General features: G+C 53.1%; 65 protein-coding genes (1 of these 65 running past the window's edge). 42 read left to right on the top strand and 23 right to left on the bottom strand.

Annotated elements, in window-relative coordinates; all coding sequences use genetic code 11:
* Positions 1-59, bottom strand: the 5' portion of a protein-coding gene (locus HW447_RS13315) for a helix-turn-helix domain-containing protein (RefSeq protein WP_034551828.1). The gene continues 268 nt to the left of window position 1, outside the view; the window shows 59 of its 327 coding nt (coding positions 1-59); it begins with the start codon at positions 57-59; its stop codon lies off the left edge, out of view.
* Between the two features lie 112 nt (positions 60-171).
* On the opposite strand from HW447_RS13315, the gene HW447_RS13310 reads away from it, so the two are divergent.
* From HW447_RS13310 to HW447_RS13270, 9 genes are all read left to right on the top strand, one after another.
* Positions 172-747, top strand: coding sequence for an SLOG family protein (locus HW447_RS13310; RefSeq protein WP_243176305.1), 576 nt, complete (start codon positions 172-174; stop codon positions 745-747).
* Between the two features lie 142 nt (positions 748-889).
* Positions 890-1,876 (top strand): helix-turn-helix transcriptional regulator, encoded by a 987-nt coding sequence (locus HW447_RS13305; protein ID WP_024738473.1) that lies wholly within the window; start codon positions 890-892, stop codon positions 1,874-1,876.
* Between the two features lie 123 nt (positions 1,877-1,999).
* Positions 2,000-2,602: an MptD family putative ECF transporter S component gene (locus tag HW447_RS13300; RefSeq protein ID WP_024729803.1), complete on the top strand. Its 603-nt coding sequence runs from the start codon at positions 2,000-2,002 to the stop codon at positions 2,600-2,602.
* 115 nt (positions 2,603-2,717) lie between these two features.
* Positions 2,718-3,491 carry an energy-coupling factor transporter transmembrane component T family protein gene (locus HW447_RS13295; RefSeq protein WP_024729804.1) on the top strand — a complete coding sequence of 258 codons (774 nt, stop codon included), beginning with the start codon at positions 2,718-2,720 and terminating at the stop codon, positions 3,489-3,491.
* A gap of 1 nt (position 3,492) precedes the next feature.
* Positions 3,493-4,959 carry an ABC transporter ATP-binding protein gene (locus tag HW447_RS13290; RefSeq protein WP_024729805.1) on the top strand — a complete coding sequence of 489 codons (1,467 nt, stop codon included), beginning with the start codon at positions 3,493-3,495 and terminating at the stop codon, positions 4,957-4,959.
* Between the two features lie 15 nt (positions 4,960-4,974).
* Positions 4,975-6,759, top strand: a complete 1,785-nt coding sequence (locus HW447_RS13285) for an ABC transporter ATP-binding protein (RefSeq protein ID WP_024729806.1) — start codon at positions 4,975-4,977, stop codon at positions 6,757-6,759.
* On the top strand, positions 6,760-8,508 hold the full coding sequence (locus HW447_RS13280) for an ABC transporter ATP-binding protein (RefSeq protein ID WP_024729807.1): 1,749 nt from the start codon (positions 6,760-6,762) through the stop codon (positions 8,506-8,508).
* A 16-nt stretch (positions 8,509-8,524) separates the two neighbouring features.
* A complete protein-coding gene (locus HW447_RS13275) occupies positions 8,525-8,893 on the top strand; it encodes a metal-dependent transcriptional regulator (RefSeq protein ID WP_024729808.1) in 369 nt (122 codons plus the stop codon).
* Positions 8,850-9,329, top strand: coding sequence for a winged helix-turn-helix domain-containing protein (locus tag HW447_RS13270; protein ID WP_081726323.1), 480 nt, complete (start codon positions 8,850-8,852; stop codon positions 9,327-9,329). Before HW447_RS13275 ends, HW447_RS13270 begins: the two co-directional genes overlap by 44 nt.
* Positions 9,330-9,489: 160 nt before the next feature.
* Here the strand turns inward: HW447_RS13270 and HW447_RS18425 are convergent, their stop codons facing one another.
* Positions 9,490-9,666, bottom strand: a complete 177-nt coding sequence (locus HW447_RS18425; protein ID WP_243260135.1) for a helix-turn-helix domain-containing protein — start codon at positions 9,664-9,666, stop codon at positions 9,490-9,492.
* Between the two features lie 131 nt (positions 9,667-9,797).
* A complete protein-coding gene (locus HW447_RS13260) occupies positions 9,798-10,118 on the bottom strand; it encodes a helix-turn-helix domain-containing protein (protein WP_024729810.1) in 321 nt (106 codons plus the stop codon).
* Positions 10,119-10,260: 142 nt separating this feature from the next.
* Here HW447_RS13260 and HW447_RS13255 point away from each other — a divergent pair, with 142 nt between their 5' ends.
* The 5 genes from HW447_RS13255 (at position 10,261) to HW447_RS13235 (ending at position 16,107) form a co-directional block, all read left to right on the top strand.
* Positions 10,261-11,145: a hypothetical protein gene (locus HW447_RS13255; protein WP_024738471.1), complete on the top strand. Its 885-nt coding sequence runs from the start codon at positions 10,261-10,263 to the stop codon at positions 11,143-11,145.
* Positions 11,146-11,176: 31 nt separating this feature from the next.
* Positions 11,177-11,794, top strand: coding sequence for a hypothetical protein (locus tag HW447_RS13250; protein WP_024729812.1), 618 nt, complete (start codon positions 11,177-11,179; stop codon positions 11,792-11,794).
* Between the two features lie 137 nt (positions 11,795-11,931).
* On the top strand, positions 11,932-12,555 hold the full coding sequence (locus HW447_RS13245; protein ID WP_024729813.1) for a TetR/AcrR family transcriptional regulator: 624 nt from the start codon (positions 11,932-11,934) through the stop codon (positions 12,553-12,555).
* An 82-nt stretch (positions 12,556-12,637) separates the two neighbouring features.
* Positions 12,638-14,380, top strand: a complete 1,743-nt coding sequence (locus HW447_RS13240) for an ABC transporter ATP-binding protein (protein WP_176255653.1) — start codon at positions 12,638-12,640, stop codon at positions 14,378-14,380.
* The gene (locus tag HW447_RS13235; RefSeq protein WP_024738470.1) at positions 14,377-16,107 is read left to right on the top strand and encodes an ABC transporter ATP-binding protein; all 1,731 of its coding nucleotides are present in this window, start codon (positions 14,377-14,379) and stop codon (positions 16,105-16,107) included. The genes HW447_RS13240 and HW447_RS13235 overlap by 4 nt, the downstream gene beginning before the upstream one ends.
* Before the next feature lie 158 nt (positions 16,108-16,265).
* Here the strand turns inward: HW447_RS13235 and HW447_RS13230 are convergent, their stop codons facing one another.
* Entirely contained in the window at positions 16,266-17,228 is a 963-nt protein-coding gene (locus tag HW447_RS13230; RefSeq protein WP_024729814.1) for an AraC family transcriptional regulator, read from the bottom strand.
* Between the two features lie 188 nt (positions 17,229-17,416).
* Here HW447_RS13230 and HW447_RS13225 point away from each other — a divergent pair, with 188 nt between their 5' ends.
* From HW447_RS13225 to HW447_RS13090, 28 genes are all read left to right on the top strand, one after another.
* Positions 17,417-18,028, top strand: a complete 612-nt coding sequence (locus HW447_RS13225) for an MptD family putative ECF transporter S component (RefSeq protein WP_024738469.1) — start codon at positions 17,417-17,419, stop codon at positions 18,026-18,028.
* Positions 18,028-18,750 carry an energy-coupling factor transporter transmembrane component T gene (locus HW447_RS13220; protein WP_024729815.1) on the top strand — a complete coding sequence of 241 codons (723 nt, stop codon included), beginning with the start codon at positions 18,028-18,030 and terminating at the stop codon, positions 18,748-18,750. The genes HW447_RS13225 and HW447_RS13220 overlap by 1 nt, the downstream gene beginning before the upstream one ends.
* Positions 18,747-20,264: an ABC transporter ATP-binding protein gene (locus tag HW447_RS13215; RefSeq protein WP_024729816.1), complete on the top strand. Its 1,518-nt coding sequence runs from the start codon at positions 18,747-18,749 to the stop codon at positions 20,262-20,264. Before HW447_RS13220 ends, HW447_RS13215 begins: the two co-directional genes overlap by 4 nt.
* Before the next feature lie 3 nt (positions 20,265-20,267).
* Positions 20,268-22,028, top strand: coding sequence for an ABC transporter ATP-binding protein (locus HW447_RS13210; protein ID WP_024729817.1), 1,761 nt, complete (start codon positions 20,268-20,270; stop codon positions 22,026-22,028).
* Entirely contained in the window at positions 22,025-23,734 is a 1,710-nt protein-coding gene (locus HW447_RS13205) for an ABC transporter ATP-binding protein (RefSeq protein ID WP_024729818.1), read from the top strand. The genes HW447_RS13210 and HW447_RS13205 overlap by 4 nt, the downstream gene beginning before the upstream one ends.
* Positions 23,735-23,750: 16 nt before the next feature.
* Complete coding sequence (locus HW447_RS13200; RefSeq protein ID WP_024729819.1) at positions 23,751-24,119, top strand: metal-dependent transcriptional regulator; 369 nt, start codon at positions 23,751-23,753, stop codon at positions 24,117-24,119.
* A gap of 38 nt (positions 24,120-24,157) precedes the next feature.
* Positions 24,158-24,556: a winged helix-turn-helix domain-containing protein gene (locus HW447_RS13195; protein WP_024729820.1), complete on the top strand. Its 399-nt coding sequence runs from the start codon at positions 24,158-24,160 to the stop codon at positions 24,554-24,556.
* A gap of 217 nt (positions 24,557-24,773) precedes the next feature.
* Entirely contained in the window at positions 24,774-25,724 is a 951-nt protein-coding gene (locus tag HW447_RS13190) for a helix-turn-helix domain-containing protein (protein ID WP_024729821.1), read from the top strand.
* Between the two features lie 186 nt (positions 25,725-25,910).
* Positions 25,911-27,731 carry an ABC transporter ATP-binding protein gene (locus HW447_RS13185; RefSeq protein ID WP_024729822.1) on the top strand — a complete coding sequence of 607 codons (1,821 nt, stop codon included), beginning with the start codon at positions 25,911-25,913 and terminating at the stop codon, positions 27,729-27,731.
* Positions 27,728-29,464 (top strand): ABC transporter ATP-binding protein, encoded by a 1,737-nt coding sequence (locus tag HW447_RS13180; RefSeq protein ID WP_024729823.1) that lies wholly within the window; start codon positions 27,728-27,730, stop codon positions 29,462-29,464. The genes HW447_RS13185 and HW447_RS13180 overlap by 4 nt, the downstream gene beginning before the upstream one ends.
* On the top strand, positions 29,406-29,777 hold the full coding sequence (locus HW447_RS18145; protein ID WP_256174533.1) for a winged helix-turn-helix domain-containing protein: 372 nt from the start codon (positions 29,406-29,408) through the stop codon (positions 29,775-29,777). The genes HW447_RS13180 and HW447_RS18145 overlap by 59 nt, the downstream gene beginning before the upstream one ends.
* Positions 29,778-29,998: 221 nt before the next feature.
* Positions 29,999-30,604: an MptD family putative ECF transporter S component gene (locus tag HW447_RS13170; RefSeq protein WP_024729825.1), complete on the top strand. Its 606-nt coding sequence runs from the start codon at positions 29,999-30,001 to the stop codon at positions 30,602-30,604.
* A 1-nt stretch (position 30,605) separates the two neighbouring features.
* Positions 30,606-31,280, top strand: coding sequence for an energy-coupling factor transporter transmembrane component T (locus HW447_RS13165; RefSeq protein ID WP_024729826.1), 675 nt, complete (start codon positions 30,606-30,608; stop codon positions 31,278-31,280).
* A 12-nt stretch (positions 31,281-31,292) separates the two neighbouring features.
* Positions 31,293-32,675: an ABC transporter ATP-binding protein gene (locus tag HW447_RS13160; protein ID WP_024729827.1), complete on the top strand. Its 1,383-nt coding sequence runs from the start codon at positions 31,293-31,295 to the stop codon at positions 32,673-32,675.
* A 13-nt stretch (positions 32,676-32,688) separates the two neighbouring features.
* Positions 32,689-33,639 carry a helix-turn-helix domain-containing protein gene (locus tag HW447_RS13155; RefSeq protein WP_024729828.1) on the top strand — a complete coding sequence of 317 codons (951 nt, stop codon included), beginning with the start codon at positions 32,689-32,691 and terminating at the stop codon, positions 33,637-33,639.
* A gap of 123 nt (positions 33,640-33,762) precedes the next feature.
* On the top strand, positions 33,763-35,532 hold the full coding sequence (locus HW447_RS13150; RefSeq protein ID WP_176255652.1) for an ABC transporter ATP-binding protein: 1,770 nt from the start codon (positions 33,763-33,765) through the stop codon (positions 35,530-35,532).
* Position 35,533: 1 nt separating this feature from the next.
* Entirely contained in the window at positions 35,534-37,282 is a 1,749-nt protein-coding gene (locus HW447_RS13145; protein WP_024729830.1) for an ABC transporter ATP-binding protein, read from the top strand.
* The gene (locus HW447_RS13140; protein WP_024729831.1) at positions 37,279-37,677 is read left to right on the top strand and encodes a metal-dependent transcriptional regulator; all 399 of its coding nucleotides are present in this window, start codon (positions 37,279-37,281) and stop codon (positions 37,675-37,677) included. The genes HW447_RS13145 and HW447_RS13140 overlap by 4 nt, the downstream gene beginning before the upstream one ends.
* 27 nt (positions 37,678-37,704) lie before the next feature.
* Positions 37,705-37,992: a winged helix-turn-helix domain-containing protein gene (locus HW447_RS13135; RefSeq protein ID WP_034551876.1), complete on the top strand. Its 288-nt coding sequence runs from the start codon at positions 37,705-37,707 to the stop codon at positions 37,990-37,992.
* 200 nt (positions 37,993-38,192) lie between these two features.
* Positions 38,193-38,819 carry a TetR/AcrR family transcriptional regulator gene (locus HW447_RS13130; RefSeq protein ID WP_024738452.1) on the top strand — a complete coding sequence of 209 codons (627 nt, stop codon included), beginning with the start codon at positions 38,193-38,195 and terminating at the stop codon, positions 38,817-38,819.
* Between the two features lie 60 nt (positions 38,820-38,879).
* A complete protein-coding gene (locus HW447_RS13125) occupies positions 38,880-40,631 on the top strand; it encodes an ABC transporter ATP-binding protein (protein WP_024729833.1) in 1,752 nt (583 codons plus the stop codon).
* Between the two features lie 3 nt (positions 40,632-40,634).
* Complete coding sequence (locus HW447_RS13120; protein ID WP_024729834.1) at positions 40,635-42,365, top strand: ABC transporter ATP-binding protein; 1,731 nt, start codon at positions 40,635-40,637, stop codon at positions 42,363-42,365.
* Positions 42,366-42,423: 58 nt separating this feature from the next.
* Entirely contained in the window at positions 42,424-42,711 is a 288-nt protein-coding gene (locus HW447_RS13115; RefSeq protein ID WP_081699213.1) for a DUF4491 family protein, read from the top strand.
* A 93-nt stretch (positions 42,712-42,804) separates the two neighbouring features.
* Positions 42,805-42,927 carry a hypothetical protein gene (locus HW447_RS18140; protein ID WP_256174551.1) on the top strand — a complete coding sequence of 41 codons (123 nt, stop codon included), beginning with the start codon at positions 42,805-42,807 and terminating at the stop codon, positions 42,925-42,927.
* A 91-nt stretch (positions 42,928-43,018) separates the two neighbouring features.
* The gene (locus HW447_RS13105; RefSeq protein ID WP_024729836.1) at positions 43,019-43,387 is read left to right on the top strand and encodes a metal-dependent transcriptional regulator; all 369 of its coding nucleotides are present in this window, start codon (positions 43,019-43,021) and stop codon (positions 43,385-43,387) included.
* Positions 43,388-43,396: 9 nt separating this feature from the next.
* Positions 43,397-43,702: a winged helix-turn-helix domain-containing protein gene (locus HW447_RS13100; protein WP_024738451.1), complete on the top strand. Its 306-nt coding sequence runs from the start codon at positions 43,397-43,399 to the stop codon at positions 43,700-43,702.
* 727 nt (positions 43,703-44,429) lie between these two features.
* On the top strand, positions 44,430-44,843 hold the full coding sequence (locus HW447_RS13095; protein ID WP_024729839.1) for a sigma-70 RNA polymerase sigma factor region 4 domain-containing protein: 414 nt from the start codon (positions 44,430-44,432) through the stop codon (positions 44,841-44,843).
* Positions 44,833-45,015 carry a helix-turn-helix domain-containing protein gene (locus HW447_RS13090; protein WP_009258011.1) on the top strand — a complete coding sequence of 61 codons (183 nt, stop codon included), beginning with the start codon at positions 44,833-44,835 and terminating at the stop codon, positions 45,013-45,015. The genes HW447_RS13095 and HW447_RS13090 overlap by 11 nt, the downstream gene beginning before the upstream one ends.
* Positions 45,016-45,250: 235 nt before the next feature.
* Here the strand turns inward: HW447_RS13090 and HW447_RS13085 are convergent, their stop codons facing one another.
* From HW447_RS13085 to HW447_RS12995, 19 genes are all read right to left on the bottom strand, one after another.
* Complete coding sequence (locus tag HW447_RS13085; protein WP_024729840.1) at positions 45,251-45,949, bottom strand: hypothetical protein; 699 nt, start codon at positions 45,947-45,949, stop codon at positions 45,251-45,253.
* Positions 45,946-46,752: a DUF4313 domain-containing protein gene (locus HW447_RS13080; protein WP_024729841.1), complete on the bottom strand. Its 807-nt coding sequence runs from the start codon at positions 46,750-46,752 to the stop codon at positions 45,946-45,948. The genes HW447_RS13085 and HW447_RS13080 overlap by 4 nt, the downstream gene beginning before the upstream one ends.
* Positions 46,753-46,905: 153 nt before the next feature.
* Positions 46,906-47,229 (bottom strand): hypothetical protein, encoded by a 324-nt coding sequence (locus HW447_RS13075; protein ID WP_024738450.1) that lies wholly within the window; start codon positions 47,227-47,229, stop codon positions 46,906-46,908.
* A complete protein-coding gene (locus HW447_RS13070) occupies positions 47,226-48,359 on the bottom strand; it encodes a DUF4313 domain-containing protein (protein ID WP_024729842.1) in 1,134 nt (377 codons plus the stop codon). The genes HW447_RS13075 and HW447_RS13070 overlap by 4 nt, the downstream gene beginning before the upstream one ends.
* A gap of 56 nt (positions 48,360-48,415) precedes the next feature.
* Positions 48,416-48,688, bottom strand: coding sequence for a hypothetical protein (locus tag HW447_RS13065; protein ID WP_024729843.1), 273 nt, complete (start codon positions 48,686-48,688; stop codon positions 48,416-48,418).
* Between the two features lie 17 nt (positions 48,689-48,705).
* A complete protein-coding gene (locus HW447_RS13060; protein WP_024729844.1) occupies positions 48,706-49,308 on the bottom strand; it encodes a hypothetical protein in 603 nt (200 codons plus the stop codon).
* A complete protein-coding gene (locus HW447_RS13055) occupies positions 49,277-49,648 on the bottom strand; it encodes a hypothetical protein (RefSeq protein WP_024729845.1) in 372 nt (123 codons plus the stop codon). Before HW447_RS13055 ends, HW447_RS13060 begins: the two co-directional genes overlap by 32 nt.
* Positions 49,645-49,884, bottom strand: coding sequence for a hypothetical protein (locus HW447_RS13050; protein WP_024729846.1), 240 nt, complete (start codon positions 49,882-49,884; stop codon positions 49,645-49,647). Before HW447_RS13050 ends, HW447_RS13055 begins: the two co-directional genes overlap by 4 nt.
* An 18-nt stretch (positions 49,885-49,902) precedes the next feature.
* Positions 49,903-50,340: a hypothetical protein gene (locus HW447_RS13045; RefSeq protein ID WP_024729847.1), complete on the bottom strand. Its 438-nt coding sequence runs from the start codon at positions 50,338-50,340 to the stop codon at positions 49,903-49,905.
* Between the two features lie 173 nt (positions 50,341-50,513).
* A complete protein-coding gene (locus HW447_RS13040; protein WP_009258020.1) occupies positions 50,514-50,903 on the bottom strand; it encodes a type II toxin-antitoxin system death-on-curing family toxin in 390 nt (129 codons plus the stop codon).
* Positions 50,900-51,151 (bottom strand): type II toxin-antitoxin system RelB/DinJ family antitoxin, encoded by a 252-nt coding sequence (locus HW447_RS13035; RefSeq protein WP_009258021.1) that lies wholly within the window; start codon positions 51,149-51,151, stop codon positions 50,900-50,902. Before HW447_RS13035 ends, HW447_RS13040 begins: the two co-directional genes overlap by 4 nt.
* Before the next feature lie 117 nt (positions 51,152-51,268).
* Positions 51,269-51,817 (bottom strand): hypothetical protein, encoded by a 549-nt coding sequence (locus HW447_RS13030; RefSeq protein WP_009258022.1) that lies wholly within the window; start codon positions 51,815-51,817, stop codon positions 51,269-51,271.
* Between the two features lie 26 nt (positions 51,818-51,843).
* On the bottom strand, positions 51,844-52,713 hold the full coding sequence (locus HW447_RS13025; protein WP_024729848.1) for a hypothetical protein: 870 nt from the start codon (positions 52,711-52,713) through the stop codon (positions 51,844-51,846).
* Positions 52,714-52,777: 64 nt separating this feature from the next.
* A complete protein-coding gene (locus tag HW447_RS13020) occupies positions 52,778-52,939 on the bottom strand; it encodes a hypothetical protein (RefSeq protein ID WP_155859878.1) in 162 nt (53 codons plus the stop codon).
* Positions 52,940-52,976: 37 nt separating this feature from the next.
* The gene (locus HW447_RS13015; RefSeq protein ID WP_024729849.1) at positions 52,977-53,471 is read right to left on the bottom strand and encodes an adenylosuccinate lyase; all 495 of its coding nucleotides are present in this window, start codon (positions 53,469-53,471) and stop codon (positions 52,977-52,979) included.
* The gene (locus tag HW447_RS13010) at positions 53,464-54,144 is read right to left on the bottom strand and encodes a hypothetical protein (RefSeq protein WP_024729850.1); all 681 of its coding nucleotides are present in this window, start codon (positions 54,142-54,144) and stop codon (positions 53,464-53,466) included. Before HW447_RS13010 ends, HW447_RS13015 begins: the two co-directional genes overlap by 8 nt.
* Positions 54,145-54,188: 44 nt before the next feature.
* On the bottom strand, positions 54,189-54,545 hold the full coding sequence (locus HW447_RS13005) for a hypothetical protein (RefSeq protein WP_024729851.1): 357 nt from the start codon (positions 54,543-54,545) through the stop codon (positions 54,189-54,191).
* Positions 54,546-54,575: 30 nt separating this feature from the next.
* Positions 54,576-55,181 carry a DUF6809 family protein gene (locus HW447_RS13000; RefSeq protein ID WP_024729852.1) on the bottom strand — a complete coding sequence of 202 codons (606 nt, stop codon included), beginning with the start codon at positions 55,179-55,181 and terminating at the stop codon, positions 54,576-54,578.
* A gap of 120 nt (positions 55,182-55,301) precedes the next feature.
* Positions 55,302-56,072 carry a methyltransferase gene (locus HW447_RS12995; RefSeq protein WP_009258028.1) on the bottom strand — a complete coding sequence of 257 codons (771 nt, stop codon included), beginning with the start codon at positions 56,070-56,072 and terminating at the stop codon, positions 55,302-55,304.
* Between the last annotated feature and the right edge of the window lie 8 nt (positions 56,073-56,080).

Genomic DNA, 56,080 nt, shown 5'->3' with positions numbered 1-56,080 from the left:
TTTAATTGTTTTCTTCGCTCCAGAATCCGCTGGCCCATTTCTTTCAAAAGCTCATTCATTCGCAATCCTCCATACTATAGTTACATTTTATCCACTATAGCATGAAAAATTAAGCGACCATGGTTGAGTTTAATCAACCATAGCATATATAATGGTTGTAAGACGAAAAATTTGGAGGAAAACCAGGTGAAAATATGTTCGTGTGCTGTAATCGGTCAACACCCTACCCGCTTCAAATTCAAATACAATGAATATATGACCTCATGCAAACGCATAAAAAAGCGGATGCATGATGTATTTGTGTCGCTGTACCAGCGCGGTGTGCGCTGCTTTTTCATTGGGGGCGCTCTGGGAGTAGATATGTGGGCAGGCGAAATCCTGTTGAATATGCAGCGCCAGACAGAATATCAGGAGCTGCAAGTCATAATGGTCTGCCCATTCCCCGGCCATGATGTTCGATGGGACCCAAAAAGCCAGGCGCGGCAACGAAAACTCTGTGAAGGCTGTACCAAGGTGCTGATGGGTACAGAACACCCCGGAAGTGAAGGGTATAAAAAGCGCACGGAATATATGATGAAACGGGCCGACTATGTTGTGGCTGTTTATGATAATGATCCGAAACATTACAGTGGAGTAGAGACAGCGATGGGGATTGCTGAAAAAAGAAACTTGTCAATCGTGTTGATTCATCCAGATACAGGAATTATAAACATAGTAGATCATTACAGAGAGAGGCACACGGATTAGGAAAAATATGTTACTGTTTAGATAAGAAAAACTGAAAAGTTGCGCTGTTTTGGTAATACAAAGCCACCTTGACTGTCGAGGAAAAATCGGGTATCATCTGATTAGTGATAGCTAACTTGAGCGAGTTAGAAAGAGGTGGATTATGCCGCATAGTAGTTTATATCTTACCAAACTTTATAACGATTTAATAACTAATACCCCTCAGACAATTACTATGGACATTCCTTCTGAAGTTGGACATGGCAGGATTTCTCAAACAAAAATCAAGCATGGTGTTGTTCTCTCGGACTGGCAGATGTGCTATCAATCTGATATGAATGTACAGGGGCCTGTCAGCAGGGAATATATGCAGATCATATTCTGCATGAACGATGGAATTTCCTGGGGTATTTTGAATGGGCATCGCTCTATGACCATTCAAAAAAACGAGTCCTGCATTTATGCCGGACATGATGGTACAGAATATATTTGTTACAAAAAGGACAGCAACTTCTCATTCAAAAGCATTAAAATTCCTACTCCCTACTTTTCACAACTCCTTGCCGATTACTTTGACGGACAGGAAATTGCGGCTTACGAAAAGAAACTCCTAAATGGCATTGCCAAAGTTTCTGTCACCCCTGTTATGGAGCAGGTCCTATCGGAAATAAGCAAATTTTCTCAATATCGCGGAGGGTTGGGCTACCTCTATTTGGATGGCAAGCTGTTGGAGCTGCTGTCTATCTATCTGGGGGAAGTTCTGGAATTGGATATTCTGATGGGTAAAAATATTTCCATGTCCCGGACAGAGCGGACCGCCATCATGGAGGCGAAGCGGATCATCGACAGCCAGTTAGCCTTTGCGCCATCCTGTGAAGAATTATCCCGTCAAGTACATCTGAGCCTCACGAAATTAACCCGCGGTTTTTTAGCTTTTTATGGCAGATCAATTCATCAATATGTTATCGAGCAGCGATTGGTACAAGCAGCGCAGCTGCTTTTGGAGGGGGATTGGAATGTGACGGAAGTTGCCTCCATTGTAGGTTATGGAAAACCGAGCAACTTTGCGGCGGCCTTTAAGAAAAGATATGGTGTCGCGCCCAAAAATTACCGTGAAAGCTGGCTTGATAATCACAAAAATAGAAGCTGACTGTTTTTGGGTTGAAATGGGTTGGTTTTGGGTTGGATTAGTTTTATATAACTGATATTCTATGTGGTGTGGTTAGTTGTTGCTAATCACACCACATTTTTCACTTTATCAAGGAGGCAGAGCATGAAACAAAAGTTGAATGCAAAAGATTTTATTCTAATCGGCGTCCTGACCGCCCTCATGTGGATCATCTGCATGATTATCAGCACCATTATGAGTGTGGCCGGCCCAGTGACCAATGTGTTTTACCCGGCGGTTGTTGCGATCCCCAATGGCATCGTGATGATGCTCTTACTGGCTAAGGTACCGAAAAAGGGCGTGTTCACCATCTGCTCCGCAATCCAGGCTATCCTGTTCCTGCTGGTGGGCGCTTTCTGGTTTATCCCCATCGGCTTGGTGGTCGGCGGCGTGATCTGCGATTTTCTGGTCATGGGCCGAAAGGAAATCACCATGAAGTCCATGACTGTGGCCTACGCCCTGTTCAGCGCCATTTTCGCCTTCAGCGCCATCTGCCCCATCAAGTTCCTCCAGAGCGCCTTTGTGGGCGCCATGGAGAAGAACAACATTGCCCAGGAGTACATAGACGGGATGCTGAATATCACCTCCGTCCCCATGCTGGTGGTCATCGTTGCGGCCGGCTTGGTAGGTGGCCTGATCGGCGCCGTGATTGGGCAGAAGGCTTTGAAAAAGCACTTTATCAAAGCCGGACTCGTTTCAGTCAAATAACAAGGCACAGCCCCTCGGCAGTCAATCAGACAAACGCAGGCAAGCGGGCTGCCTGATCTCAGGGCGCGGGGCTGAAAATGGCCCCGCGCTTTGATTTGGATAGGGAGGCATTGGAATGGAAGAATCACAAATCAAACAAATCATTGAACAGCAGCCCCTTCATGGATCGGCACTGTTAGATCCCCGCTGCAAGATTTTACTTTTGGTCTGTATCGGGTTTGTCAGTTACTTTTTGGCCGGGGAGGTGGTCAGCCTCGCGCTCATGCTGGTGTATGGCCTGTTTATCGCCGTAGGAAACGGGGGAAAGTGGGCCTTGAAGATGATTGTGGCCTACATCATCGTCGCCTATCTCAACGCCCTGCTCCGCTATGTGCAGGTGCCGGTATTGAGTGTGATTATGAGCGTGTTCGGCGTGACGCTTTTGAAGCTGATCCCCATTGTGATGATGGGCCTTTGGATTTTGCGGACTACCTACATGGACGACCTGATGGTGGCGCTCCAGCGGATGCGGCTTCCCCAGGCGGTGACGATCCCGCTGGTGGTCATGTTCCGCTATATCCCCACCCTGCGGATCGAATACCGGCAGATCCGCAGCACCATGGACATCCGGGGGATCAGCGATACCTTGTGGAAACGGGTATCCCATCCTCTTGCCACCATTGAGTATATTTTAATTCCCCTGCTGATGCGGTGCCTGAAGGTCACGGACGAGCTGGCGGCCTCCGGCACTACCCGGGGGCTGGAGCTGGAGTGCAAACGGCACGCCCTGCGCCCCATCCGCTTCTCCTGGCCGGAGAGCCTGGTGTCCCTGCTGGGCATCCTTTTCCTGGCGGCGCTGCTGGTCCTGGACCAGACCCGAATCGGGGAAATCATCTTGTGGAGGGTGTGACATGATCTCGTTTCAAAATTTCAGCTTTCGTTATGAGGAGAGCAAGGACTTTACCCTCCGGGGCATTGATATGACGGTGCAGACCGGCGAATTTATTCTCCTGACCGGGCGGAGCGGCTGTGGCAAGACCACGCTGATCCGCTCCCTCAACGGTCTGATCCCACACTTTTATCCCGGCGAGATACAGGGCGACCTTGTGATGGATGGACATTCTCTGCTGGAAATGAAGCCCGCACAGCTGGCCGGGCAGGTGGGGACGGTATTTCAAGACCCACGCTCCCAGTTCTTCATGACGGACACCACACGGGAATTGGCCTTTGGCTGCGAAAATATGGGGCTTCCCCGTGAGGAAACCATTGACCGCATCGCAAAAGCCGCAAAGGATCTGGAACTGGCGGACTACCTAAACCGGAGTATCTTTGCCCTGTCCAGCGGAGAGAAGCAGCAGATCGCCGTGGGCTCGGTCTATGCGCTTTCACCAAAGGTCTATATCTTCGATGAGCCCTCCGCAAATCTGGACTACGCGGCCACCAAGCGGCTTGCGGAGATCATGGGAAAATTGAAGCGGGACGGATACACCATCTTTGTGGTGGAGCACCGCTTTTACTATCTGCGTGATTTAATCGACCGGGTATTTCTCATACAAAACGGGAAAATCGAACAGGAATTTACAAGGGAGCAGTTCTGTTCCTTACCGGAGGAAACGCGCATATCCTATGGGCTGCGGACTGCATATCCGGAGCGGGATGCAGAGCATTATCAGGAGAAAGAACGCCGCCCCATGGGGAAACACCTGCTGAGTGTGCAGGGCCTTTCCTTTGCTTATCCGAAAGAGCAGGAGGTCTTTCGGAATGTCAGCTTTGAAGCCCACGCTGGGGATGTAATCGGCATCCTGGGCCATAATGGAGCGGGCAAGACCACCCTCTTGTCCATCCTGACCGGCCTCTTGAAGCAGCGGAACGGCGAGATCACATTTGACGGCAGGAAGCTCACTCCACGCCAGCGCCGGGCACTGTCCTATCTGGTCATGCAGGACACGGATTACCAGCTCTTTGCCAGCAGTGTGGAGGAAGAACTCTCCCTGGGGATTCGGGAGGACTGCAAAGAGAAGGTGGACGCCGCGCTGGAGGCGCTGGAGCTGTCCGAATACCAGGAGCAGCACCCGGCGGCCCTCTCCGGCGGGCAGAAGCAGCGGGTCACCATTGGCGCGGCCATCGTCAAGGACAGCCCGGTGATCTATTTTGACGAGCCCACCAGCGGCCTGGACTATGACTCCATGGTGCGGGTCAGCCGCCTGATTGAGCAGTTGTCCGCTTCCGGCGTGATCGTGTTTGTGGTCTCTCACGACTTTGAGTTTATCGTCCGGACCTGTACGGAGGTGGTCCAGCTGGACGACCAGGGGGCCGTTCAAAACCACCGGCTCACACCGGAGATATTGAAAGCTCTGTCGGAACAGTATTTTCATTGATGGGAGGTTGAAATCATGTTTCAAAAGGTATTTGAATACGCGGGGCCGCATAAAAAGGGCCTCTATGCGGCCACAGCGGTGGTGCTGGTCAGCGTTTTGATGGGCGTCCTGCCCTTTGTGCTGGCCTACCAGGTAATTGCTCCGCTGGTGATGGGAGCGGAACTTGACGCTTCGTTTCTTATCCTGCGGGTGGCTTTGGTGCTGGTGTGCCTGGTCTTGCAGGCTGTTCTCTATGGCTGGGGGCTCAATCTTTCGCACAAGGCCGCCTATGACACGCTGCTCCGGCTACGGACTGCCCTGCAAAAGCGGTTTGAGAAGCTGCCTCTGGGCGTGATCCAGGACAAGGGCACCGGCACGGTCAAAAAGCTGTTTGTCGATGATGTGGACAGTCTGGAGGTCCTGCTGGCCCACTCCATGCCGGAGGGGATCGCAAACCTGATGGTCCCCATCGCGGTCTATGTAGCTATGTTTTTCGTGGACTGGAAGCTGGCGCTGCTGTCCCTGGCCTCCATCCCCATCAGCCTGATTGCCATGATGACCATGTACTCGGTTGGCATGAAGAAAATGGGGCCCTACTATATGGCCGGCCAGAAGATGAACAACACCATCATTGAGTACATCAACGGCATGGAGGTCGTCAAGGTTTTCAACAAGGACGCGGACTCCTATGAGCGGTTTCGCAAAGATGTTTCGGATTACCGGGATTACACCTTGGCTTGGTACAAGGCGGCATGGCCCTGGATGGCAATTTACAGCAGCCTCCTTCCCTGCACTGTGATTTTGACCCTGCCGCTGGGGGCGTGGTTTGTCCTCTCCGGCTGGTCGGCTCTGCCGGACCTGATTTTGGTGCTGTGCCTCTCCCTGAGCATCGGGATGCCGCTCCTCAAATCCCTGGGCTTCCTGCCCACCATGCCCCAGCTCAACTACAAGATTTCTGCGCTGGAGCAGGTTTTGGATGCGCCGGAGCTTCAGCAGACGCCGGACAGCTTCCACGGAAAGGATGATACCATCGTCTATGACCATGTTTCCTTTGGCTACACCAAGACACAGCCCGGCCCGGACGGAAAGCCCATGGTGGTGGAGGATGAAGTGCTCCACGACATCAGCTTTACAGCCAAGGCCGGACAGAAAACGGCCCTGGTGGGAGAGTCCGGCTCGGGCAAGAGCACTCTGGCAAAGCTGTTGATCCACTACTATGACCCGCAGAAAGGCAGCATCTCCATCGGCGGACAGAAACTGTGTGACATGAGCCTGGAGGCGCTGAACAGCCGTATTTCCTATGTGGCGCAGGATCAATACCTGTTCAACACCTCTCTGCTGGAGAATATCCGCATGGGACGGTTGAACGCTACCGATGAGGAGGTCCTGGAGGCAGCGCGCAAGGCCCAGTGCATGGAGTTTCTGGAAAAGCTGCCCCAAGGTATCCACTCCATGGCGGGGGATGCGGGCAAGATGCTCTCCGGCGGTCAGCGCCAGCGCATATCTCTGGCCCGTGCCATCCTGAAGGACGCCCCTATTGTGGTGCTTGACGAGGCCACCGCCTACGCCGACCCCGAGAACGAGGAGAAGATGGAGGCGGCGATTGCGGAGCTGGTGAAGGGCAAGACTCTGGTTGTTATCGCCCATAAGCTGCCCGCGATTATGAACGCCGACCAAATCTGCGTTGTAGACCACGGCGAACTGGTTGCGGCAGGAAAGCATCAGAACCTGATTCACTCCTGCCCGGAATATCAAAAGCTGTGGAAGGCGGCCCAGGACAGTGCCGAATGGAACATACATACCGCAAAGGAGGGAAACTAAATGTTTGCACTGTTTTCAAGGATTTTGAAACTTGCCGGTCCATATAAAGGGCGTATTCAGGGCGCTTTTGCCTGCGCGTTTGTGGAGTCGATCCTGTCTAAAATGCCGATCTTCCTGGCCTTTGTGGTGTTGAGCGGCTTTGCCGCCGGAACACTGACCGGGCAGACCTGCCTCTATGTGGGCCTTGGCCTCGCGGCGGCCGTGCTGGTGCAGATGCTGGTCCACTATCTCAGCGACAGCCTCCAGAGTGCGGCGGGCTACCTGATGTTTGCCGAGAAGCGCATGGAGCTGGGCGGACACCTGCGGAAACTGCCCATGGGCTACTTCACCTCCGGCAATATCGGCAAAATCAGTTCTGTCCTCAGCACCGACATGGTGTTTATCGAAGAAGTCGCCATGAGCACGCTGGGCAACATGATGAGCTATCTGCTGTCCTCCTTGGTTCTGCTGGCGTTTATGTTCTATCTGAATTGGCAGTTGGGCCTGATCGCGGCCCTTGTGACCATCTTGGCGTGGCTGGTTTCCAGAGGGATGAACAAAGTTTCCCTGCGGGAAGCCGCTGGCCGTCAGGAGCAGAGCGAACGGCTGACGGACGCGGTGCTGTCCTTTGTAGAGGGCATCGGGGTCATCAAGAGCTATAACCTGCTGGGTGAGAAGTCGGAAGAACTGACCGGCAATTTCAAGCGGTCCAGAAATACATCCCTTGCCTTTGAGCGGAAGATGACTCCGTGGACTATGGGGCTGAATATCCTTTATGGAATCGGGATTGCCGCGATTTTTAGCCTGTCGGTCTTTCTGGAGCGGAGCGGAGTTCTTTCTCTGGCCTATGTGCTGGGCGTCCTCCTGTTTGTCTTTGACCTGTTCGGGCCGCTCAAGGCGCTCTATGGCGAGGCGTCCCGCCTGACCGTGATGAACGCCGCCCTGGACCGCATTGAGGCTGTATTGGAGGAGCCGGAGCTCCCGGACACAGGGAAACAGCATATTCCAGCTCAGGCACAGCCCGGCCAGCCGGAAGTGCGGTTTCATGATGTGGCCTTTGCCTACCAGGACAAGGAGGTGCTGCACCACATCAGCTTCTCTATGCGCCCAAATAGCATGACCGCTCTTGTGGGGCCCTCCGGCGGCGGAAAGTCCACCATCGCCAATCTTCTGGCCCGGCTGTGGGATGTGAAAAGCGGCAGTGTTGCCATCCGTGGTGTGGATACCCGGCAAGTCCCCCTCGCAGAGCTGATGGATCACATCAGCATGGTATTCCAGCGCGTGTATCTCTTCCAGGACACGATCTATAACAACATCAGTATGGGCAAGCCAGACGCCACCGAGGAGGAGGTCTATGAGGCGGCGAGGAAAGCCCGCTGCTACGATTTCATCATGGCTCTGCCTGACGGATTTCAGACTGTGGTGGGAGAGGGCGGCGCAACCCTCTCCGGCGGTGAGAAACAGCGTATCTCCATCGCCCGCTGTATTCTGAAAGACGCTCCTATTGTAATTTTGGACGAGGCGACCGCCAGCGTGGACACTGACAATGAGAGCTATATTCAGGAGGCTATCTCCGAACTGGTAAAGGGTAAGACCCTGCTGGTCATTGCCCACCGTTTGAATACCATCCAGAACGCCGACCAGATTTTGGTCATCAGTGACGGACAGATCTCGCAGCATGGCACCCATGAGGAATTGATGGAACAACCCGGTATTTATCAGGATTTCGTCCGTATCCGTATGAACTCTGCCGGTTGGAGCCTGTCTTGATGGAGAGGAGCTCCCCATGAAACAATTACACGCATCTGGCGAAGATTATCTGGAAGCAATCCTTGTCTTAAAGAGGAAGAAAGGCATGGTGCGCTCCGTAGATGTGGCCCGGCACCTTGATGTATCGAAACCCAGCGTGTGTCATGCGGTAGCCACCTTGAAAGAGGGCGGGTTTCTCACCATGGACGAAGACTCTTTCCTGCACCTGACCGATGTGGGCAGAGAGGTTGCCGAAAAAACTTATGAGAAGCACTGCTTTTTCACCCGTCTGCTGGTGGATGCAGGTGTAGAGCCAAAGACTGCCGAGCAGGATGCCTGCCGCATGGAGCACGCAATCAGCGATGACAGTTTTCAAAAAATTAAATCAGGGCTACAGGACAAGTAAAAGTGGTCTGGCAGTCGAGGTTATCGGAGGTGATGTAGTGGGAAAACTGTTCATATTATCAGTCGAAGAAGATGATCTTGAAACCGCAGAGAAAATCATGGCCTTCATAGAGTCAACAGAACTGGTCATGTGTACGGATCTTCCCTCTGCCCCTCTGCGCTACAAGGCTTTGTGTATCGACGCTGCGTGCCGTCAAGTGTTTTGGCAGGGCAAATTCATAGAGCTGACCCCTATGGAGTTCGATGTATTTCATTTGCTTGTCCGGCGGCCCGGACGGGTATTTTCACAAAGGGAGATCTATGAGTTTGTTGCCCCTGATTCGTTTGACAGCAGTTGGACGGGAATCTCCAGCATCATTTACAAGCTGCGTCATAAACTGAACGCTGACTTTATCCAAACCGTGTATGGGAAAGGCTATAGATTTTTGCCGCCGTAACACTGTTGACCATTAAAGACAAGACAATAGAAAGGCCGAATTTCAGGTAAGTAATACTTTATACATAGAGTGAATCGACAAGATTAGAGTAACGCCAGCCAGCAAGCAGATATAAAAAACGACGCTTTGGGATGAACAGTAAATGTCCTCAAAGCGTCGTTTATATTTTGTCTGGAATGTGACGAAGAACATCTTCTACCCTGCAAGAAAGAATGTTGCAAAGGTCGTTCAGCGTTGCAGTTGAGATATTCCGGTTTTGTTTTAAAGAATCCAATGTCCCCTTGCTGAAGGAATAATCCTTTATTAAAGAATAGGTCGTAATTCCTTTTCGACGCATGGTATCCCAGAGCGGGTCGTAAGTAATAATAGAGACCACCCCTTTGTGATTCCTATTATATTTGACATGTTGCATCTTGAATATTCCCGGTATTTCGGGTATAATATCTTAATTACATGATTTCATGTCCGTCAATTTTTCTCATTCAAGCGCCTGACCATCAGCAGAACAGCTTCTAAATCTTGATCGTTCATCGACTTGATGCCATCTATAATCTCCTGAACTAAAATTGGATTTCGGTATTCTGCTTCCTCATCGAAAAACAAACGGGGCGTGATACCGAGCGTGTCAATCAAATAGAGCAGTTCTTTCACAGATGGCTGGGAATACCCCGTTACAATGTTATGAATATAGTTCTTGCTATGCCCTAAATCATAGCTTAACTGGTACTCGGAAACTCCCTTTTTTACCCGTAACTCTGTAATACGGTTTCTAATAAAGTCCATCTCCATATACGATTCCTCCACCACCATTTCCCTTATGGTACACTTTTGTGGTGTGACATTAGGGTGCACATGGTGTGCTTTTTTATGCAATAGCACTTTAATGGTGTTATAATTAAGTAAAACGCCACACGGGAAAAGAGAGAAACGCATGGATAGAGAAAAAGAATCGCCCCCGGAGAGGCTGCCGTTCTGCTTGGACGACACAGTTGGTGAAATCGTAAGGGCATGTCAGGAGTGCCCCGGCGTCTACTATATCGCGGCCCGGAAACAGGACGGCAGGTTTTTGGCGGACGAATACTATGTGGTGGAACGCTCCTCGCCGGCCATATCAAAAGAGGCTATGACATACGGAAGAATGTCGGAAGAGGACTCCCGTGTGCTGCTCTATCCGTTTGCGGAGGAACGACATGGGTATAAAATTATTGAGTATGAGATCTATCGGTATCAGGTCCGGCACGGAATGCACGCAGACGGACAGACCTCGCTTCGTGATGTTGCTTTTTTCAATATGGAGTATCATCCGGAATACTTTGGGACCTACCCGGCGCCCCTTGCCACGCCGCGGGGCCGTACTGCACGCTACAAGCCGCTGATGAACGGCGTCTTCTGGATCGAAACAGGCACAGGAGAGGAAGTCCTCGCTGTCTGCTATCCTATTTGGAACTGCGACTTCTCGGAAACCGTATTGAAGCAATCGGAGCAGTCAGAAGAGGATGTGCGGGAAGGAATTGACAATACTTTGGGGTATCTGTTCTTTTCCAAGCGGGTCAGCAGTCTCGCCTTGTTTGAACTATGGGGGCAGTACGAGGAGTTAAGGACTGGCGGCCTAATCAACTACCCCGCATTGATGAACTATATCTGGGCCTATTTTCCGGAGTACGCCGCCACATACAATATGCAGAATCAGCTGGGGATGCACGATACCTTCGGCCTGTTGATGAGCGCACTGGGGACGGAGGTGGAATTGCAGAACAACCCAAATGAAGTAATTGCAATGTCAACGGCCGCCGGGCTTGATTTCCTGAATTTTTAATTGGGCTAAAAATGACAGATCAGGTGGAACAATGGACTGGGATCAAAATGAAGAGCTGGTAGAACAAATCCTTCGTACCGGCATGTACGCAAAGCTGTATGATGAAGAAACAACATACGGGTACCTGACCTATTTAACCTACCGGGTGGAGGACACGCTGTTCACTTGGAAAAAGAAAAGCGATGTGGACGGGTTTTGGGCCGACCTCACATGGGAGGAATATATCTCCTTTTTGCGGCGAGAAAAAACATTGCTCCTGGCAGCTCAAAGGGTGCTGTTCAACACTGTGATGGCTTTCCCGGCCTCCGCATTTGACTTTACATTGTCAGAGGCAGAAGTGGACTTTCCCGTAGCGCGTTATGACAGCGCCGGGATGCTCCATATGGCAAAGCTCTATTCCTTCGAGAACTGTATCTCAATCGTAGAGTTTCTGATGTTCCGAGCAGAGAGGGCGTATTATCCGCTGTGGAAGAAACAGCGGGGACCCCACTACACATGGGAGCTTTATATCGTGGAACTGCTTCACAGCCGAAAGGAATTTGTAGACCCACTATCGAGGGCCTTCCGCAACGCGCTGGTTCAACTGGACTTTCTCCCGGCGTGGCAGATGATCTATCCGACTATTCAAGAGGATGCAGAAATAGAATAACATGAAAAGACCCCGCAGATTCGGTCTGCGGGGTCTTTCGCTCTCTTATTCTGAGCTCCCCTCTTGACAAATGAAAACCGTAGTGCTATATTCAAAACAGCGTTATAAAACATTGTTTTGAATGAGGAGGAATGGCAGTGGCAAAACAAAAGGTGGGCGTCTATGACCGGGTGCTGGAGTGCGCCAAGGAGGAGTTTTTGTCCAGGGGATTTCTGGACGCTTCCTTGCGTACCATCGCCCAGGAAGCGGAGACCAGCACCGGGTCAATCTACACCCGCTTTGGGGACAAAGAGGGGCTGTTCCGCGCCCTCGCGGAGCCGGTGGTGGATGAATTTAAGGCCATGTTCCGCAAGGTCCAGGAGGACTTTCACCAATTCCCGGAGGAGGAGCAGAGGGCCGAGATGGGCCAGTACACTGCCCGCCATCAGGAAGACCTGTTGGACTACATCTACGACCACTTTGATGTATTCCGCCTGCTGCTGGACGGGGCCCATGGTACCCGGTTTTCGCGCTTCCTGGACGAACTGGTGGACATCGAGGTGGAGTACACCTACAAGTACATGGAGGTCATCGGTTGCGAGAGCGTCAAATCCGGCCTGGTGACGGAGGAGTTCATCCATATCATCGTCACCGCCTACTTCAACGGCATGTTCGAGGTGGTGCGGCACAACATGGACCGCGCCGCCGCCCACCGCTATGTCAAGATGCTCAACCGCTACCACATGGCAGGTTTCGGCACCGTGTTTGACCCTCAGCCCTGACAAAAGAGGCTGTGCCCTTGGGTGCAGCCCTCCTGTTTGCACAAAAGTTAGCACTTACTAACCAAAAGGAGGAATTTATATCATGAAACAACAAAGCCCCATGCTCCGTTTGTGGGAGCTGGGAGAGGGACAGCAGGGCGGCCTGAAGCGGGCGGTCCTGTCCGCTGTGGTGGGGGTACTGTTTGGGATGCTCCCTTACTTCGCTGCGGCGCAGATCATCCTGGGCCTGCTGAAAGGGGAGCAGAGTATGCAATACTACCTGATATGGTGTGTTGTGGCGCTCGTGGGCTTCCTGCTCCGGGCCACCCTGTATTCCCTGGCCCTGTCCCAATCCCACAAGGCCACCTTTGCCATCCTGAAATCCATCCGGGAGCGGGTGCTGGAGAAGCTGCCAAAGATGCCTCTGGGTACGATTCTGGACACCTCCAGCGGCCAGATGAAGCAGATCATTGTGGACCAGGTGGAGAGCATGGAACGGCCCCTGGCCCATCTTCTGCCGGAGATGACCGCCAATGTGCTGGGGCCAGTGTGCATCCTGATCTACCTGTTCGTACTGGACTGGCGGATGGCCCTTTTAAGCCTGGTGTCCATCCCGGTGGGCATGGCTTTCATGATGGCGGTGATGGCTGGCTACGGCAAGCAGTATGAGGGCTCGGTCAAGACCACCCAGGCCATGAACAGCGCCATTGTGGAGTACATCGGCGGCATTGAGGTCATCAAGGCGTTCAACCAGGGCAAGCAGTCCTATGCCCGCTTCTCCGACAGCGTAAAGGCCAACGCCTCCTACTTCTACCACTGGATGAAGAGCTGCCAGATGCCGGTCTCTCTGGCCCGTGCCATCTCACCTACCACCATGATTACTATTCTGCCGGTGGGCTGGCTTCTCTACACCGGAGGGAGTCTGCCCATCGAGACCTTTATCACCACCATCGTCCTGTCCCTGGGCATTGCCGGGCCTCTGCTGGCCGCTATGGACTTTGTGGACAGCCTTGCCAAAGTGGGCACCATCGTGGGCTCGGTGGACGCCATCCTGAACGGGGCGGAGCAGGATCACGGGGAAGCGTCGGTGGAGTTCCGGGGCCGGGACATCAAGCTCTCCCATGTGTCTTTCGGCTACCACGCGGACAAGGAGGTGCTCCACGATGTGTCCCTCACCATTCCCGCCGGGAGCATGACCGCCTTTGTGGGGCCCTCTGGCTCGGGCAAGTCCACCATCGCCAAGCTGATCGCCGGCTTTTGGGATGTAACCTCCGGCTCCATCACCTTGGGCGGACAAGACTTGAAGCGGGTCCCACTGAAGCAGCTCTATGACCAGGTGGCCTTTGTCTCCCAGGACAACTACCTCTTTGACGAGAGCATCCGGGAAAATATCCGCATGGGTCGCCCGGCGGCCACCGACGCCGAGGTGGAGGCCGTGGCAAAGGCCGCCGGGTGCGACGCCTTTATCCGGGGCCTGGAACGCGGCTACGACACTGTGGTGGGCGGAGGCGGCGCCCATCTGTCCGGCGGCGAACGCCAGCGCATCGCCATCGCCCGGGCCATGCTCAAAGACGCGCCCATTGTGGTGCTGGACGAGGCGACCGCCTACATAGACCCCGAGAACGAAGCTGTTGTTCAGCAGGCCGTGGGTAAGCTGGTGGCGGGAAAGACCGTTCTGGTCATCGCCCACCGCCTCAGCACCATCACGGGAGCGGATCAGATCGTGGTAGTCAATGGCGGCCGCATCCAAGATGCGGGCACCCACGAAGAACTTTTGAAAAACTGCCCGCTGTATCAAGAGATGTGGCGGGCTCACATGGGCGCAAAGGAGGGAGAGCAGGCATGATCGGCGTTCTGAAAAAAATCTGGCACTTTGCCGGCGAGGAACAGGGCAATATCCGAAAGTCCATGATTTTAGGCTTCTTTTACGCGGTGTTCCACATGTTCCAGATCGCGGCCATCTATGTGGTGGTGCTGGCCCTGGTGGGCGGCTCCACAGACCCCGCCCCGGCATGGCAGGCGCTGGGGCTTCTGCTGGCCAGCATTCTGGGCCGGGCGGTCCTCAACCGCTTCAGCCAGCTCCAACAGACCCACGCCGGCTACTTCATGGTGGCGAATAAGCGTATCTCCATCGGCGACAAACTCAAGCGGGTCCCCATGGGCTATTTCAACGACCAGAGTTTGGGAGAGCTCACCGGCATCACCACCACCGTTCTGGACGAGGTGGAGAGCACCGGCCCTATGGTACTGGTTGGTATCCTGGGCGGCCTGATCAATTCTGCCGTCATGCTGCTGTGCATCCTGTTCTGGGACTGGCGGATCGGTCTGCTGGCCCTGGCGGGAATGCTGGTGTATCTGGCCCTCCTCTCCGGGATGGAGAAGCAGTCCGCCAAGATCGCCCCCAAGCGTCAGCGGGACGAGGCCCGGCTGGTGGAGGCGGTGCTGGAACAGCTCCAGGGCATGAGCGTCATCAAGTCCTTTAACCTGACCGGAAAGGGTGACAAGCGGGTGCGGCAGGCTCTGGAGGACAGCCGGGCGAACAATCTGGCGGTAGAGAAGCTGTTCACTCCCTATATCTGGGGCCAGGAGATGGTTCTCCACCTGTTCAGCGTTCTGATCCTGGCCGCGTCGGTGGGGCTGTGCCTGACAGGAGCCATGTCCCTCGCCAATGCGCTGATGGCGGTCATCGTCTCCTTCCTGATTTTCTCCCAGATCCAGTCCGCGGGCAGCGGCGTGTCCGCCCTGCGTCTGGTGGGCAGCTCCATCGACCATGCAAACCAGGTGGACGACATCCCGGAGATGGATCAGCGCGGCACGGTAATCCGTCCAGAGGACCACGAGATTGTATTCGACCATGTGAACTTCTCCTATGGAAGCCGCCCCATCCTCAAGGATGTGTCTCTGACCATCCCAGATCGAACGACCACCGCCATTGTAGGACCCTCCGGCTCGGGCAAGACCACTCTCTGCAACCTGATCGCCCGGTTTTGGGATGTGGACGGCGGCCGTGTGACCATCGGCGGCCGGGATGTGCGGGAGTACACGCTGGAGTCCCTGATGGAACAGGTGAGCATGGTGTTCCAGCGGGTGTACCTTTTTGCCGACACGGTGGAGAACAACATCAAGTTCGGCTGCCCGGACGCCACCCATGAGCAGGTGGTGGAGGCTGCAAAAAAGGCGTGCTGCCACGACTTTATCTCCGCCCTGCCGGATGGATATAATACGGTAATTGGCGAGGGAGGAGCCACGCTCTCTGGCGGAGAGAAGCAGCGCATCTCCATCGCCCGGTGTCTCTTGAAGGACGCGCCCATCGTCATCTTCGACGAGGCCACGGCCAATGTGGACCCCGAGAATGAGGATCAGCTCCAAAGGGCTATGGAAGCCCTGACGAGGGAGAAGACCGTGCTGATGATCGCCCACCGGCTCAAGACCGTGCGGGGTGCGGATCAGATTCTGGTGCTGGACCAGGGCAGCGTCGTCCAAAAGGGTACCCACGACGAACTGATCCAGCAGGCGGGCATCTACCGGGATTTCGTGTCCGAGCGCACGGAGTCCAGCCGATGGACACTTTGATTGATCGAAAAAGACAAAACTGCAGTACAGATATTTGCACTGTGATTTTTGGGTGGCTATGGCATTTGCAGCAAAAAAATCGCCATGCGCAGATATGGGGAACGCTATAAAGAAAGCGTGCAGTTCCAAAACTAAAGTGGAGCTGCACGCTTTCTATTCTACTTCTTTCCTACCTTCCTAAACTCTCCCGGTAACAGTCCAGTGCTCTTTCGGAACAGCTCCGCAAAGCGGCTGGAGGTAGAATAGCCCACAGTCTGCGCAATCTGTCCAATGGACAAATCAGTATTGGTGAGAAGGTACTCCGCTTGGCTCATGCGGCGCTGCTGGATGTACTCGGTGATGGTGCAGTCATAGACTTTTTTGAAACTGCTCTTGAGTTTTGTTGTCCCCATGCAGGCAATCTGGGTCAGACGCTCCATGGGAACTTCCGCGGCGTAATGGTCGCTCAGGTAGGTAGCGACTGTCTGAATATTCTCAATATCCTGGGTTGCCAGCCGCCCAGTGGCCGCCGGACGCTTTTTCTGATACTCCACCACCAGCGACAACGCTTCGGCTACCTTGCCCTCATAAAACAGTTTGGCGGCGATCCCATCTCCGCGGTAATTTTGAAGCTCTGTAAGGAGCCTGGACATTTCCGGGAAGTCTGTTGTCTGGTCGATCTTTCGGAATGCCTCCACCGGGTTGTGGTATTCGTCCGGATACTGCTTTTTGAGATAATCCTCATAGTAGGCGGGCATGATCTCAACGCCGATGGAGCGAATGGGAATATTTTTGTGGATCAGCACCCGGTAGGGCGAATAGCCGCCGATATAGGTTTTGATACACCCGGCGGACAGCCGGCGGTACGGAGCCAATTCATCGCCGGAGATGGAATCATAGCGGGTGATGCTCAAACACTCTGGCAGGGAGAATTCCAGCAGAGAGTCCTCGTGAAAGGAAAAGTTATGGATCTTGATGTCGTACAGATCCTTTTGCCCGTAGGTCCAGTAGGACCCCTCTCCGATTTCGGGCGATAACTTCCACGAGATGCCTAAAGAACCATACTGCTGATTATCCGGGTCGGGGATAAAACCGTGCCCTTTCAACAGCGGCGCATAGTATTGCTCAATGATTTCGGGCATGACAAAAGACTCGCCTCCTCTTTACAACGATTGGACGAACTTTTGAAACGAAAAGACGAACCTCGTTTCAAATCATTGAAAGCCGCCCCAATCGAGTGTATGTTATAGGTGACGGTTAGCGAACTCTAACCAAAGAGTAGCATATCACAAAGAAAAAGTCAACATGACGCAAAAACAGGAGGAGCAAAATGAGCAATCAAGTCAATTCACTGAAGAAGGGCCTTACGGTCAAGGACCTTGTGACAACGGGTATTTTCAGTGCCATCTTTTTTGTGTTTACCCTGGTCGGCGGACTTCCGTTCGCCCCGAATCCAGTCCTGACCTTCTATATGCCGATGGGGGCGGCGCTGCTGTGCGGCCCTATTTATCTGCTGATGGTGGCTAAAGTGCAGAAGCGGTGGAGCGTCACAATTCTCGGCATCATCATGGGGATCATCTGGTTTGCCACCGGAATGCACTGGGCATTTTCCCTGGGCTATATCGGGATGGGACTTATTGCGGACTTGGTAGCCGGCGCCGGTCACTACCGCAACAAGGCCATCAATCTGCTGTCCTATATGCTGATTTCCCTGGGAGGCATCTATACTTATGTGGTGTTCTTTCTTGACCCGGACGGCTGGGCCAGCACCATGCTGAAAAATGGTACGGAACAGTCCTACATCGACACCATGAACGCCTCCGCACCCTCCTGGCTCCTCGTGGTCATTATCGCCGGCACATTGGCGGTGGCGGCTTTCAGCGGCTGGGTCGGCGGCAAGATGCTGAAAAAGCAGTTTGAAAAGGCTGGGATCACCGCATGATGGGCGGAGCGTCATCCCGACGCGGGCTGTGGCTGGACCCCAGGACGAAGATATTGCTGCTGTTGTTCTGCATCCTTTCCGCTATGATGGCCCCATCCCTTTTCTATGAACTGGGCCTTGTGGTGCTGATCGGGCTGCTCGGCGTCTGCTTCGGGAAGTGGAAATATGCCTGGAAGGGTGTACTGTTCTATGCGCTGATTGTTCTGCTCACCCTCTGGATTATGGACACCATGACGGGCACCTGGCGCACCATGTTTATCGCCTTTTTGGGGCTGTTCCATAAGGTCTATCCCTGTGGGATGCTGTCCGGCATTGTCCTCTCTACCACGAAGGTCAGCGAATTCTTATCCGCCATGAACCGCATCCACGCACCGAAAAAGCTGGTGATCCCGCTGGCCGTCATGCTCCGCTATGTCCCCACCATCCAGGAGGACTGGCGGTTTATCAAGGACGCCATGCGGATGCGGGATGTGTCGCCGTCTCCCAAGGGACTGCTGACGCACCCGGCCATGACGGTGGAGTGCATTTATGTCCCGCTGATGATGGCGGCATCCAAGGCGGCGGATGAACTGTCCATTGCCTCCATTACCCGCGGGATCGAAAACCCGAAGCCCCGGACCTGTCTGGTGCAGATTCACATAGGGCCCGCAGATCTTCTGGCGGGCATCTGCTTCGCGGCGTACCTCGCTGTGGGGCTGTACTGGAAGGGGGTGTTCGGATGATTGAATTAAAGCATGTGTCGTTTGCCTACCAGGGGCAGGAGCATGACGGCCTGCACGACATCAATCTGACGATTGCGGACGGAGAGTGCGTCCTGTTCTGCGGCCGGAGCGGATGCGGCAAGACCACCATCACAAGGCTGGTCAACGGCCTGATCCCACAATTCTATGCGGGAGAATTGACGGGCAGCGTACTGGTGGATGGACAGGAGATCAGCAAGCTGCCCATGTACCAGATCGCTGCTAAAGTCGGCTCTGTGTTCCAAAACCCCAGGACGCAGTTTTTCAATGTGGACACGGACAGCGAAATCGCCTTTGGGATTGAAAACGAGACCCGGCCGCCCGTGGAGCTGGCGGAACGGGTGGAGCAGGCCACCGACGACCTGCATATCCGCCCGCTCCGAAACCGCAATATCTTTGAATTGTCCGGGGGCGAAAAGCAGAAGATCGCCTTCGCCTCGGTCTATGCCATGAATCCGGAGATTTACCTGCTGGATGAGCCGTCCTCCAATCTGGATATGACATCTATCCAGGAGTTAAAAGGCCATTTGCGGCTGCTTCAAAAGCAGGGCAAGACCATTCTGATCGCGGAGCACCGGCTCTATTATCTGATGGGTCTGGCGGACCGGATCGTGTACTTGGAGCAGGGCCGGATTGAGAAGATTTTTACGCCGGAAGAGTTCCGCGGATTACCAAGGGAGACCCGGGAACGCATGGGATTGCGGGCGGCGGATTTAGCGGAGGTGCGGCCTCCGCAAGTCCACCCGCCGGTATCTTCCCCTGTCCTGGAACTTCGGGATGTCACACTCCGGTATAAAAAGCGGACGGTCCTGCACCGCATCAGCCTTGCCGCCGCAAAGGGTGAGGTAATCGGCGTGGTGGGCCACAACGGGGCCGGGAAAACGACCTTTTCCCGCGCCCTGTGCGGGCTCCACAAGGACTGCGAGGGGCAGTTTCTGTGGGATGGACAGGCGATGGAGCGGAAGAACAGGCTGAAACGCTCCTACATGGTGATGCAGGATGTGAACTACGAATTATTTGCCGAGAGCGTGGAGGCGGAGTGCTCTTTCGGCATCCGCAATCCGGACTTGACCCTGGCCGCCTCAACTCTGGAGGAATTGGGGCTGGCTCCCTATCGGGAGCGCCACCCCAACACGCTGTCCGGTGGGCAGAAGCAGCGGGTGGCCGTAGCGGTCAGCATGATCTGCGGAAAAGACCTGCTGGTGTTTGACGAGCCTACCAGCGGTCTGGACTTTGACAGCATGACCCAGGTGGCGGGGCTGATCCGGCGGCTGTCTGAGCTGGGAAAGGTCATTTTCATTGTCACCCATGATTTTGAATTTGTCTGCCGTACCTGCTCCCGTGTCCTGCATTTTGACGAGGGCGAGATGCCCGGTGATATACCCGTTGTGATGGACGCCCTCCCGAAACTGAGAGAGCTGTTCTCTGTCAAGGTGAATGGCTCCGAAGGAGACAGAGAAGGTGGCCTGGGCCATTCAGATGGAAAGGAGAGGTAGTCTATGAAACAGAAAAAAACCAATCGTGTGGCCTTGCTGCTCCACTGGGCCGGAGAGCAAAAGGTATGGCTGTTCCTGGCCGTGCTTCTGGCGATGACCGGGGGCCTGTGCATTGTGGTGCCCTATATTGAAATTTACCGGCTGATGGACGCCGCCTTTGGCGGGACCTGTACCGAAGAACTGGTGGTGCGGGTCGTGGCTGCTGTGGCCGCGGCGGTGGTGCTCCGCTTTGTGCTGTTCGGGGCGTCTGGAGTGGTATCCCACAAGGGAGCCTACGGCGCGCTGTTCAAGGTGCGCTGCATGGTAGCGGAACACATGGCTAAGGTGCCGCTGGGGGCGCTGAACGAGCGGCGGACCGGAGACATCAAAACCGTACTGAATGAGGACATCGAGAAGCTGGAACTGTTTCTGGCCCACAACCTGCCGGATCTGGTGTGCTATCTGGTGGGGCCGGTGGTGGTTTTTGCCTACCTGATGACCGTCAATATCCCGCTGGCTCTGATTTCCTTGGTGCCGCTGGTGCTTGCGGTTGTGGTGATGGCGGTCATGTTCCGCAACACGGACGACCTGATGGACCGGGCCAACCGTTCCATCACCGCACTGAACTCGGTCATGATCGAGTATATCAGCGGCATGAAACTCATCAAGGCATATAACATGGGGAGCAAATCCTTCCAGAAATTCTCCTCCGCCATTCATGAGGAAAACGCCATGTGGAACGAGACCTCCCGCCGCATGGGACCACCCTACGCGGCCTTCGTGGTCATCATTGAGTGCGGAATGCTGCTCATGGTGCCGCTGGGCGGGATGTTTTTCCTGAAAGGCTCCCTGACGGCCAGCGCGTTCCTGCTGTTCATCTATGTGGGGTCCATGTACCTGACGGAGATCCGTCCGCTGCAGGAGCTGGGGACCAATTTCGCCAATGTGCTGAACGCGGTCACCAAAGCGAAGGAGATCCTGGATGTCCCCATCTATGAGGGCGGCACGGATTTCCCCCAATGCCATGATATTGAATTGCGGAATGTACGGTTTTCCTACGATGGCAAAACCGATGTGCTGCAAGGCGTCAATCTCAAGATCAGGGACGGAGAGAGGCTGGCCCTGGTGGGGCAGTCCGGCGCCGGCAAGAGCACCATAATCGAACTGATCTCCCGCTTCTATGATGTGCAGGAGGGCGAGGTGCTGATCGGCGGAAAAAATGTCAAGGAGTTGGACTACGACACCATCTTGAGCAATGTGGCTATCGTATTTCAAAAGACCTTCCTCACCCGTGACAGTGTACTGGAGAACATCCTCATGGGGAGCAGCGCCAGTCTGGAGCAAGTGAGGGCCGCCGCAAAGGAAGCCCAGATCGACGACTTCATCATGTCTCTGCCGGATGGCTACGATACCAAGGTGGGGAGCTTCGGCTCCCGGTTTTCAGGCGGAGAGAAGCAGCGGATCGCCATTGCCCGCGCCATTTTGAAAAATGCCCCGATCCTGATTTTAGATGAGGCCACCAGCGCCTCCGACCCGGAAAACCAGATGGAGATTGACAGGGCCATCCAAAATCTTTGTAAAGGCAAGACCGTCATTGTGGTTGCCCACCGCCTGAGCGCCCTGAAGATGTGTGAGCGGGTCGCAGTGGTGGAGGACCACACCATCACCTGTGTCGGCACCCATGAGGAAGTCCGCAGGGATAACGCTTACTACCGGAAAGCCTGGGAGGACTACGAAAAGGCCCGGAACATCACCTATCAGTTGGAAGGGGGGCGAGTAGAATGAGAGAACACGATGTCTTGAAAAAGAACAAAAATTTTTACATTGGCGTTGGGGGAACTGTTTTGGAGGGCCTGCTCTCCGGCAGCCTGTTCCTGTTGCTTTACTCGGTCATGCAGTTTTTGTGGGCGGGGCAGTTTGACCTGAACCGGGTGCTGATGCTGACCGGGGCGATTGCCGGCATCTTCCTGCTCCGTATCCTGATTTACAGCTATGGCTACACCAAAGCCCAGATCGGCGGCGCGGAAGTCAGCCAAAATATCCGGCTGTTTATGGGTGATCATCTCAAGCGTATCCCCCTATCCCGGTTTACCCAGGGGCAGACCGGCGACTACATCAACACCATCACCAGCGATGTCAATAACTATGAAAAGATCCTGACCCACAAAATCGGGGACCTGGCGAAAAACTTTGCCTTGTCCATCATGCTGATTGTGTTTGTCATGACGATCTATGTCCCCGCCGGGCTGATTCTGCTGGCGGCGGATCTGCTGCTGATTCCCGGTTTGTGGCTTTCTTTCCGTATGGTGAAGAAGTACGGCAAAGAAAAGAATGACATCTGTGCGGAGAATGTCAGCAGCATCGTGGAGTATGTATCCGGCATCCAGACCTTCCGGGCTTATGGCGTGGGCGGCTTGAAAAACAAGACGGTCATCAGCGCCATGCGGGACTTCTGCCGCATCAGCTTTGTATATGAGGCCAAGGTGCTCCCTGTGGGAGCCGGGCTGGGTATCCTGATCTGGCTGTCCTGCCCGCTGGTCATCTTAATCGCCTACGCACCGTGGGCAGCCGGGGCCATCGACACGGTTTCCTATCTGTTGGTCTGCATGTTGCCGCTGTTCTGTTCCAAACTTGCCAACGCCATTTTTGTGGACCTCACCAGTTACAAAAACCTGATGATCTCCAAAGGGAAGATCTTGGGCGTGATGGATGAGCCGGAGGAAAGCGGCAGTATGGAGGCGCTGCGGCCCGCTACCCATGAGATCATCTTTGACCATGTGGACTTTGCCTATGTTCCCGGAGAGCCGGTGCTGAAGCAGGCGTCCTTTACGGTGCCGGATCAGAAGCTGACCGCCATTGTGGGCGATTCCGGCTCCGGAAAATCCACCATCCTGAATTTGATTGCAAAATATTATGAGCCAGCCAGTGGCGTCATCTCCATCGGAGGGAAGCCCATCAATCATGTGGCGGCGGAGCGCGTGCTGGAGCAGGTTTCCATGGTAGATCAGGATGTGTTCCTCTTTGACGACACCATCCGGGACAACATCCGTCACGCCCGCCCCGGCGCATCAGACGCGGAGATTGAGGCAGCCTGCCGGGAGGCCAACTGTGACGGATTTATCCGCAGGATGGAAAAGGGCTATGATACCCCTACCGGCGAGAACGGCAATCTGCTCTCCGGAGGAGAGCGGCAGCGGCTTTCTATCGCTCGGGCCATTCTGAAAAACAGTCCCATCCTATTGCTGGACGAGGCTACCGCATCCCTGGACATTGAGAACGAGCTGGCGGTCAAGCAGGCCATCGCCAATCTGCTCAAGGAGAAAAAGACCGTGGTGATGATCGCCCATACCCTTTCCATCGTCAAGAATGCGGATCAGATCCTGGTAGTGGCGGACGGAACAATCAAGGAGTCCGGCACCCACGAGGAACTGCTGGCCGAGAACGGCAAATATGCGGCCATGTGGAACGCAGAACAAAAAATCACTGTATAAATGAGAGGTTGCGTCGATGAAAAAACTCCATGCGTCGGGCGAGGATTATCTGGAGGCCGTGCTGGTGCTCCAAAAGGAAAAGGGCATGGTACGCTCCGTGGATGTGTCCAGGCACCTTGATGTATCGAAACCCAGCGTGTGTCATGCGGTAGCTACCTTGAAAGAGGGCGGTTTTCTCACCATGGACGAAGACTCTTTCCTGCACCTGACCGATGTGGGCAGAGAGGTTGCCGAAAAAACTTATGAGAAGCACTGCTTTTTCACCCGTCTGCTGGTGGATGCAGGTGTAGAGCCAAAGACTGCCGAGCAGGATGCCTGCCGCATGGAGCACGCAATCAGCGATGACAGTTTTCAAAAAATTAAATCAGGGCTAAAGGACAAATAAAAAGTGGCCTGTCAGTCGAGGTTATTGGGGGTGATATAGTGGGAAAACTGTTCATATTATCGGTCGAAGAAGATGACCTTGAAACCGTTGAGAAAATCATGGCCTTCATAGAGTCAACAGAACTGGTCATGTGTACGGATCTTTCCTCTGCCCCTCTGCGCTACAAGGCTTTATGTATCGACGCTGCGTGCCGTCAAGTGTTTTGGCAGGGCAAATTCATAGAGCTGACCCCTATGGAGTTCGATGTATTTCATTTGCTTGTCCGGCGGCCCGGACGGGTATTTTCACAAAGGGAGATCTATGAGTTTGTTGCCCCTGATTCGTTTGACAGCAGTTGGACGGGAATCTCCAGCATCATTTACAAGCTGCGTCATAAACTGAACGCTGACCTTATCCAGACCGTGTATGGGAAGGGCTATAAATTCTTGCCGCCATGAGGATTATAGAAAAGAATGTTGGTAGATAGTACGAAACCATTCATTTATTGGAACTATGCAGAGTAAGGAATAAAAGTGTTATAAATCTGCGGTATGTTGGTGCATACCGCAGATTTTGCTATATCATAAATAGAGATTGGCGAGTTTTATTGAAGAATACAGTAGTTTATGTTACCATAGAGAGGTAAGTTAAGACTAACTTGATGGAGTGATGACAATGGAGAAGGTCAACTTCAATCCGGAATGGTATGGTGTACAGGCAAAAGTACTATCGAGAAGCGAAAGACAGCTGGTTGTGGATTATGGATGTAATGGGCGTGGTATCGTAAAAAATTATAGCTTGTTTGAGGGCATACAACTTTGCTTCCTCGATTTTGAAACGGATGAATCTATGAGGACCCAGAAGTTCAATCCAGATATCCTCCAGATTACTCACTGTCAAACCGGACGCTATGAATGTGAATTTGCCAATCATACTGTGGCATATTTGCCAACGGGCTATTTCAGCGTTGCAACCACAGCGCATTTGCCGACTTCGTTCTCTTTTCCCTTGGGGAAGTATTACGGCGTTAGCCTTGTCATAGATCGTCAGGCGCTTTCGGACGAAATACGCCGGATGATGCGGACAATTCCCATTGACCTTGATAAAATAGGGACAACACTTGGTCTTGAAACACAATGGTATGTCAGTGATACTCCACCGCAATTACGACACTTGTTTTCCGAATTATACACAGCCATTCAAACGGAGCCTGTCGGCTATTTCAAAATTAAGGCCATAGAGCTATTATACCACATGGATCAGTTGACACAGATTAGCGGGTGCGACTCAAAGTATTTTGATAAGAAACAGATTCAAGCAACAAAAGCTATTCGGGAGTATCTTATTTCCCATCTGGATGAAAAAGTTCCCTTGGAACAGTTGGCAAAAGAGGCGCACTTGAATCTGTCGGTGTTCCATCTGGTATTTTCCCACATATATGGGGACACTCCGTATGCCTACCTCAAAAAATACAAAATGAATTTAGCTGCCCAGTGGCTTTCGGAAAACAAGATGAAAATCGGTGATATTGCCTTGGAGCTTGGATATAGCAACGCAAGTAAATTTGCTAAAGCATTTCAATCTGTATATGGAATGCTGCCAAAAGACTACCGAAAAAATCGATAGTCATGTACAGGCGGCGTTTAACAGCGGTAGAGGTGTAGTCTCTACTAATTCATTGGTATCTTTGGGCTATTTTTGCCCGTGACGCATAGATATGGAGTAGCAGCCAATTTCAAAAGTTGATAGAATAAATGTCGCGGTTAGCAAGAACTAACTGCGACATTTTCTCTTTTAAGGAGGGTTCATGCTATGTCAAACGCAAAGTCGAAACAGGCAAAACCAAAGACGGGTTTGGCACGATGCATGGAATTGGCTTCTGACAGAAAGGGCCTTGTGTTCTTAGCCGCGGTTCTTTCGTCATTGGCAGCCATTGCTTCGTTTATCCCGTACATAGCGGTCTATTTTATGATCCGCTCAATTATCGGTGTTTTCCCGAACCTTGACCAGTTGGATATGGGGATGGTCATGAATTATGGCTGGCTGGCGCTCGCCGGGATCGTGGCAAATATCCTACTGTATTTTCTGGCTATTTTCAGCTCACACATGGCGGCATTTGGAACGCTGTACGAGTTGAAAGTTCTCTTTGCAGACCATATTACCAAAATCCCACTGGGGTATCACTTAACGATTGGCAGCGGCCGTCTGCGGAAAATCATGGATGAAAACATTGAAAGTGTGGAGGGCTTTATTGCTCACCAGTTTCCTGATTTTGTTGCCTCTATTACCGCCCCTATCGTCATGGTCATCATCCTGTTGGCTGTTGACTGGAGGTTTGGCCTTGCTTCCCTGGTCGGCATCATTCTTGCATTTGTCGCAGAGTTTATTGGCTTTGGCAGCGGTGAAATGAAGGAGAACATGGGCAAGTACCAAAAGGCTTTGGAAGAAATGAATAATGCCTCTGTGGAGTATGTCCGGGGAATGTCGGTAGTAAAGGCGTTCAATCAAACAGCATCTTCGTTCAAAAAACTCAAAGAGGCAATCACCGGCTATACGGAATGGGTCCTCAAGTTCTCTCTGGGCTGGCAGAATTGTATGCCTGCCTTTACCACAATCATCAATAATGTTTACCTGATTCTTGTTCCTGTGGGCATCCTGATTGGGTCCAGAACGGATGATTTTGCCGGATTTGCGATGACCTTTATCTTTTATCTGCTCTTTGTACCAGCAATTTCCGGCGTGCTGAACAAAATCATGTATATTTCAGAGTCGTTCATGCAGATCAACGGGAATGTGGCCAGGATGGACGAGATATTGAACATTCCAGAAATGCCGGAAACGGCTCATCCTAAGAAACCTGCTGGGGACGATGTTGTTTTCAATAATGTCAGCTTTTCCTACACGGGAGATAATTCTGAGAAAGCTCTGGAAAATGTATCTTTCTCGGCAAAGCAGGGACAGATCACAGCCATTGTCGGACCTTCCGGCGGCGGCAAAAGTACGATTGCCAATCTGATTTCCCGCTTTTGGGATGTGTCCTCCGGCAGCATTACCATCGGCGGTATAGATGTGCGCGATATGGCGGAGGATGACCTGATGCACCATGTCAGCTTTGTGTTCCAGGATATTTTCCTGTTCAAGCAGAGCATCTTGGATAATATCCGTATGGGCAATCCTTCGGCCAGCGAGGAACAAGTGATTGCGGCGGCGAAAGCAGCGCAGTGCCACGAGTTCATCTCCAAACTGCCCAACGGGTATCACACGGTGGTCGGCTCCAAAGGCATCCATCTCTCTGGCGGTGAGCGCCAGCGGATTGCTATTGCGCGGGCTATTATCAAGAACTCGCCTATCATCGTGCTGGATGAGGCAACGGCGTTCAGTGACCCGGAGAATGAATACCTGATCCAGAAAGCCTTTGAAAAGCTGATGCAGGGTAAGACAGTTATCATCATCGCACACCGCCTCTCCACGATCCGCAATGCAGATAAGATCATCGTCATGGAGAAAGGGCACTTGGTCGAAGAAGGAAAACATGACGAGCTGGTGGCCGCAAGCGGACGCTATGCACAAATGTGGAACCACTATACAGAAGCGATTGGCTGGAAAATCAGCGGAAAGGCGGTGCAACTATGAGCAGATTACAAAAAGCTCTCTTTTTGTCAGACAAGGGTTACGCAGATCTGAAAAAAGCAATCTTCGCCTGCACATTGACGAACCTGGCTATGCTTCTGCCGTTCTGTGTAACTGTTATGGTCTTCAGTGAAATTTTGACGCCCTTTGTCAGCGGTGACTCCATCCAGTGGAACCATATCTGGATGCTGTGGGGCGCAGGTATTGTTTCAGCCATCCTGGTATTTCTGGCCGCCAAAAACGATTACCGTAAAACCTATATTGCCTCATATAAAGAGTCGAACACGACCCGGCTGCGGATTGCGGAGCACCTTCGGAAACTCCCTATGAATTTCTTTAACACCAAGGATCTTTCTGAACTGACCACGAATATGATGGCGGATTGCAGCAGCATGGAGTCCCTGCTCAGCAGCACGATCCCTCCACTGATTGCAAACGGCATCACGGTGACCCTGACCTGTATCCTGCTGGCCTTCTTTGACTGGCGTCTTGCTCTGTGCGTATTCATCACGGTTCCGATTGCCTTCCTCATTATCTGGCTCAGCCGGAACCATCAAAAGAAGCTGTTTGAAAAGCAGGTTAATGCAAAACTGGCTGCCTCTGACCAGGTACAGGAATACCTGGAAGGTATGAAGATCATCAAGTCCTGCGGGCTGTCCGGCTCTCATTTCAGTGCGTTGGATAAAGCTCTGCTTGCTATGAAAAAGATTGCCATCAAAGTGGAAATGGCTGTCGGCGTGTTTATGTCCAGCGCCAGCATGATTTTGCAGGCAGGTATTGGCATTACAATCTTTGTCGGTGCTATTCTCCTGACCAGTGGACAAATTGAACTGCTGCCTTTGCTCATGTTTCTGCTGATGGTCACGCGGATTTATGGCCCTATTTTGGCAATCCTGGCGAATTTGTCCTCGCTACTGAATTTGAATGTAGTTACAAGTCGTATGCGTACCTTGCTCACCACTCCTGTGATGGACGGTGACGGGAAAATGGTTCCGAACTGCGATATTGAGCTTTCCCATGTGACTTTTGGCTACAATCAGGAAGATGTCATCAAAGATGTTTCCTGCAAAATTCCCCAAGGGAGCGTGACCGCCCTCGTTGGCCCGTCCGGTTCCGGTAAAAGCACGATTTCCAAACTGATTGCCCGGTTTTGGGATGTTCAACAGGGCAAGATCACCGTGGGCGGCAAAGACATCAAGAGTATGGAGCCGGAAAGCCTCATGTCTTATATGTCTTTCGTGTTCCAGGATGTGACCTTGTTCAATGATACGGTTATGAATAATATCCGTCTTGGCAATCCAAACGCAACAGACGATCAGGTAATTGCTGCTGCCAAAGCCGCCTATTGTGATGAATTTGTCCGGGAGATGCCGGATGGGTATCAGACGGTTCTCGGTGAAAACGGCAGCACCCTTTCCGGCGGTGAGCGCCAGCGTATTTCCATCGCCCGCGCATTACTAAAAAATGCGCCCATCATTCTGCTTGACGAGGCCACAGCATCCCTTGACCCAGAGAATGAAGTCCTGGTTCAAAAAGCGATTGCCAAACTGGTAGAAGGCAAGACGGTTATTATGATCGCCCACCGTCTCCGTACAGTTGTGGATGCGGATCAGATCATTGTTCTTGACAATGGACGACTGGTAGAACATGGAACGCACGATGAGTTGATGAAGAAGAATGGGCTGTATTATAAGTTGTTCCATATTCAGCAGGAAAGCCTTGGTTGGGCGGTATAACTTTGGGGGAAAAGCGTTGACTGGACTGGCTGTTCTACAATATGATAATCTGTGTATTGACCCAAACCAGCGTAGGGCCTTTGTGAGCGGGCGAGCGGTGGAGTTGACCACGATGGAATTCAATATCCTATATTATCTGGCCTTACACCCTGGCTGGACCTTTACCCGGGAGCAGCTTTACCGATATGCGATGCCCGATGACTTTGCTTCCGGCCTCGAAAGCGTCACCAGCCGGATCTACAAGATACGGAAGAAATTAAATATCAATGCGATTCAAACGGTATATGGATATGGTTATCGCTTTGAAAAGTAAGGGAACAAGCAAGAAAGCGGCCTTTGTATTATAGCAAGGGCCGTTTTCGATTTGTGCGGATAGGAAAACATCAATAATTCCAACCAAACGGAATAAAGTCGTCTAAACGGAATAGACAGGCAGGGAGGCCCTCGGTAAAATACATCGTGTGAGATGGACGCATGGCGTCCTATTTTTCACGAAGAAAGTTAGTGCAATCTAACCAAAAAGGAGAGAACATTATGTCTGAACCAGTCAAGGGCCGCGGGATGAGCGGCAAAGATGTCATTACCGTGGGGATTTTCTCCGCCATTTACTTTGTCATCAACTTTGCCTTTATGCTTCTGGGCGGGCTGCACCCGCTGCTTTGGATCTTGATGCCGGGCTTTATCGCTCTGTTTACCGGCATTCCATATCTCATGATGTGCGCCAAGGTGCAGAAGGTGGGCTCCGTCCTGCTGATGGGACTCATCACGGGCCTCATTTACTATGTCACCGGGCAATTCACCGTTGTGATCCTGGTATCCTTCGTTCTGGCCTGCGGCTTGGCTGAAATTACCCGTGTCATCACCCACTACCGGAGCATGGCCGGCAACCTGGTATCCTTTGTGCTGTTCTCTGTGGGCATGGTGGGCTCTCCGCTCCCGATCTGGCTGATGCGGGAGGACTTCCTGCGGCAGATCACAGAACAAGGGATGCCAGCGGACTATGTGAACACTCTGGCGGCCCTTTCCTCCAATGGGATGCTGATCGTTCTGTTCCTGGCTCCTGTTGTTGGAGCGGTCATCGGCGGCATCCTTGCCCGCGCCATGTTCCGCAAGCACTTTGAAAAGGCTGGCCTGGTGTAAGATGGGGAACGGGAAGAAATCGATCTTTGACCCGAGAGCTGGACTGTGGATTCTGATCGCCGCCAATATCATCGCGTTCAGCGACCATACTCTGTGGGTGGAACTGGCGCTGGTCGCTCTGCTGCTGGCACTGATGGTTGTCCACAGAAGATTTACAATGGCAGTCAAATGGGCTGTTGGATATTGCGCCCTGCTGGTCTTTCAACAGGTGATCCTGCCGGCGTCGCCTATGATCATCGCCACCAGTTTTACCATCTTTGCCACCTATACCCGCCGGATGTTCCCCTGCCTGATGACCGGATCGCTGATGTTGAAATGCACTCCTTTGCGCTACCTGATCGTAGGGCTGCGGCAGTTACATATTCCCCAGAAGCTGATCGTGGCTATATCCGTGACACTGCGGTACTTCCCCGCTATCCGGGAGGAGATCGGCCACATCCGGGACGCGATGAAGCTGCGGAATATCCGGGGGTTCAGCCGCTTGGAGTGTACGGTGATGCCCCTCATGGTGTCCGCTACGGAGACGGCGGAGGAGCTCTCCGCGGCGGCCGTGACCCGAGGAATCGAAAATCCAGCCCGAAAGACCAGCGCCGTGTCCTTGCGTCTAATGCCGGTGGACTTGATTGGGATGCTGTTGGTCCTGGCCTTGCTGATAGGCTCATTTGTGGTACAATAAGGGGGAGTGACAATGATAGGTTTGGAACAGGTTTCCTTTGGCTATGGAGAAAAACAGGAAACGCTTTCCCATGTCAGCGCCACTGTTGCCCGCGGAGAGTGCGTCCTGCTGTGCGGGGCCTCCGGCTGCGGAAAGACCACGGTGACGAAGCTGATCAACGGCCTGATCCCGGCTTTTACTCCCGGATGCCGTCTGGAAGGGCGGGTGATGGTAAATGGGCTTGCGCCGCGGGAAACACCCATGTATGAACTGGCCCAGCGGGTAGGCTCTGTGTTTCAAAATCCAAAGTCCCAGTTTTTTAATCTGGACACCGACAGCGAACTGGCCTTTGGGCTGGAAAATGAGGGCCGTCCGCCGGAAGAGATCCGCCGCCGCGTGGAGCAGGTCGCGGAAACACTGCACCTCCAGGAACTGCGCGGGAAAAACATCTTTTCTCTGTCCGGTGGGCAAAAGCAGCTTCTGGCCTTTGGCTCTGTTTATGCCATGGGCCCTGAAATCTATGTGCTGGACGAGCCGACAGCCAATCTGGATCGGGAGGCCATTGCCCGGCTCCACGACCAGATCGCCGCTTTGAAGCGGCAGGGCTGCACAATCGTGGTGGCGGAGCATCGCCTGTACTTTCTCACCGATCTCATCGACCGGGCGTTTTATCTTCGGAGCGGGGGGCTGGAGCGCGTCTTCACCGGGGAGCAGTTTCGCAGCCTGCCAGACCCGGAGCGGGAGGCCCTGGGGCTGCGTACCCTGACCCCGGCGGTATGCACGCTCCCCGCTGTGGAATCGGCCGGCAGCGAAGAAGGGCTGTCTGTGGAGGGCTTAACCTGCAGCTTTCGCAAAGGAGCTCCCGTGTTCCGGGATCTGTCCTTTTCCGCCCGCCCCGGCGAGGTGGTGGCAATCACCGGACCCAACGGCGTGGGCAAGACCACACTTTCCCGCTGCCTTTGCGGGCTGCTGAAAGAACAAGCGGGACAAATTCTGCTGAACGGAAAGCCTCTGGATCGAAAAGGCCGCCAGCGGTCGGCTTTCTGTGTCATGCAGGATGTAAACCATCAGCTGTTCTCCGACAGCGTGTGGGGAGAGTGCCGGATGTCTGCGCCGGAGGCATCTGACAATCAGATTTCGGAGGTGCTGGACAGCCTCCACCTGCTGTCCTTTCGGGAGCGGCATCCGATGTCCCTCTCCGGGGGACAGAAGCAGAGGCTGGCAGTAGCTACGGCCCTGCTGTCGGAGAAGCCGGTGCTGATTTTTGACGAGCCCACCAGCGGTTTGGACTATGCCCGTATGGTGGAGGTGTCCGGGGTGATCCGCAGTCTGGCAAGGCATGGGCGGATCGTTCTGGTGGTTACCCATGACCAAGAATTCATGCAGAGAGCCTGTGACCGGGTGCTGCGATTGTAAAAGGAGAAATTTCATGCTGGAGCAAGTAATGGCAGACAACGGATTCCCTGTCCCGCTGGTGGAGGGTGGAAACTGCCGGGTCTTTCAGTTTCACAGCGGTACCGGAGAGGGGATCATGACACAATACGATCTGTTCCCCGGCGTATCCCTGATGTACAACGATTTCCATATGGAGAGCTATGATTCCGCGTTCCGTACAACGGAGGATCTGCTGTGCATTGATTACTGCCGCCAGGGGCGCATGGAGTACCCTGCCGGCCCGGATGCGTACTCCTATGTAGAGGCGGGCGACCTGAAGCTGGACCGGCGGCTGGAGCACCAGGGCCATTTTACCTTCCCCCTTGCCCATTATCACGGGATCACCGTTGGCTTTGCGCTCCCCCAGGCCGCCCAATCGCTGAAGGAGTGGATACGGGAATTTCCGGTGGATCTGGCCCGGCTCCAGAATAAATTCTGCTCCAGTCGCCATCCCAAGGTGCTCCATGGGGCGCCCTCCATCGATCACATTTTTCAGGAGCTCTACGCGGTGCCGGAGCAGATCAAGATTCCTTATTTCCGCATCAAAGTACTGGAATTGCTCCTGTATCTGGACGCGCTGGAACTGCCAAAGGATGCGGAAAAGCCTTACTTCTATAAATCCCAGGTGGAAAAAGTGAAGGCTATCCATCGGTTATTGACGGGGGAGCTGGAACGCCACTATACGATTGCGGAATTGTCCGAACGGTTTTCTGTCCCTGCTACGGCGCTGAAGGAGTGCTTCAAGTCGATTTATGGGCAACCCATCAACACCTATATGCGTAATTTCCGCATGGACCAGGCCGCGCTTCTGCTCCAGCAGGAGCCTCAAATGGGAGTGGCAGAGATCGCCGGCCGGGTAGGTTATGACAGCTCCAGCAAATTTGCCGCCGCATTCAGGGAAGTCAAGGGCAAGACGCCCCTGGAGTACCGGCGGGAAAGCCAATAAATTTTTCCGTCCAAACAGGACCAGACCGGCAGGACGGAGCGGACAGAGCGGTAAGAATCCCTTATAATCGTTGTAGTTAGTGTAAGCAAACTACAACGATTTTTTTTGAGAGGAGTATTGCACATGAAGGAACGAACTTGGCTCGGTATCCTGCTCTCCTTCGCCGCACCCTGCCGGGGGAAGATGGCCGGGTCTGTGGTACTGGCTATTCTCAGTGTGGCCGAGGGCTTCGTACCGTATCTCGGCGTTTATCAGATCATCCGGCTCTTTCTGGAGCGTCAGGCAGACTGGGAGGGCATTGTATTTTGGTGCGGCGTGTGTCTGGCCGGCTATGCCGTCAAGGTGGCGGGATATGCCCTGTCCACCATGCTGGCCCATGTATCCGCCTACACGATTTTGGAGGGCCTGCGCCTTCAGGTGGCGGACCGGCTGATGGGGGCGCCGCTGGGCGAGGTGGAAAGCCGGCCCATTGGCTCCATGAAAAGCACCATCGTGGACCGTATTGAAGATGTGGAGCCGCCTCTGGCTCACATGATCCCGGAACTCAGTTCCAATCTTCTGCTGCCTCTGGTCGTGGTCATCGCCATGTTCGCCATCGACTGGCGGATGGGCCTCGCCCTGCTGGTGACCATCCCGGTGGCGCTCATCCCCATGACCTTCGGGATGCGGACCTATAACAAGAATTACGCCGCCTACATGGAGGCCAACGCCCATGTGAACAGCGTGATCGTGGAATATGTAGAGGGCATTCAGGTGGTGAAGGCGTTCAGCCAGGGGGAGCGATCCTATCAGAAATTCGCCCAGGCGGTGGCCTCCTTCCGGGACTTCACCATGGGATGGTTCCGCTGCACCTGGGCCTCCATGAATCTGTGCCTGTCCATTCTGCCGACCACCCTGCTGGGGACCCTGCCGGCGGGCGTCGCGCTCTATCAGGCGGGGATACTGGACCCGGCCCAAGTGACGCTCTGCCTGATGCTGGCCCTGGGAATCGTGTCCCCCCTGATGAGCGCCACCGCCTTCATCAACTCCATGAAAAGTATGCAGTTTGCAGTAAAGGACACCCGTGAACTGCTGAATTTGCCCCAGCTCACGCAGGCGGAGCAGAATGTCCATCTGGAAGGCAGCGGCATCCAGATGCGGGATGTATCTTTTTCCTATGGCGGGACAGAGGGCAAGGAGGTGCTTCGCCATCTGAACCTGACCATCCCACAGGGAAAATTCACCGCCCTGGTGGGGCCGTCGGGCGGCGGAAAGTCTACCATCGCCCGGCTGACCGCCCGGTTTTGGGATGTGACGGGAGGCTCCATCACCCTGGGCGGACAGGACATCCGCAAGCTCCCGCTGAAGCAGCTCTCCCAGTCCATCAGTTTCGTCACGCAGGACAACTTCCTCTTTGACTGCTCCCTGAAAGAGAACATCCGGCTGGGGCGTCCGGGGGCCTCGGACGAGGAGGTGCTGGCGGCTGCTCAGGCGGCCCAGTGCGAAGAATTTATCGGCCGGCTGGAGCATGGCTGGGATACGACGGCCGGAGACGCGGGCAAGCAGCTCTCCGGCGGGGAGCGTCAGCGCATCGCCATCGCCCGCGCCATTTTGAAGGACGCCCCCATTGTGATTTTGGACGAGGCGACCGCCTTCACTGATCCCGAGAATGAGGACAAAATCCAACGCTCCATTATGGCGCTTTCCAGGGGGAAAACGCTTCTGGTCATCGCCCACCGGCTCTCCACCATCCAGAACGCGGACCAGATCGTGGTGCTGGAGAAAGGGAGCGTTGCAGACTGTGGCACACAGGAAGAACTGCTGGGCCGCTGCCCGCTGTATCAGACCCTTTGGACGGCCCATGTGGGGGCACGAAACTGGGCGGTCACATCCGGCAAAAAGGAGGGGAATTGAGATGTTTCACAGCGTAGGACGCATTATGGGATGGGCAAAGAACTATCGAAAGCGAATGATTCTGGGCTTTGTGTGCTCGTTTTTTGCAACATGGTGTACCGCGGGGCCGGTGATGCTGGCGGCCTGGGCCCTGGGGCGGATGATCGGGAACGCCTGGGGAGAGAATGAGCTTTCCGGCTCTCTCCCATGGCTGTGCTTATCTGGCATCGTCGTTCTGATCCTGCTGCGGTTTTTCTTCACCTATTGGAAAAACCGGCTCCAGGAGAGCATCGGAACGGAACGGGCGGCAGAGCAGCGGATGGAACTGGGAGATGTGCTGAAACGGGTGTCCCTTGGGTACTTTGCCAAAAACAATCTGGGGGACATTTTGGCGGCGCTCACCACGGAGTTGAGTACACTGGAACTCCAGAGTATGAAAATGGTGGACGCGGTGGTAAACGGTTATATTCAGGTAGCCGTGATCCTGCTGTGCGTGGCGATTTTCTGCCCGCCCGCCGCGCTGGTGGCGCTGATCGGTGTGCTGGTGTCCGCCTTTGCGCTGCGGGGCATTGGCCGTCAGAGCGCCCGCACCGCTCCTGTGAGCCACCGGGCTCAGGAGGCATTGTCCGGCGCGGCTGTCGAATACATCCACGGTCTGCCGGTAGTGAAATCCTTTGGACAGGACGGGGTTTCCGTTCAGCGGTTCCGGGACGCCTGCCGGGACAATAAGGCCATCCGAATCAAAAACGAATTTGGTTTCGTCCCCTGGAACTGCCTGCATCTGTTCGCTCTGCGGGCGGCGTCCGTGGGGCTGGTGCTCGCCGCGGGCCAGCAGGCTTTGGCAGGCGCTTTACCGCTCCCGTATTTCCTGATGATCGCCCTGTTCTCCTTCACCATTTTCGGCAGTGTGGAGGCCATCAATGACGCGGCCCACATCCTGTCGGTGACAGATTCGGTGCTGGACCGGCTGGAGGAACTGGAACATACGGATTTCATTGACAAGGGCGGGAAAGAGGTCACGCCGGAGCGGTTCGATGTGTCCCTCTCCCATGTATCCTTCGGGTATGGGAGCCGCGAGGTACTCCACGATGTGACCTTTACCGCGCCCCAGGGGACCACTACCGCCATTGTGGGGCCGTCTGGCTCCGGCAAGAGCACGATATGCAATCTGGTGGCCCGCTTCTATGACGCGGACCGCGGCTCCGTGTCAGTGGGCGGCCACGATGTGAAAGAATTTACCTGCGAAAGCCTGCTGAAAAACATCTCCATGGTCTTTCAAAATGTGTATCTCTTCCAGGACAGTGTAGAGAACAATATCAAATTCGGCTGCCCCGATGCCACCCACGAGCAGGTGGTGGCCGCCGCCAAAGCTGCCTGCTGCCATGACTTCATCTCGGCCCTGCCGAACGGCTATGGCACCGTGATTGGAGAGGGCGGCTCCACCCTTTCCGGCGGGGAGAAGCAGCGCATCTCCATCGCCCGGGCCATTTTGAAGGACGCCCCTATCGTCATCCTTGATGAAGCGACCGCCAGTGTAGACCCGGAGAATGAACACCTGATCCAACAGGCTCTGTCCGCTTTGACAAAGGGGAAAACCATCCTCACCATCGCCCACCGGCTGGCTACCATCCAGCACGCGGATCAGATTCTGGTGGTGGAGGATGGCCGTATCGCCCAGCGGGGTACCCATGCGGAACTGATGGCCCAGGGCGGCTTGTACCGGCGGTTTATTGAGATTCGGGAACAGGCCGAGGGCTGGAGATTGGCGTGAAGAAAAGAGTGAAACGGCAACACGGCACATCACTTCATGCCTCTGGCGAAGACTATCTGGAGGCCGTGCTGGTACTCCAAAAGGAAAAGGGCATGGTACGCTCCGTGGATGTGGCCCGGCACATGGGAGTCTCCAAGCCCAGCGTGTGTCACGCGGTAGCTACCCTAAAAGAAGGGGGCTTCCTCACCATGGACGGGGACTTCTTCCTCCGCCTGACCGATGTGGGCAGGGAGGTAGCCGAACAGACCTATGAAAAACACTGCTTCTTTACCCGCTTGTTGACGGAGGCAGGTGTCGATCCAAAGACAGCAGAACAGGACGCCTGCCGCATGGAGCATATGATCAGCGAGAACAGTTTTCGGCATCTGAAGCAGAGTATGGACAAAAAGAAATAGCCGCAGGAGGTGAGGCTGGTGACAGGGATGGCCGTGCTGCAATACGGGAATTTGCGTATTGACCCAAATGAACGCAGGGTCTATGTAAATGAACAAGTTGTGGAATTGACCACGATGGAGTTCAATATTCTATATTATCTGGCTTTACACCCCGGCTGGACTTTTACCCGGGAGCAGCTTTACCGATATGCAATGTCTGACGACTTTGCTTCCGGCCTCGAAAGCGTCACCAGCCGGATCTACAAGATACGGAAAAAACTAAATATCAATGGGATTCAAACGGTACACGGATACGGTTATCGCTTTGAGAAGTAAGAGACACTGGTGATTGTAATAGCATATACTTAATAAAAACGCAGCTGCCAACCAAGGCAGCTGCGTTTTTTGTTTAATGAATAGAATACACCGACCCGCATACGGTTCAGCCGTTATAATTGTGGCTTGACAAATACAATCGTTTGATTTAAGATAATATCATTATTGGATAATATGATTATCGAAAAGAGGTGAACGAAATGCGTCCTGTAAACGAAAAGCTGCGGAAGGATCTGCTGGAAGCCGGGAAGCGCGAGTTTATGGAGAACGGCTTCCGGGGGGCATCCTTAAAAAGTATAGCAGCCTCTCTTGGAGTAACAACTGGAGCGATTTACCGCTACTATACGGACAAGGAGGCACTGTTTGACGGATTGGTGAGAGAGCCAGCCCAAGAGCTGGTAGAGCGTTATCGGACCCTTCAGCAGACCTTTGCCGGCAGGAGTTTGGAGGAGCAGCTTCAAAAGCTCCCGGAGGTACCGGACAAGGAAGCCTCCTGGATGATGGACTTTCTCTACGACCACTTTGACGCATTCAAGCTCATCGCCTGCTGTTCCTCCGGGACAAAGTACGAGCATTACCTGGATACCCTGGCGGAAATTGAGGATCACTCTGGACGGCTTCTGGTGGATCGAATGGTGGAAGCTGGCTATCCCATTCGCCGTCTGGATGATGAGCTGATCCACATCATGTCCACCGCACTTTTCAACGGCATGTTTGAAACAATCCGCCATGATATGCCGCGGGAAAAAGCGATGGTTTATATGGATGACCTGCGGAATTTTTACTCCGCGGGCTGGTTCCGTCTCCTTGGAATACCCTTTGAATAAAGGGTTTTCCTTTTGATTTTAAGTTAGCAGTTACTAACCATAAGAAAGGGGTTTTAAGCTATGGATAACAAGAAAGCGCCCTCACCCTTTGCTGTGCTGTGGGGTTGGGCAAGTGGTGAGCACGGCGGATTTTATGCTTCGGTAGCCCTGGCGGTGCTGGGGGTGGCCTGCGGTATGGCGCCATACTTCTGCGTGGCTGCTATGATTGGGCTGCTGCTGGAAGGAGGCGGCCTTGTGGAGTGCCTGCCCTGGTGCGGTCTGGCCCTGGCAGGCTATGCGGGAAAGGCGCTGTTTTCCACATGGTCTACCAGCCTGTCCCACACGGCCACCTATCACACGCTGCGGCGTGTGCGGCAAAATCTGCTCTCCAAACTGAGCCGGGTGCCCATGGGGACGATCCTGGACACGCCCTCCGGCCAGTACAAGACCACCATTGTTGACCGGGTGGAAGGGATGGAGCCCACTCTGGCCCATCTGCTGCCGGAGATGACCTCCAATTTGCTGGTGCCAGTGAGCATCGCGGTCTATATCTTCGTCCTGGATTGGCGAATGGGGCTCGCCTCCCTGGTGACCACGGTGATTGGGTTCGCAGTAGCCTCCCAGAGTGGCAAGACTTACGCTGCCCGATGGCAGGGCGCCGTGGAGGTGGGCCGCCGTATGGCAAATGCCATCGTGGAGTATGTGGGCGGCATCCAGGTGGTCAAAGCGTTCAGCCAGTCCGCCGGGTCTTATAAGCGGTACTCCGATGCCGTGACCGAGAACGCCCAATACTATGTGGACTGGATGGCGGACAATCAGAAGTATATGGCGGTCATGCAGGCGGTCATCCCCTCGGTGCTGCTGCCCGTCCTGCCGGTGGGACTGCTGATGTGGGGCAGCGGAAGCCTGAGCACCGCCGTATTCCTCACCATCGTCGTGCTGTCCCTGGGGCTTACCGGTCCTCTGGTATCAGCCATGACCTTTGTGGACGAATTGGCGGTGGTGGGTACCAATGTGGGTGAGATTTCCGCCATTCTGGAGGCTCCGGAGCTGGAGCGCCCCGCGGCAGAGACGAAGCTGAATGGGCTGGGTATCCGGCTGGATCATGTGTCCTTTGCCTACAAGCAGGAGGACGGTGAAGTGCTCCACGATGTAAGTCTGGACATCCGGCCGGGGACGGTCACCGCTCTGGTGGGCCCTTCCGGCTCCGGCAAGAGCACCATCGCCAAGCTCATCGCCGGTTTCTGGGATGTGACGGGCGGCTCTGTCGCCTTGGGCGGTGTGGATCTGCGGAAGATCCCGCTGGAGCAGCTCAACCGCCAGATTGCCTATGTATCTCAGGACAACTACCTCTTTGACCGCACGGTGCAGGACAACATCCGCATGGGCCGCCTGAACGCCACCGATGCGGAAGTCGAGGCGGTAGCCAAGGTTGCCGGGTGCGATGATTTCATCCGCCAACTGGATCAGGGCTACGACACCATTTGCGGCGGGGGCGGCGGCCACCTTTCCGGCGGCGAAAAGCAGCGCATTTCCATTGCCCGCGCCATGCTGAAGGATGCCCCTATCGTCATTCTCGACGAGGCCACCGCCAGCATCGACCCGGAGAATGAGGCGGTCATTCAGCAGGCTATCTCCCGGCTGACGGAGGGCAAGACGCTGATCGTCATTGCCCACCGGCTGGGCACGGTGGCCGGCGCGGACAACATTGTTGTGGTGGAAGATGGCCGGATCGCCGCCCAGGGGAAGCAGGAGGAGCTGCTGGCCTCCTGCCCGCTGTACCGGCAAATGTGGCAGTCCTATCTGGGCGTCCGGGACGGAGAGGAGGAATAAGAGATGTTCAGTGTACTTCGGAAAATTTCCGCCTTTGCGGGCAGCCGCAGGGGGCTTTTGAAAAAATCCATGCTCGTGGCTTTCCTGGGGGCTGTGTTCACCGCCTTCCAGTTCTGGGCCCTGATGCTGACCCTGGAGATCCTGGTGGCCGGCGCGAACTTGAGCATATGGCCGGTGATCGGCGTCATGCTGGTCTCTGTGGCGGGACGGACCGCCTGCTCCTACTGGTCCACCAATGCGGAGACAGAGACGGGCTACTTCATGGTGGCGGAAAAACGGGTCCATATCGGAGACCGGCTGCGCTACATCCCCATGGGCTACTTCAATGACAACTCCTTGGGCAACATTACCGCCGTAGTCACCACCACACTGGGAGATGTGGAGAATAACGCCGCCCGATGCCTGGTCAGCGTCATCGGCGGGTTCCTCAACACTCTGGCCATGAGTCTGGCAATCCTGCTTGTAGATTGGCGGCTCGGCCTGCTGGCTATCGGGGGGATTCTTGCCTATCTGCTGGTTGCGGAACTGAGCCAGCGGTCTCTGCTCAAGACAGGGCCTGCCCGCCAGCACGCCCAGATGAAGCTGGTGGAGGCAGTGCTGGAGTACATCCAGGGCATGAGTGTGGTAAAGGCTTACGGCCTGGATAAGGACAGCGGCCAGGCTGTGCAGAAAACCGTGGATGAAAGCTGTGAAAAGGCCCTGGGGCTGGAACACTCCGTAGCCCCCTGGATGGGCCTGCGGCAGATTACGGTGCGGGTGTTCGCCGTGGCGCTGGCTGTGTGCGCCCTGGTGCTCTATTCCAGCGGGAGCCTGCCTCTGACCCGGTGCCTGCTGATGCTTGTTGCCTCTTTCATGCTTTACGCGGAGCTGGAGAGCGCCGGCAATATGGCAGACAATCTCCAGATGCTGGGCGCCTCTATGGATAAGGCCAATTCCATCGACGATACGCCGGTGATGGACATTGACGGGGCGGAGCTCCGCCCGGAGGATGCCTCTGTCCGGTTTGAGGATGTCTCTTTTTCCTATGGGGAACGGACCATTCTGGATCATGTGAGCCTTACAGTCCCCGCCGGCAGCACCACCGCCGTGGTAGGTCCCTCCGGCGGCGGCAAGACCACTCTGTGCAATCTTATCGCCCGCTTCTGGGATGTCCAGGGCGGAAGGATCACCGTGGGCGGCCATGATGTGCGGGAGTACAAGCTGGACAGCCTGATGAAGAACATCTCCATGGTGTTCCAGTCGGTGTATCTTTTCAACGATACCGTGGAGAACAACATCAAGTTCGGCCGCCCGGACGCCACCCATGAGCAGGTGGTGGCCGCGGCCAAGGCCGCCTGCTGCCACGATTTTATCATGGCCCTGCCGGATGGCTACGACACGGTATTGGGAGAGGGCGGCGGTTCTCTCTCCGGGGGTGAGAAGCAGCGTATCTCCATCGCCCGGGCCATGCTCAAGGATGCGCCCATCGTAATTCTGGACGAGGCCACGGCCAGCGTAGACCCGGAGAACGAAGCGGAACTCCAGGCCGCGATCTCCTCTCTGACAAAGGGGAAAACCCTGATCCTGATCGCCCACCGGCTGAAAACGGTGCGCAATGCCGACCAGATCCTGGTCCTCAATGGCGGGCACATTGTCCAGCGGGGAACTCATGAGGAACTGATCGCCCAACCGGGCCTGTATGCCGACTTTGTTCATGTCCGGGCCAAGGCCAACAGTTGGAAGCTGGAGGCTTGATGCGGCGGCTTATCTGCCTGCCGGACTCCGTTGTATCATGGGCTGGGGAGGGACTTCTATGGAATTGAATTTTGAGGGGATCGCAGTCGGAGCGGCCTCTCTGCTGGTGATTGGAGCCTTTCATCCGCTGGTAATCTGGTGTGAATACCACTTTTCTCAAAAGATTTGGCCGCTGTTTCTCCTGTGCGGGCTGATCTGCCTGGGTTTGGCGCTGTTTGCACATGGGCTGCTCTCTATTCTTTTGGGACTTGTGGGCGTGGCTTTTCTTTGGAGCATCCGGGAACTGAAAGAACAGGCACGGCGGGTAGAGCGGGGATGGTTTCCCAAAAATCCCAAGCGAACTTAACACAGGAGCGCCGAGGAGTTCCAGACTACGGATGACAGTGCCAGGGTTCAGGAGATTTTCGATGAACTGCTGAACTTCGACAACGACAATGTATTGGATCTGCCCCTGCTGTTTGTCAAGGATATGATCGTCTACAACACTGACAAAATCGCAGGCTATGATTTTTCCAGCACGCCCATGTTCTTTGATGTGCGGCTGATCCAGCCGGCGGAGTGATGGACTAGCAGAATATGAGACAAGGAGCCGGCCTGCTAAGACCGGCTCCTTGTCAAAGGATGTGTTTCCAAAGGAAAGGGGGCAGATTTGTTTGTCGTTGCACCAGTCCGGCGAGGACTACTTGGAAGCTATATTGATGCTCCAGAAAGAGAAAGGCATGGTGCGCTCCGTGGATGTGGCCCGGCACATGGGGGTGTCTAAACCCAGTGTATGCCACGCAGTAGCAACCTTAAAAAAGGGCGGTTTCCTCACCATAGACGAGGACTTCTTTCTCCGCCTGACTGATGTGGGCCGTGAGGTAGCCGAGCAGACCTATGAGAAACACTGCTTCTTTACCCGCTTGTTGACGGAGGCGGGTGTCGATCCAAAAACAGCGGAACAGGAGGCCTGCTGCATGGAGCATGTGATTAGCGAGAATAGCTTTCGGCATCTAAAGCAAAGTATGGACAAAAAGAAATAGTCGCGGGAGGTGAAGCTGTTGACGGGGGTAGCTGTACTGCAATATGGGAATTTGCGTATTGATCCAAACCAACGCAGGGTCTATGTAAATGAACAAGTTGTGGAGTTAACTACAATGGAGTTCAATATTTTATATTATCTGGCCTTACACCCCGGCTGGACTTTTACCCGGGAGCAGCTTTACCAGTATGCAATGCCCAATGATTTTGCCTCTGGCCTTGAAAGCGTTACCAGCCGGATCTACAAGATACGGAAAAAACTAAATATCAATGCGATTCAAACGGTACACGGATACGGTTATCGCTTTGAGAAGTAGAAGTAAAAGGGAGCGGCCTTTGTTGATCAATGAAGGTTGCTCCCTTTTGCCGTGTTGAAAATTGGAATTAAAATGGAAAAAGTGAAAACTCAGTCAGAATTTGGTCAGATTTACCGAATACAATGGAGATAAATTCTAACCATATAGGCAACTTTCGAAAACGGGAGGAATGTGTATGAAAACTAAAAATCGAAATAGCAGAGGGAATTTCAAGTTGCGTTAGGCGGTCTTATTCTTAAATGAATGAGGCCGCCTTTTCTTTTAATTCCCGACAAAATTCTACAAAAAAATCAAATTACTGAACCTGGATCATTGGCAGACCTGCTGCCCGCTCTAATGGGCAATGCAGGTTCGTGTGCAAAGTGCGGTTCAGATGGCAAGGAGCCAAATGCGCATGGAAAGTTTGAAAACCATGCACATAAAAAGGTTCGTCGCCCATCTGCTTACATTTCGACACACAGTTTACTATCGAATATGGTTCTTCTGCCGCCCTTTTCGGAGGACAGGGCGGGAACATCACAAGACAAGCGACAAGCCTCCTCCTGCGGGCGTCGGAAGTCGTGACGGACTTCTTTATGTGTATCACACAGCCGATTGCTCACCTTTGTGGTGTGTGGTCGGCTGCGTTGTTTTATATAGAACACGAAGACGCCCATTAGTTCGGTGCCGATCCCCTCCAAATGTTCAAGATTCCCAAAAATTCTTGAACGATTTGGAGGACAAGACCATGCGGTATCGAAATAATGGACAAATAGAGGAAGAACTGCAAATCAGATTTACAGGTTACTTAATCCAGGCAGTAAAACGCACACGGCGCGATTACCTGAACACACTCAACCAATACAGCAACAGTGAAATACTGACCGATACAACCTATACCACAGGACAGACTTTGGAACAAGAGGTTACAGAGCACCTTCCTCTATGGGATGTGATCGAAAGTAATGCGCTCTTCTATGCACTCAAGCGGTTGAATGAACGCGAGCGGTATGTGTTCCTGTCGCATGTTTTGGACAACTGCCCTTTTGACTTGATTGGTGTAAGACTGGGCCTGACTTATAAAGGCGCAGCCGCAGTCTATTACCGTGCTGTTCAAAAGTTGAGAAAAAGTATTGAGGGGGTGGAAAAACATGATATTTGAACAACTGTTGTTTCAGGCAAAAGAAGGTGATCTGGAGTCAATTACCGATATTTTGAATATGTATCGGCCCTTACTGCTCAAATATTCTGTAATTGACGGCCGGCTGGATGAGGATCTATACCAGGAGCAGTGCATTACATTGATGCGAGCCATCAAACTGTTCCGAATTTGAATTTATGAGAAAGGCTCCGAGACCTTTTGATCTCGGGGCCTTTCCCGTGGATTCAAACAGGATGTACTAAGAGGAAAAAAACAAGCGCACAGCAGTAGTTGGATGCTGCTGTGCGCTTATTTCGATATAACCTATGGACCCCAACTTTGCGGTTGGGGCCACACTGCGGTAAAACCTACCCTACTACGATTTTTTATTGCTGCGAAAAGGAGCTCTGACCATACCTATTGTAATTTCATTGCTCTTCTCCAGCGGCAGCCTTATCATAGTAGTAGATATAGGCGTTGTAATCCCGAAACCGAGTGATCAGCCGAATCCGGATGTACAAATGTGCCGTTTCAGAATAGAGGTTAAATTCAGTCGGATCACTGGTAGTCTCGGCATATCGGCAGAAGCGTTTCATGGTCTCCAGCGTCTTAAAGGCCGGCAACTTGAATAGGGCATTTTGAAACTCATCGATTTCTTTTACCAACTCTGGCGGCGTCTTTTTGCCGCTCTCATTGTGCCAGGTTGTCCACCAGCGGTATCCATCGTAATCCGAACGGGAATAAGCAAGTTCGCTGACGGGGCGTTCGATGAGCTGCATTGGAGGCTTGTAGGTGTGCTTGAACACTTCTGAAAAAGTGCAGTTCTGCACCAGATAACAGATGGACTTTTCCGCTTTTTTCTTCAGGTGTCCAGACTTGACGGCATCCCATTCCACGAGGAGCAGGGGCGTATGGGCGGCATCCCGAAGGGCCTCATCCATGCCGCAGGCTTCACAGATCTGCACATCCGCGTATCGACTGAGGGCGTTGACCATCAGGTGGGCTGCCAGAGGAGCGCCACACCGCAGGCATTTGGGAGGGGCCGCTGCATCGCCATGAGCATAAAGCTTTTTGTCTTGCTTCCAAGCGGCTTCCAGTAATTCTTTGGGGTATAATTTGATTTTCATAATTTTTTACTCCTTCTTCCGGTTTTTCTTTTCATTGCCTTTTGACGAATATTGGTAGTTTCTTGAAATGTTTGAGCAAGGGATGGATCATGTCTTGTGTCGCTTTTCCAGTGCCGCTCCTTTGACCAGGGCTGGTAGACTGGAAGCTCTTCCTGGAACAATGCCAGCAATTCAGCAGCCATGTCCTCACGGCGGAGATATAGGCTGTTCTTCACAGTCTGGGTATCGCAGTCGGTGATGATGGTACGCAGCGAGATTCCGTGATGCTCAAAGGTGAAATGCCGGTGATGAGCTGGGTCTTCCGCCTCAATCCATAGTGGAAGCGTATCAGAGGAACCCTCTAAACGGCGCCAGCCGCTGTAATCGGTGTAATGAAATCCTGGTATGTGTTTTGCCAGCCGGCGCAGGGCGATATACAACCGCATATACCGTCTGCCAAGCTCGCCGTTCAACCGGCGGGAATAGTAGGTGTACCCGTCCAGATCCAGTTTTTTCAGTTTTTGAGTGTTGAAGATGTATTCCACATATTCTGTTCCGTCTTCCAGCCGTACTTGCCCGGTGCGCTCGCCTAAACCGTTGCGCTTGATCCAGGCATGATACCGCTTGCCGGTGGTTTTGGTGTTGATAAAGCCGCAATCTTTGGCGCGTAAGCCGCCCAGATTGACGGTCAGACTGTCCCAGAAGACCAGCTGGCCGAAGCTCTCTTGATAGAGTTTGATGGCAAGATTACCTTCTGGATAGGTGGCGATTTTAACAGTTAGTGCATATTCGGTTCCTTTCATTTTAAATGGTATTGGTTTCATAATCTCTCCGTGAACTAGACCAGGGGACTGCAAGGACAGCCCCCTGGTCATGGTTATAAAACTGTGCGCCTGTCCCCGCAGTATGAGAGCGGGGAAGAGGTGATGCCTTTGACGGCCCTATTGGAATCTTAAAGATTTCGGGTCATTCGTACATTAGGCGGCACCCGCCGCGCTTTCAAAGAGCTTGTACAGTGTGGCACACATATCCGCTTGATTTCTACAGGAAATGGTATGAGCATGGCCGTGATTTCGCCTCTCATGATCCATTGGTCCTACCGTGATGCTCAACTGAGAACGCTCCTGAGTAATCCAGAGTCGTCTGCCAGCGGACGGGTCTTCGGCTACAATCCAAAGTGGACGCTGGCGATCCATATAGGAACGATAGTAGGAACGCCACCCGCTATAATCGGAATAGCGGAAGTCGGGACTGCTAGAACGGCGCTGTTCCAGAACTTCATAGATTTTTTTGTATTTCATGCGCTGCGCCTCCCTTCCTGCAATGATAGATATTCAGCGTACCCCTCCGGGTCCAGTTCACGCAGGCGGTCTGCCCGGAAGCGGTACTCTGGATACTCACAGTAACCACTGCGCTGCGTTGCCCCGGTAGGGATAGCCAATCCGTGGCGGATCAGCCAGACCGGGAAATCGGCGTCACCATTGGTATCGATGAACGCGCAGTCTTTCCCCCGTTCCCCGTCCAGATTGACCGTCAGAGAGGCCCAGGGCTCCGCATAGCCATTTTCCCATGTGTGCATGGCAATCGCCAGGTTGCCGTCCATATAGGCGGATACCTTTAGCTGGATGGGATGTGTGGAGCCGTACTTTTCATAAGGGAAGGTAATAGGCCCTTGCCTACCCATGGCCGGCATTGGCCTTTGGGCCGGAGCTGTACTGATGTTTGGTGTCAGATCCAGTTCCCAGCATATAGCGAGAATATCAGAATCGTCCACACGGTAGTTATATTTTTTGGCATACTTGGGGTGGAAGAGAAGCTGACCATTCTCCACAACAAATTTGCCTTCCTTGGTGCCATAGGTGTACTGGCGGCCATCCAGAAGATGTTGCACCTTTTTGGCGTCCGCTTTGATCTTTCCTTTGTCGTACCATGTGGTGTACTGCACCGCAACCTCAAGATTAGGGTTTGAATGAAAGCGGGTTTCTAAAAACTGCAGGACGCGCCCGCAGACTGCTACCCGCTGTTCCACTGTTTGGGCAGAGTTGAAGGACAGTGTGAAATAGGAGTAATCCCGCCCAGACAATCCATAGCCGTGAAGCGTATTGCTGAAGTCGTTGCACCAGAAAAACAGTTCCCAACGGGAACTTCCGTAAGGCGCCGGATCTTCAGCTTCATACTGATAGCAGATAAACTCCCTGGCAATGGCCGCCATAACAGAGGCCATCACAGCGTTTTTTGACTCAGCTGCCTGTTTGATCCTGCGGTGCGCCTCATCAGGGCCGGCATCGCAAATCTGACGGTTTGCCTCCCGCTGCTCCGGGGTGTAGACATATTGGAGTCTGAGCGAATGGACATCTTCCCGGGCATAACCCCGGTCAATCCATTTTGCGCTGAAACTTTTGACAGAAGATTTATCATGCAATATATTCATAGTGATTCTCCTTTTGGATTTGATGTAAATGCTTGCCGATGCTTCGACAAAGGCAGTCAACGGGATTTTTCATCGCAGGGGTGGCCGCCCCCTCCATATTCCAGAAGGGCATAGCCGATACACCGGGCCGTCTCGCCTAAAGTGTTTTTCACGGCTTCTTCCACCACATCATCCGTATCTGGGCACTCCTGTTCGTTGTTAAGGCGTGTCAGATCGTGGTGCAGCTCTTTCATCTGCTCTGGCGTTACCGGCTGGTCAGTTTGGACCAGCACATCGGCAAAATCGCCGCAGCCGTTGACATTCAATTCTCGGATGAGCAACATTCCCATAAACTAACCTCCCTCCTTCAGCGGCCTTCCTGCCAATCGTAAAGCAAAAGGTCATGGCTGGAAGCCCTCGGTGGGAGAACAGCCGCCCGAAAACGATAATTTGTAAATACAAAGCCAGTGGGTTTGTGCGTGTACTGGACGGCAAGAATGTGATACTCTCGGCCCATCCAGTCGGCAGATTCCAGAACCTGTTCGGTTTCATTCCCAAAATCAAGGGCAAAAATCCAGTTATCCTGACAGCTGCTCGGGTCAGAGTAAGGCTCCCCGCCCGGCAGGAACAGAAGCTTTTGTTTCATATCTTCATAACTGTGGACCCCCGGGTGTTTATTCAAGAACGCTTGTGCCAGTTGTTCCCTAAAGGTATAGAAGGGGATGAATGGCTTTTTTCCCTCGAAGTCCCCGTTTCCATCCAGAGCGATCACCTGCCCATCCGAGATGATCTCGATGATAACATCCTTTCGGATGCGGCAATCATTTTGATAATCATCCGGGGTAGAAGTGTACCATGTGCCATCAACCGTATCACGGTTGCAGTAGTAATAGGGCTGGTTTACAGATTGGAACACATCCTTGCAGAAGCCTGTGTCTTCAAACAGAAAAGTGAGCTGGATCGTTTTCATTCGAGTTTCCTCCGTAGTAATAATCATAGATTTTTCTTAGACCGCGCCGTATTTTGGCTTTGGTAGGGCTGCCGGTGGCGATTCTCTGGCCGGAGCCAAACGCTGGCCCGAAAAACCAAATTTCGTAGTGGGTGCAGAGATACCGCCCCTTTGTGTGGGCGATTGAAACCGACCACATATAGGCGTCGCCGGACACCGTAAACTCCTTGGGATAGCAATATTCCCGCATTCCATCCGGCGAGAAATCATCCAGCGCCGCGGCATTCCCGGAACGGGGGTCTGCTTGCGGCTGAACGACCTCCCGGAGCCAGAGAAGAAAAGAAGGCTCCCCGGCGCTCATACCGATTCCTCCGGCTTGCCGGCCCTTTCATAGTAGACCTTGCGAGTGCCGGCGCCGCGAACTTGGAAGATAAAACCGGGCACCATCTCAGCCAGCTTGTCAGCATACATCTTGGCGCGGTCACAATCTGGGATCAGCATAGCATAAACCAGGCCGACTCCAACTTTCCCTTCATGCAAATTTATAGCGCCATAACAGCGGTCTCCAATTTTCTTCCCATAGACGATATAGTTCATCGGTTACCGCCCTTTCTGTTAATACCAGATGAAAGTCTGGCCGCATAATGCCTGAATACGCTCCATGATGGTATCAACTTTCTTTTCAGATAAGGGAATATCCGCATTATTCCAGTGCCGAATCAATTCTTCCAGTGTACGGTCTGGAGCTGATACACAGAAATCACAGCAAAAGTTATAGAGCGGCTGCCCGGTATAGGCTTCAAAGACGCTTTCAGTACCATCAGCAATCCGCTGTCTCTGGTTCCCACTGTAGTTGATACGGCCTAAATAGGCGGTACCATAGCGTTCACGGTAGGCATCAATTATTTTGCGGTTTAAGTCATTGTAAGTATCATCGGCTTCATCAATCCTGAGATACCCTTCACGAGCGAGGGCATACTCCCGCTGCACTTGCAGGTAGTAGGAGAGGGCGTCCATGGGTTTCGGATCATGCGTGGGATGTTTTAGTTTCATCAAAAAATCCTCCTAAAAAACAAGGGACCGGCAAACAGCAAATACGCTGTTTGTCGATCCCTTTGTGATAGTGTCCCTTGCCAAATAGCAAGGCATTTGTCAAATAAGAAAAAGTGTAGAGTTTTATTTCTGTGGAGCAACATTGAAAGTATCAATGATACAATACTGGCAGATCAATCAGAAAAATCTTTTAGGTGCTGAATGATCCATGCTTGCAGCTCGTGTTCTCCCGCACTGCCATTTGCAATAGAGATAAACATATCCGCAAGTTCGCCGGGCTTCAGTTCAAGAACATAGCCGTTCCATTTCAGCAGCAACTGCGTCATCATTGCGCCAATCCGTTTGTTACCATCAAGAAAGGCATGATTGGAGGCCAGTCCAAACCCTATTCTGGCTATTTTCGCAAGGTCCGTTTCAAAAAGATCAAAACCGGCAAAGGTTTGCAACGGAGCATTGACTGCGGCTTCCAGACTATTTCGGTCCCGAATACCGTCCAACCCACCTGAAGCTTTGATGATCCTGCTATGGACGGCGATAACATCTTCAACCGTCACCCAAATCATTCCGCCATCCTCTTATAGTCGTCAGCGAAAGAACTTAAAACCGCATCGGTATCCGCCAACATCTGCTCCCTTGAAATTTCTGCAGATGGTGTGTTAAGAGTTAAGGGAAACGGCATTCCATTATTGCGGACAAAGGCATTTGCAAAAATGTTGAATGCGGTGGATGTGGATATGCCCAGCTGCTCGCAGATGGCGGCCATTTGCGCTTTGACCTGACTATCTATTCTAAATGTCATATTGGTATCCATATAATCGACCTCCTTGCACTACAATTATACTACATATCATGTGCAAATGCAACGAGTAGGATGCTTAATTGAAGAAGGCCACGGGAACCAATCGTCTTTGAGGGAGTGCTGTATCATCTATGCGGCAGCTTCTGCAGGAGGCAGCTCGTTGATGATGGGAGCGGAAAGTAAAATGGCCGTTTCGGTATCTTCCATTAACAGCCACGCACCATCGCGCCAAACACAAGAAGTTGCCTTGTTGTAAATCTCCGGGACCTTATTGGGATCGTCGATGCACTCGCGGGTAACGAGCAGGCACATGTGATCGAGATAGAAATAGTGAAGAGATTTTTCAATTTCCTCTCGTAAGGTATGGGCCAGGGCTGCAATTTCGTCCATATCCTGCCGTTGAAAAGCAGCCTCGGAAATCTTTTTCAGGCACTGTGTTTGCTGAATTGCTGCATCAATGTAGGTTTTGGCCTCGTCAAACAGGCTGCGCCGGATACGAATATCACATAGAGCTACATGGCGGGTGTATTCGGTGGCCGCTTTGCAGATTTGCCCCCGCAGTTCTTCATAAGGTTTTTGGTACTTTGTTTTCAGCACTTCCAGCGATACGACTTCCAGATTTCTCCGAAGGGTATCCAAATGAATTTCAAGTGCCTTGCGTAATTCTTTTTCGTCCATAGTTTTCCTCCATTTCACAATAGAAATTACTTTTGTGGGGATGCCTGCTGATCATCCTGTAAAATATCCTGTGCGGCCTTGGATACTGCATCCCAGTAACACTCCCAATAGGTATCGCAGAGATCCAGGTAGTGGCTGATGCGCCCTTTGATGTCCGCATTGTGCAGCAGTTGTTTTTTCTGATCTTCTGTCAGAGCCAGATACTCCGGCAAAGCTTGAGCTTTATCAAGAAAATCCTCCCGTGCGCACTCATCTTCATAGACTGCCGCCACGGTGCGTATAAATTCAGGAGCCAGCGGCAGAGGCCGTTTTTCAATGGAGAGGTAAAAGTGGTTTTCGCAGTATTCCCCATCCAGATAGCACTCATAGCTTTCTGCGGTTTCTTCCTCTGCAAACTGACTCTTTTCACGCCATTTCTCAACGCAGCCGCTCTCCAGTTCGTTTTTCAGATCGTCATGAAATTGCCGCTGGGCATCCATTAAATTAGTGAACGGAGCCTCATAAGAGCCAAATTCCCCGTCAGTGGCCCAGTGCGAGACGACGACATAAAGCGTACCTTGGGGATACGCCTGCTCGGGAACGGCCAGAGGCGTCAACATTTCAGGCGCCATGATGACCAGTTCCAGCCCTAAATCCTCCACACGCTTTGGCGCACCATAGAGCTCAGAAAAAGTCTGCTCCAGTGCGCGGCGGGCAGCGGAAAGGTACGGCGGGTCAAATTTACAATAGATGTCCGGCGTATCATTTTCAGTTTCCCGGTCATCATCCGTGCGAATTTCAAGGATGCGCCCGAAGAGCCCGCTGTACTCACTCGCTTCATTGGCGAGGACGCGGCTGCCTACTGTGTAGGTGATGTTCTCATGTGAGAATTTCTCACCCGGTTTCTTATAAATCATAGTCCATTCCTCCCTTGATGGGGAAAAAGCAAGTCCCCTTGATTCATCAATAAATGTGCCTTTATTATCCGCGTCGAAAATGACGGCACCGCTCGTAAACATGAAAATGAGCGGTGGAATAAAAGCGATATGCCTGCTGCTTTTTAGGCGGCAGCAGCCAACGGTGGATGGGCCGCTTGGCAGTACCGCAAACTGCAGGCTTTTGGCTTTTGAAGATTTCCATCATCCATATCCTCCTTGATAGACTGTACGCGAAATGGTGATCACCCTTCCTCCATGTCCTCGCTGGCCTCGATGATACCGCGCTTCCGTTTCAGCTCCGCGATTTTTCGCTTCCACTCTTTCTGCGACTGCTCGGCCCGTGCCCGTTCCGCTTGCTGATCTTCCGGGGAGAGTGCAGAAAACTCCCACTCCCGGCGATCTGCGTCAATATCCGCCATGATGCGGCGCACCAGGCGCAGAGCCAGTTCGCTCTTTGTCGGCGGCAGCTGCTCCATGGCAGCCTGCCCCTGCTGAAAAAGAAGCCGGTACCGGTCGTATTGAGCCTCGGTGATGAAACCCCATCCGAAGTCATCCTGGAGTTCCCGCTCGCTGTGGTATTGCATCACTTTCTCAAATTCAGCCTGCCGGACAGCGCCTTCTTTCTCCACCGTCCGGGCATATTTTGCTTCTATGCGGCGCAGATCTTCCAGCACCTTTGTACAGGCTGCCGCCTCCATCAAATAACCATGGTCCCGCAGTTTCAGATACCTACTCATCCAGCACCTCCGTTTGCTCATCATCACAGCTTACCAAAGGGCAGGCGTAACTCTTATCAATGCTGGGCATGGTACAGCCCATATCAGGATCATGACAATCACAATTCAAGCAGGGAACCAGTGGCTCCGGCTGAAGCCGGATTCCCAAAACGATGAATTCACTCCATCTTCCGCAGTGTGGGCAGGGGATTGTCCCGTTGTACGCATGGTCGATCTGCTCTTGTGTAACGGGGGAAATCTTATGGCAGCATTCGTTCCGCACATATACGATATGAGCGGCTCGCCAGACTTCTGGACGGTATCTCTTATTGAAAGGAAGGTAGCCGCCCCATTGCGGATTGTCGAAAACCCGATCAATGTGTAGCTGAAGGGCTTCTTTTCGCAGTTCAGTGGCTGATGCCCCGATATAATTGTGTTCGCTGCACCATTGGATCAGATGCTTTAGCAGATGTGTCTCCCCATCGCGTTCGATGACAGCCTCCGCCAGCCTGCACCAGTCCTTTTCTTCAATCTCTCCAAGATTGGTTTTTACACCGTCCCACGGCAAATGCTTTTTATCCCGGCCGGAGCCCGTGCTGTTACAGCGGAATACGCCATATTGCCAGCGAATATCCTCGTAGGTGATGGAAGAGAAGTCTACTCCACTGGGCAGATGATAGTCCACATATTTCATAATTTTCAATGCCTCATAATTTTCACGACTGGTCAGATCTTGTTTTACACAGTCTGACTGCTATTGTGAATCTCTCCGGTTTGCATGAGGCCAGCAGACGCATTGGTGTCTTGGCAGGGGCTGTCCGATGGAGGAATCTCGCCTCTCAAAACAAAAGGAAGAACTGCGTTCCAGCTGGTCAGGGGAACTGGATTGCCGTCTATTTCCCGCAGAGCCTCATCCATCCAGCACTTTTCGCAGATATATACATGAGCGTATCTGCTCAAACTGTTCAGGAAAAAATACAGCCCGGAGTATAATTCGTTGCGGCCGCACCGCGGGCAGAGAAGCTGCTGTTCCGTCTCCTGCAGAGGGCAAAGACGCTCAAGAAATCTCTTTGCTTCGTCTTCAGAAAGTTTCATATTGTGTCCTCCATTGCATTTCTTAAAATTTTATTGGCACCAACTTGGCCGATGCCGGTATAAGGTCAAGCCTGTTATGCGATGGATCTCTTTGTCGTTGGTGACTTGAATGAATCCTTTTTTGCGGGCCACAACCCTGACCTCCTCATTCATATCAAGACAAAATACTTGTTCCCCGTCCATCTTCCGGAGTTCTTGCGTGGTAAGGGGAACTTCAGCGGCAAATTTGTTTTCAGGCGGTATAAGCCCGGCTACCAGCATTTGTACTGCGGTCTGAAAACCGGACTCAAAAGCCTGCTCGGCCACAATGCTGCTGCACTCACCGGCGGCAAGCTGGTACGCTTCAAAGGCGGCCATGGCTTCCGGGGAATTGCCCATTTTCTGGCGCAGGAGTTCCTCTGCCATTGAAGCATTATGGTTAAGCTGCTTCTGGTGCTCGCTTTGTGTTTTGAACACGCTCGGCTCATAATCTCCATAGTAGAGATCATGAAGAAAATCAGGGTCAGCGACAAAATCGGCTGATAAGGACTGCTTGGGCGCAGACAGACTTTCGGCGATTCGTTCCAGAGCCTTGATAAGATTAGGCAGCTGGGAATTGAAAAATCTGCGGCCATATTCCGTTTCGTGCAAATTCAAAATTCGTCACCTCCATATAGAGAAAAACCGCCAGTGCCTTCGGGCCTGTAGCGGTTTATGTGAGGCCCCAGAACAGGGACCGGCTTCTTGATTGTTCATGAGGACAAACCGCCTGCTCCTTTAGGCGGCAGAGGTATCTGTCCCTGCAAAGTCACAACATACGATTTCGCATATTGGCGCGGTGCAATGCCAGTCATTTTTATAGTAGGCCGTGTCGATCCCTTGGTTAAACTCCAATAAAATCCCAGTCCTTTTTTCAAATGTTCTGGCACGCCCTTCCTGAAGCCAGCGATGGTCTTCCGTTCCGCTATATACGAATGGCGCGCTCATTTGCGGTATTATGAACGCACCTTCCTTTGCAATACGGGAGGCCGCCTCTATTACCATGTATTCAAATTCGCCGCTCATGTAGCTTTTGCGGTAATTGTTTGCAATTCGACCAAACGGCGGATTTGCAATCGCGAAGTCAAATTGGCCCAAGAGGTCAGGCAGAAAGGGATCAAGAACATCCGCGCATATCCATGTGGCCTCTGGCACAACTTTTTTACCAACCTCAACATAGTGCGGATTCAGTTCTACACAGGTAATATCGGCATAGCAGCGGCTACGGTCACTGCATTCCAGCTGTGCCGCATAGCTCAGTACGCCGATTCCAGCACACAGGTCGATAATTCTGATCGTCTTTCCGTATAGGCACGGAATCTGGAGAGTAAAATCGTTGGCAAGTCCAAAAGGAGTAAAAAATGCACCGGACTTGCTATTGATGTGCTCCGCGTCTTCCCGGAAATTTTCAAAGATAAAAAGCTTATCTTCGTGGGAAAGGTGTTCTTTCTGCAGGAGACAAACCGCCTGATCGTGGAGCTGAATTTCTCTTTTGGTCAGCTTACTCATGGGTATCC

The organism is Enterocloster alcoholdehydrogenati (assembly GCF_013282095.1).
In the GTDB taxonomy this organism is placed as follows: domain Bacteria; phylum Bacillota; class Clostridia; order Lachnospirales; family Lachnospiraceae; genus Enterocloster; species Enterocloster alcoholdehydrogenati.
The sequence above is the reverse complement of the archived record's forward strand: the minus strand, read 5'-3'. Positions and strand labels throughout refer to the sequence as shown.

Coding starts and splice junctions, on each gene's coding strand:
- HW447_RS13305 (WP_024738473.1), top strand. CDS start 890: ATGCCGCATAGTAGTTTATATCTTACCAAACTTTATAACGATTTAATA.
- HW447_RS13300 (WP_024729803.1), top strand. CDS start 2,000: ATGAAACAAAAGTTGAATGCAAAAGATTTTATTCTAATCGGCGTCCTG.
- HW447_RS13295 (WP_024729804.1), top strand. CDS start 2,718: ATGGAAGAATCACAAATCAAACAAATCATTGAACAGCAGCCCCTTCAT.
- HW447_RS13290 (WP_024729805.1), top strand. CDS start 3,493: ATGATCTCGTTTCAAAATTTCAGCTTTCGTTATGAGGAGAGCAAGGAC.
- HW447_RS13285 (WP_024729806.1), top strand. CDS start 4,975: ATGTTTCAAAAGGTATTTGAATACGCGGGGCCGCATAAAAAGGGCCTC.
- HW447_RS13280 (WP_024729807.1), top strand. CDS start 6,760: ATGTTTGCACTGTTTTCAAGGATTTTGAAACTTGCCGGTCCATATAAA.
- HW447_RS13275 (WP_024729808.1), top strand. CDS start 8,525: ATGAAACAATTACACGCATCTGGCGAAGATTATCTGGAAGCAATCCTT.
- HW447_RS13270 (WP_081726323.1), top strand. CDS start 8,850: ATGACAGTTTTCAAAAAATTAAATCAGGGCTACAGGACAAGTAAAAGT.
- HW447_RS18425 (WP_243260135.1), bottom strand. CDS start 9,666: ATGCGTCGAAAAGGAATTACGACCTATTCTTTAATAAAGGATTATTCC.
- HW447_RS13260 (WP_024729810.1), bottom strand. CDS start 10,118: ATGGAGATGGACTTTATTAGAAACCGTATTACAGAGTTACGGGTAAAA.
- HW447_RS13255 (WP_024738471.1), top strand. CDS start 10,261: ATGGATAGAGAAAAAGAATCGCCCCCGGAGAGGCTGCCGTTCTGCTTG.
- HW447_RS13250 (WP_024729812.1), top strand. CDS start 11,177: ATGGACTGGGATCAAAATGAAGAGCTGGTAGAACAAATCCTTCGTACC.
- HW447_RS13240 (WP_176255653.1), top strand. CDS start 12,638: ATGAAACAACAAAGCCCCATGCTCCGTTTGTGGGAGCTGGGAGAGGGA.
- HW447_RS13235 (WP_024738470.1), top strand. CDS start 14,377: ATGATCGGCGTTCTGAAAAAAATCTGGCACTTTGCCGGCGAGGAACAG.
- HW447_RS13230 (WP_024729814.1), bottom strand. CDS start 17,228: ATGCCCGAAATCATTGAGCAATACTATGCGCCGCTGTTGAAAGGGCAC.
- HW447_RS13225 (WP_024738469.1), top strand. CDS start 17,417: ATGAGCAATCAAGTCAATTCACTGAAGAAGGGCCTTACGGTCAAGGAC.
- HW447_RS13220 (WP_024729815.1), top strand. CDS start 18,028: ATGGGCGGAGCGTCATCCCGACGCGGGCTGTGGCTGGACCCCAGGACG.
- HW447_RS13215 (WP_024729816.1), top strand. CDS start 18,747: ATGATTGAATTAAAGCATGTGTCGTTTGCCTACCAGGGGCAGGAGCAT.
- HW447_RS13210 (WP_024729817.1), top strand. CDS start 20,268: ATGAAACAGAAAAAAACCAATCGTGTGGCCTTGCTGCTCCACTGGGCC.
- HW447_RS13205 (WP_024729818.1), top strand. CDS start 22,025: ATGAGAGAACACGATGTCTTGAAAAAGAACAAAAATTTTTACATTGGC.
- HW447_RS13200 (WP_024729819.1), top strand. CDS start 23,751: ATGAAAAAACTCCATGCGTCGGGCGAGGATTATCTGGAGGCCGTGCTG.
- HW447_RS13190 (WP_024729821.1), top strand. CDS start 24,774: ATGGAGAAGGTCAACTTCAATCCGGAATGGTATGGTGTACAGGCAAAA.
- HW447_RS13185 (WP_024729822.1), top strand. CDS start 25,911: ATGTCAAACGCAAAGTCGAAACAGGCAAAACCAAAGACGGGTTTGGCA.
- HW447_RS13180 (WP_024729823.1), top strand. CDS start 27,728: ATGAGCAGATTACAAAAAGCTCTCTTTTTGTCAGACAAGGGTTACGCA.
- HW447_RS18145 (WP_256174533.1), top strand. CDS start 29,406: ATGGGCTGTATTATAAGTTGTTCCATATTCAGCAGGAAAGCCTTGGTT.
- HW447_RS13170 (WP_024729825.1), top strand. CDS start 29,999: ATGTCTGAACCAGTCAAGGGCCGCGGGATGAGCGGCAAAGATGTCATT.
- HW447_RS13165 (WP_024729826.1), top strand. CDS start 30,606: ATGGGGAACGGGAAGAAATCGATCTTTGACCCGAGAGCTGGACTGTGG.
- HW447_RS13160 (WP_024729827.1), top strand. CDS start 31,293: ATGATAGGTTTGGAACAGGTTTCCTTTGGCTATGGAGAAAAACAGGAA.
- HW447_RS13155 (WP_024729828.1), top strand. CDS start 32,689: ATGCTGGAGCAAGTAATGGCAGACAACGGATTCCCTGTCCCGCTGGTG.
- HW447_RS13150 (WP_176255652.1), top strand. CDS start 33,763: ATGAAGGAACGAACTTGGCTCGGTATCCTGCTCTCCTTCGCCGCACCC.
- HW447_RS13145 (WP_024729830.1), top strand. CDS start 35,534: ATGTTTCACAGCGTAGGACGCATTATGGGATGGGCAAAGAACTATCGA.
- HW447_RS13135 (WP_034551876.1), top strand. CDS start 37,705: ATGGCCGTGCTGCAATACGGGAATTTGCGTATTGACCCAAATGAACGC.
- HW447_RS13130 (WP_024738452.1), top strand. CDS start 38,193: ATGCGTCCTGTAAACGAAAAGCTGCGGAAGGATCTGCTGGAAGCCGGG.
- HW447_RS13125 (WP_024729833.1), top strand. CDS start 38,880: ATGGATAACAAGAAAGCGCCCTCACCCTTTGCTGTGCTGTGGGGTTGG.
- HW447_RS13120 (WP_024729834.1), top strand. CDS start 40,635: ATGTTCAGTGTACTTCGGAAAATTTCCGCCTTTGCGGGCAGCCGCAGG.
- HW447_RS13115 (WP_081699213.1), top strand. CDS start 42,424: ATGGAATTGAATTTTGAGGGGATCGCAGTCGGAGCGGCCTCTCTGCTG.
- HW447_RS13095 (WP_024729839.1), top strand. CDS start 44,430: ATGCGGTATCGAAATAATGGACAAATAGAGGAAGAACTGCAAATCAGA.
- HW447_RS13090 (WP_009258011.1), top strand. CDS start 44,833: ATGATATTTGAACAACTGTTGTTTCAGGCAAAAGAAGGTGATCTGGAG.
- HW447_RS13085 (WP_024729840.1), bottom strand. CDS start 45,949: ATGAAAATCAAATTATACCCCAAAGAATTACTGGAAGCCGCTTGGAAG.
- HW447_RS13080 (WP_024729841.1), bottom strand. CDS start 46,752: ATGAAACCAATACCATTTAAAATGAAAGGAACCGAATATGCACTAACT.
- HW447_RS13075 (WP_024738450.1), bottom strand. CDS start 47,229: ATGAAATACAAAAAAATCTATGAAGTTCTGGAACAGCGCCGTTCTAGC.
- HW447_RS13070 (WP_024729842.1), bottom strand. CDS start 48,359: ATGAATATATTGCATGATAAATCTTCTGTCAAAAGTTTCAGCGCAAAA.
- HW447_RS13065 (WP_024729843.1), bottom strand. CDS start 48,688: ATGGGAATGTTGCTCATCCGAGAATTGAATGTCAACGGCTGCGGCGAT.
- HW447_RS13060 (WP_024729844.1), bottom strand. CDS start 49,308: ATGAAAACGATCCAGCTCACTTTTCTGTTTGAAGACACAGGCTTCTGC.
- HW447_RS13055 (WP_024729845.1), bottom strand. CDS start 49,648: ATGAGCGCCGGGGAGCCTTCTTTTCTTCTCTGGCTCCGGGAGGTCGTT.
- HW447_RS13050 (WP_024729846.1), bottom strand. CDS start 49,884: ATGAACTATATCGTCTATGGGAAGAAAATTGGAGACCGCTGTTATGGC.
- HW447_RS13045 (WP_024729847.1), bottom strand. CDS start 50,340: ATGAAACTAAAACATCCCACGCATGATCCGAAACCCATGGACGCCCTC.
- HW447_RS13040 (WP_009258020.1), bottom strand. CDS start 50,903: ATGATTTGGGTGACGGTTGAAGATGTTATCGCCGTCCATAGCAGGATC.
- HW447_RS13035 (WP_009258021.1), bottom strand. CDS start 51,151: ATGGATACCAATATGACATTTAGAATAGATAGTCAGGTCAAAGCGCAA.
- HW447_RS13030 (WP_009258022.1), bottom strand. CDS start 51,817: ATGGACGAAAAAGAATTACGCAAGGCACTTGAAATTCATTTGGATACC.
- HW447_RS13025 (WP_024729848.1), bottom strand. CDS start 52,713: ATGATTTATAAGAAACCGGGTGAGAAATTCTCACATGAGAACATCACC.
- HW447_RS13020 (WP_155859878.1), bottom strand. CDS start 52,939: ATGATGGAAATCTTCAAAAGCCAAAAGCCTGCAGTTTGCGGTACTGCC.
- HW447_RS13015 (WP_024729849.1), bottom strand. CDS start 53,471: ATGAGTAGGTATCTGAAACTGCGGGACCATGGTTATTTGATGGAGGCG.
- HW447_RS13010 (WP_024729850.1), bottom strand. CDS start 54,144: ATGAAATATGTGGACTATCATCTGCCCAGTGGAGTAGACTTCTCTTCC.
- HW447_RS13005 (WP_024729851.1), bottom strand. CDS start 54,545: ATGAAACTTTCTGAAGACGAAGCAAAGAGATTTCTTGAGCGTCTTTGC.
- HW447_RS12995 (WP_009258028.1), bottom strand. CDS start 56,072: ATGAGTAAGCTGACCAAAAGAGAAATTCAGCTCCACGATCAGGCGGTT.